Source organism: Nocardia concava NBRC 100430, from assembly GCF_000308815.1.
GTDB lineage: Bacteria > Actinomycetota > Actinomycetes > Mycobacteriales > Mycobacteriaceae > Nocardia > Nocardia concava.
Genome location: NZ_BAFX01000044.1, coordinates 1 through 57,671 on the forward strand (window position 1 = coordinate 1; position 57,671 = coordinate 57,671).

General features: G+C 68.4%; 49 protein-coding genes and 2 pseudogenes (1 of these 51 running past the window's edge). 32 read left to right on the forward strand and 19 right to left on the reverse strand.

Features of this window, described 5'->3' with window-relative positions:
* Positions 1-36: 36 nt before the first annotated feature.
* A pseudogene (locus ON43_RS45500) lies at positions 37-1,212 on the forward strand (hypothetical protein); the annotation flags it as partial.
* Between the two features lie 300 nt (positions 1,213-1,512).
* Positions 1,513-2,412: an HAD-IIA family hydrolase gene (locus tag ON43_RS08155; RefSeq protein WP_040805412.1), complete on the forward strand. Its 900-nt coding sequence runs from the start codon at positions 1,513-1,515 to the stop codon at positions 2,410-2,412.
* A 24-nt stretch (positions 2,413-2,436) separates the two neighbouring features.
* On the opposite strand, the gene ON43_RS08160 is transcribed toward ON43_RS08155, so the two are convergent.
* On the reverse strand, positions 2,437-3,195 hold the full coding sequence (locus ON43_RS08160) for a class I SAM-dependent methyltransferase (protein WP_040805414.1): 759 nt from the start codon (positions 3,193-3,195) through the stop codon (positions 2,437-2,439).
* A 237-nt stretch (positions 3,196-3,432) separates the two neighbouring features.
* Between ON43_RS08160 and ON43_RS45735 the strand changes: the two genes are divergently transcribed.
* The 4 genes from ON43_RS45735 to recN are packed head-to-tail and all read left to right on the forward strand — an operon-like array spanning position 3,433 to position 7,327.
* The gene (locus ON43_RS45735) at positions 3,433-3,714 is read left to right on the forward strand and encodes a hypothetical protein (protein WP_174416456.1); all 282 of its coding nucleotides are present in this window, start codon (positions 3,433-3,435) and stop codon (positions 3,712-3,714) included.
* 1 nt (position 3,715) lies between these two features.
* Positions 3,716-4,606 carry a TlyA family RNA methyltransferase gene (locus tag ON43_RS08170; protein ID WP_040805415.1) on the forward strand — a complete coding sequence of 297 codons (891 nt, stop codon included), beginning with the start codon at positions 3,716-3,718 and terminating at the stop codon, positions 4,604-4,606.
* Positions 4,603-5,568 carry an NAD kinase gene (locus tag ON43_RS08175; protein ID WP_040805549.1) on the forward strand — a complete coding sequence of 322 codons (966 nt, stop codon included), beginning with the start codon at positions 4,603-4,605 and terminating at the stop codon, positions 5,566-5,568. The genes ON43_RS08170 and ON43_RS08175 overlap by 4 nt, the downstream gene beginning before the upstream one ends.
* Positions 5,546-7,327, forward strand: coding sequence for a DNA repair protein RecN (gene recN / locus ON43_RS08180; RefSeq protein ID WP_040805418.1), 1,782 nt, complete (start codon positions 5,546-5,548; stop codon positions 7,325-7,327). Before ON43_RS08175 ends, recN begins: the two co-directional genes overlap by 23 nt.
* 28 nt (positions 7,328-7,355) lie before the next feature.
* On the opposite strand, the gene ON43_RS08185 is transcribed toward recN, so the two are convergent.
* On the reverse strand, positions 7,356-8,012 hold the full coding sequence (locus tag ON43_RS08185) for a TetR/AcrR family transcriptional regulator (protein ID WP_063712510.1): 657 nt from the start codon (positions 8,010-8,012) through the stop codon (positions 7,356-7,358).
* A 58-nt stretch (positions 8,013-8,070) separates the two neighbouring features.
* Here ON43_RS08185 and ON43_RS08190 point away from each other — a divergent pair, with 58 nt between their 5' ends.
* Entirely contained in the window at positions 8,071-8,487 is a 417-nt protein-coding gene (locus ON43_RS08190) for an ester cyclase (protein ID WP_040805422.1), read from the forward strand.
* Between the two features lie 139 nt (positions 8,488-8,626).
* On the opposite strand, the gene ON43_RS08195 is transcribed toward ON43_RS08190, so the two are convergent.
* Positions 8,627-9,046 (reverse strand): SRPBCC family protein, encoded by a 420-nt coding sequence (locus ON43_RS08195; RefSeq protein WP_040805423.1) that lies wholly within the window; start codon positions 9,044-9,046, stop codon positions 8,627-8,629.
* A 161-nt stretch (positions 9,047-9,207) separates the two neighbouring features.
* Between ON43_RS08195 and steA the strand changes: the two genes are divergently transcribed.
* The 8 genes from steA to ON43_RS08235 all read left to right on the forward strand — a co-directional run bounded on the left by steA (position 9,208) and on the right by ON43_RS08235 (position 17,071).
* On the forward strand, positions 9,208-10,419 hold the full coding sequence (gene steA / locus ON43_RS08200) for a putative cytokinetic ring protein SteA (RefSeq protein ID WP_040805425.1): 1,212 nt from the start codon (positions 9,208-9,210) through the stop codon (positions 10,417-10,419).
* Between the two features lie 7 nt (positions 10,420-10,426).
* Positions 10,427-11,347, forward strand: coding sequence for a copper transporter (locus ON43_RS08205; RefSeq protein WP_040805427.1), 921 nt, complete (start codon positions 10,427-10,429; stop codon positions 11,345-11,347).
* A gap of 109 nt (positions 11,348-11,456) precedes the next feature.
* A complete protein-coding gene (pyrG, locus tag ON43_RS08210; protein WP_040805428.1) occupies positions 11,457-13,181 on the forward strand; it encodes a CTP synthase in 1,725 nt (574 codons plus the stop codon).
* Positions 13,182-13,498: 317 nt separating this feature from the next.
* Positions 13,499-14,158 carry an NUDIX domain-containing protein gene (locus ON43_RS08215; RefSeq protein ID WP_040805431.1) on the forward strand — a complete coding sequence of 220 codons (660 nt, stop codon included), beginning with the start codon at positions 13,499-13,501 and terminating at the stop codon, positions 14,156-14,158.
* A gap of 131 nt (positions 14,159-14,289) precedes the next feature.
* Positions 14,290-15,210: a site-specific tyrosine recombinase XerD gene (gene xerD / locus ON43_RS08220; RefSeq protein ID WP_040805433.1), complete on the forward strand. Its 921-nt coding sequence runs from the start codon at positions 14,290-14,292 to the stop codon at positions 15,208-15,210.
* A 98-nt stretch (positions 15,211-15,308) separates the two neighbouring features.
* Entirely contained in the window at positions 15,309-16,193 is an 885-nt protein-coding gene (locus ON43_RS08225; RefSeq protein WP_083913233.1) for an alpha/beta fold hydrolase, read from the forward strand.
* Between the two features lie 62 nt (positions 16,194-16,255).
* Positions 16,256-16,870: an antibiotic biosynthesis monooxygenase family protein gene (locus tag ON43_RS08230; RefSeq protein WP_040805435.1), complete on the forward strand. Its 615-nt coding sequence runs from the start codon at positions 16,256-16,258 to the stop codon at positions 16,868-16,870.
* Positions 16,871-16,915: 45 nt separating this feature from the next.
* Positions 16,916-17,071: a hypothetical protein gene (locus tag ON43_RS08235; protein ID WP_218003221.1), complete on the forward strand. Its 156-nt coding sequence runs from the start codon at positions 16,916-16,918 to the stop codon at positions 17,069-17,071.
* 39 nt (positions 17,072-17,110) lie between these two features.
* Here ON43_RS08235 and der read toward each other — a convergent pair whose 3' ends face one another.
* The 6 genes and pseudogenes from der to ON43_RS08265 form a co-directional block, all read right to left on the reverse strand.
* The gene (gene der, locus ON43_RS08240; protein ID WP_040805437.1) at positions 17,111-18,526 is read right to left on the reverse strand and encodes a ribosome biogenesis GTPase Der; all 1,416 of its coding nucleotides are present in this window, start codon (positions 18,524-18,526) and stop codon (positions 17,111-17,113) included.
* Positions 18,523-19,191: a (d)CMP kinase gene (gene cmk / locus ON43_RS08245; protein WP_040805555.1), complete on the reverse strand. Its 669-nt coding sequence runs from the start codon at positions 19,189-19,191 to the stop codon at positions 18,523-18,525. Before cmk ends, der begins: the two co-directional genes overlap by 4 nt.
* A 65-nt stretch (positions 19,192-19,256) precedes the next feature.
* Positions 19,257-20,126, reverse strand: a pseudogene (locus tag ON43_RS47335) (pseudouridine synthase); the annotation flags it as partial.
* Positions 20,127-20,824: 698 nt separating this feature from the next.
* Positions 20,825-21,586: an SMC-Scp complex subunit ScpB gene (gene scpB, locus ON43_RS08255; RefSeq protein WP_373283416.1), complete on the reverse strand. Its 762-nt coding sequence runs from the start codon at positions 21,584-21,586 to the stop codon at positions 20,825-20,827.
* A 350-nt stretch (positions 21,587-21,936) separates the two neighbouring features.
* Positions 21,937-22,794, reverse strand: a complete 858-nt coding sequence (locus ON43_RS08260) for a segregation and condensation protein A (protein WP_051178165.1) — start codon at positions 22,792-22,794, stop codon at positions 21,937-21,939.
* Positions 22,795-23,144: 350 nt separating this feature from the next.
* A complete protein-coding gene (locus tag ON43_RS08265) occupies positions 23,145-24,041 on the reverse strand; it encodes a ParA family protein (RefSeq protein WP_040805565.1) in 897 nt (298 codons plus the stop codon).
* 581 nt (positions 24,042-24,622) lie between these two features.
* Here ON43_RS08265 and ON43_RS42265 point away from each other — a divergent pair.
* Positions 24,623-27,043: a bifunctional serine/threonine-protein kinase/ABC transporter substrate-binding protein gene (locus ON43_RS42265; RefSeq protein ID WP_051178143.1), complete on the forward strand. Its 2,421-nt coding sequence runs from the start codon at positions 24,623-24,625 to the stop codon at positions 27,041-27,043.
* Here ON43_RS42265 and ON43_RS08280 read toward each other — a convergent pair.
* Together ON43_RS08280 and ON43_RS08285 are read right to left on the reverse strand one after the other, a co-directional pair.
* A complete protein-coding gene (locus ON43_RS08280; protein ID WP_040805439.1) occupies positions 27,040-28,320 on the reverse strand; it encodes a hypothetical protein in 1,281 nt (426 codons plus the stop codon). The genes ON43_RS42265 and ON43_RS08280 overlap by 4 nt on opposite strands.
* A gap of 68 nt (positions 28,321-28,388) precedes the next feature.
* A complete protein-coding gene (locus tag ON43_RS08285) occupies positions 28,389-29,276 on the reverse strand; it encodes a LysR family transcriptional regulator (protein WP_040805440.1) in 888 nt (295 codons plus the stop codon).
* A 123-nt stretch (positions 29,277-29,399) separates the two neighbouring features.
* Between ON43_RS08285 and ON43_RS08290 the strand changes: the two genes are divergently transcribed.
* Positions 29,400-30,659, forward strand: coding sequence for an MFS transporter (locus ON43_RS08290; RefSeq protein WP_051178144.1), 1,260 nt, complete (start codon positions 29,400-29,402; stop codon positions 30,657-30,659).
* A gap of 257 nt (positions 30,660-30,916) precedes the next feature.
* Here the strand turns inward: ON43_RS08290 and ON43_RS08295 are convergent, their stop codons facing one another.
* On the reverse strand, positions 30,917-31,648 hold the full coding sequence (locus ON43_RS08295) for a TetR/AcrR family transcriptional regulator (protein WP_040805441.1): 732 nt from the start codon (positions 31,646-31,648) through the stop codon (positions 30,917-30,919).
* A gap of 117 nt (positions 31,649-31,765) precedes the next feature.
* Between ON43_RS08295 and ON43_RS08300 the strand changes: the two genes are divergently transcribed.
* Together ON43_RS08300 and ON43_RS08305 are read left to right on the forward strand one after the other, a co-directional pair.
* Entirely contained in the window at positions 31,766-32,719 is a 954-nt protein-coding gene (locus ON43_RS08300) for a daunorubicin resistance protein DrrA family ABC transporter ATP-binding protein (RefSeq protein ID WP_040805442.1), read from the forward strand.
* Complete coding sequence (locus ON43_RS08305; RefSeq protein WP_040805444.1) at positions 32,716-33,480, forward strand: ABC transporter permease; 765 nt, start codon at positions 32,716-32,718, stop codon at positions 33,478-33,480. The genes ON43_RS08300 and ON43_RS08305 overlap by 4 nt, the downstream gene beginning before the upstream one ends.
* 74 nt (positions 33,481-33,554) lie before the next feature.
* Here ON43_RS08305 and ON43_RS08310 read toward each other — a convergent pair whose 3' ends face one another.
* Positions 33,555-34,985, reverse strand: coding sequence for a DUF1254 domain-containing protein (locus ON43_RS08310; RefSeq protein WP_040805446.1), 1,431 nt, complete (start codon positions 34,983-34,985; stop codon positions 33,555-33,557).
* A gap of 416 nt (positions 34,986-35,401) precedes the next feature.
* Here ON43_RS08310 and ON43_RS08315 point away from each other — a divergent pair, with 416 nt between their 5' ends.
* The 6 genes from ON43_RS08315 (at position 35,402) to ON43_RS08340 (ending at position 41,704) form a co-directional block, all read left to right on the forward strand.
* Positions 35,402-36,250, forward strand: a complete 849-nt coding sequence (locus ON43_RS08315) for a lysophospholipid acyltransferase family protein (protein WP_051178145.1) — start codon at positions 35,402-35,404, stop codon at positions 36,248-36,250.
* Positions 36,251-36,540: 290 nt separating this feature from the next.
* Positions 36,541-37,623 (forward strand): polyprenyl synthetase family protein, encoded by a 1,083-nt coding sequence (locus ON43_RS08320; protein ID WP_040805447.1) that lies wholly within the window; start codon positions 36,541-36,543, stop codon positions 37,621-37,623.
* A gap of 168 nt (positions 37,624-37,791) precedes the next feature.
* Positions 37,792-38,361, forward strand: a complete 570-nt coding sequence (locus ON43_RS08325; RefSeq protein ID WP_157513951.1) for a hypothetical protein — start codon at positions 37,792-37,794, stop codon at positions 38,359-38,361.
* 70 nt (positions 38,362-38,431) lie between these two features.
* A complete protein-coding gene (locus tag ON43_RS42270) occupies positions 38,432-39,541 on the forward strand; it encodes a PrsW family intramembrane metalloprotease (protein ID WP_051178146.1) in 1,110 nt (369 codons plus the stop codon).
* A 59-nt stretch (positions 39,542-39,600) separates the two neighbouring features.
* Positions 39,601-40,500 (forward strand): GNAT family N-acetyltransferase, encoded by a 900-nt coding sequence (locus tag ON43_RS08335; protein WP_040805450.1) that lies wholly within the window; start codon positions 39,601-39,603, stop codon positions 40,498-40,500.
* Between the two features lie 190 nt (positions 40,501-40,690).
* Positions 40,691-41,704, forward strand: a complete 1,014-nt coding sequence (locus ON43_RS08340; RefSeq protein ID WP_040805452.1) for an alpha/beta hydrolase — start codon at positions 40,691-40,693, stop codon at positions 41,702-41,704.
* 78 nt (positions 41,705-41,782) lie between these two features.
* On the opposite strand, the gene ON43_RS08345 is transcribed toward ON43_RS08340, so the two are convergent.
* A complete protein-coding gene (locus ON43_RS08345; protein WP_040805454.1) occupies positions 41,783-42,808 on the reverse strand; it encodes an alpha/beta hydrolase in 1,026 nt (341 codons plus the stop codon).
* 203 nt (positions 42,809-43,011) lie between these two features.
* On the opposite strand from ON43_RS08345, the gene ON43_RS08350 reads away from it, so the two are divergent.
* The 5 genes from ON43_RS08350 (at position 43,012) to ON43_RS08370 (ending at position 48,016) form a co-directional block, all read left to right on the forward strand.
* Entirely contained in the window at positions 43,012-43,461 is a 450-nt protein-coding gene (locus tag ON43_RS08350; protein WP_040805456.1) for a helix-turn-helix transcriptional regulator, read from the forward strand.
* Positions 43,462-43,466: 5 nt separating this feature from the next.
* Positions 43,467-43,880, forward strand: coding sequence for a VOC family protein (locus ON43_RS08355; RefSeq protein ID WP_040805458.1), 414 nt, complete (start codon positions 43,467-43,469; stop codon positions 43,878-43,880).
* 72 nt (positions 43,881-43,952) lie between these two features.
* Positions 43,953-46,331: an ATP-binding cassette domain-containing protein gene (locus ON43_RS08360; protein WP_040805460.1), complete on the forward strand. Its 2,379-nt coding sequence runs from the start codon at positions 43,953-43,955 to the stop codon at positions 46,329-46,331.
* Between the two features lie 134 nt (positions 46,332-46,465).
* A complete protein-coding gene (locus ON43_RS08365; protein WP_157513952.1) occupies positions 46,466-46,738 on the forward strand; it encodes a hypothetical protein in 273 nt (90 codons plus the stop codon).
* A gap of 57 nt (positions 46,739-46,795) precedes the next feature.
* Positions 46,796-48,016, forward strand: a complete 1,221-nt coding sequence (locus ON43_RS08370) for a serine hydrolase domain-containing protein (protein WP_063712511.1) — start codon at positions 46,796-46,798, stop codon at positions 48,014-48,016.
* Here ON43_RS08370 and ON43_RS08375 read toward each other — a convergent pair.
* From ON43_RS08375 to ON43_RS08395, 5 genes are all read right to left on the reverse strand, one after another.
* Positions 48,007-49,179, reverse strand: a complete 1,173-nt coding sequence (locus ON43_RS08375; protein WP_245568508.1) for a serine hydrolase domain-containing protein — start codon at positions 49,177-49,179, stop codon at positions 48,007-48,009. The two genes, ON43_RS08370 and ON43_RS08375, sit on opposite strands and share 10 nt — an antisense overlap.
* Before the next feature lie 114 nt (positions 49,180-49,293).
* Positions 49,294-49,908 (reverse strand): class I SAM-dependent methyltransferase, encoded by a 615-nt coding sequence (locus tag ON43_RS08380; RefSeq protein WP_040805465.1) that lies wholly within the window; start codon positions 49,906-49,908, stop codon positions 49,294-49,296.
* Positions 49,909-49,960: 52 nt separating this feature from the next.
* Complete coding sequence (trpS, locus tag ON43_RS08385; protein ID WP_040805466.1) at positions 49,961-51,013, reverse strand: tryptophan--tRNA ligase; 1,053 nt, start codon at positions 51,011-51,013, stop codon at positions 49,961-49,963.
* Positions 51,014-51,066: 53 nt separating this feature from the next.
* Positions 51,067-52,371, reverse strand: coding sequence for an MFS transporter (locus tag ON43_RS08390; RefSeq protein WP_157513953.1), 1,305 nt, complete (start codon positions 52,369-52,371; stop codon positions 51,067-51,069).
* Positions 52,372-52,492: 121 nt separating this feature from the next.
* Positions 52,493-53,407, reverse strand: a complete 915-nt coding sequence (locus tag ON43_RS08395; protein ID WP_040805467.1) for an AraC family transcriptional regulator — start codon at positions 53,405-53,407, stop codon at positions 52,493-52,495.
* 84 nt (positions 53,408-53,491) lie between these two features.
* On the opposite strand from ON43_RS08395, the gene ON43_RS08400 reads away from it, so the two are divergent.
* Entirely contained in the window at positions 53,492-54,190 is a 699-nt protein-coding gene (locus ON43_RS08400) for an alpha/beta hydrolase (RefSeq protein ID WP_040805469.1), read from the forward strand.
* 206 nt (positions 54,191-54,396) lie between these two features.
* On the forward strand, positions 54,397-57,671 hold the 5' portion of the coding sequence (car, locus tag ON43_RS08405; protein ID WP_051178149.1) for a carboxylic acid reductase. It continues 244 nt past the right edge of the window; the window shows 3,275 of its 3,519 coding nt (coding positions 1-3,275); the start codon lies at positions 54,397-54,399; its stop codon lies off the right edge, out of view.

The window sequence follows — 57,671 nt, forward strand, 5'->3', positions numbered from 1 at the left end:
TTTCAATCGCGGCGGTGGAGATCGTCGCGAAGGTGGATTCAATCGCGGCGGCGGGACCGTCGTGAAGGCGGCTACAACCGCGGCGGTAGTGATCGTCGCGAGGGCGGGTTCAACCGCGGTGGCGGGGACCGTCGTGAAGGTGGCTTCAACCGTGGTGGCGAGCGTCGTGAGGGCGGCTTCGATCGCGGTGAGCGTCGTGAAGGTGGCTTCAATCGCGGTGGTGGGGATCGTCGCGAGGGTGGATTCAACCGGGGTGACCGTGGGGATCGTCGTGAAGGCGGATTCAACCGCGGTGGCGAGAACCGTGGTGGCGGACGGGGCTTCGATCGGGACCGCAGCGACCGTGGTGATCGCGACGATCGGAAGAGCTTCGCGCGCAAGGATTTCGGTGACGAGCGTCGCGAGAAGCCGCGCGAGGATAAGGATTTCGACCGGAACGGGTCGGGGGAGCGGTCGTTCGATCGCGGGCAGGACCGTCGCCGGGGCGGCGAGGGCGCGCGGGTCGGCGGCGGCCAAGGCGGGGAGCGGCGTTCGGGTCGTCCCGATGAGCCGAACCTGCCGGACGATGTGCAAGCCTCGGATCTCGAGGGCGCGGTGCGCCGCGATCTGCTGAGCCTGGACAAGAGCAATGCCGAGGCGGTGGCACGGCACCTGGTGATGGTGGCGCAGCTGCTGGACGAGGATCCGGAACTGGCGCTGGCGCACGCCCGGGCGGCGCGGCAGCGGGCCGGTCGCATCGCGGTGGTGCGTGAGACCGCCGGTGTCGCGGCCTATCACGCGGGTGAGTGGGCCGAGGCGCTCTCGGAGCTGCGCACCGCGCGCCGGATGTCCGGCGGTTCCGGCCTGCTGGCCGTGATGGCGGACTGCGAGCGCGGTCTGGGCCGTCCCGAGCGGGCCATCGAGCTGGGTCGCAGCGACGAGGCGCGGGCCCTGCAGGGCGACGAGGCCACCGAGCTGCGCATCGTGGTCGCCGGCGCGCGCATGGATTTGGGTCAGTTCGACCAGGCCGTGGTGACCCTGCAGACCGCCGAACTCGATCCGGCCCGTACCGGTTCCGCCGCGGCGCGCCTGTTCTACGCCTACGCCGAGGCGCTGCTGGCAGCCGGTCGTGAGGACGAGGCGCTGACCTGGTTCATGAACGCCGCGTCCGCGGATCTCGACGGCGAGACCGATGCCGAGGAGCGGGCCGCCGAACTCTCCGGTGACGGCGAGGGTGTGGACTGGACCGCCGCGTTCGACGAGGACGAGGACGACACGGAAGATTCCGACGACACGGACGAATCGGATGTGGCTGTCGGGGCCGCGGACGCGAAGGCCGCGGACGAGGATGACGAGGATTCGGAAAAGTCGGAAAAGGCCGAGCCTGCGGTCGAATCCGCCGAGTCGGCCGAATCCGCCAAGTCCGGCGAAACCGAGAACTGAGGACCGGCAAGTGATTCCGACCGTGTGGCCGTGCGAGAGCGCGGCCGCACGGTCGTTCTTGTTTCTGCGCACAGTGAGAGGGACGGCGTAATGCGACTGCGGGACCGCTTCGAGGCCTTGCTATTGGATCTGGATGGGACGCTCTTCCGCGGCCATGAGCGGATTCCCGGTGCGCCGGAGGCGCTTTCGGCGGGTGAGCCGGGGCAGCGGCTGATGTATGTCACCAACAACGCGAGCCGTTCGGCCGACGCGGTTGCGCTGCATCTGCGTGAACTGGGTTTCGACGCCCACGAGGACGAGGTGGTGACCAGCGCCCAGGCGGCCGCCCGGCTGCTGGCCCAGCGGGTCCCGCCCGGTTCCACCGTGCTCGTCGTCGGCACCGACGATCTGATGTCCGAGGTGGAGAACGTCGGCCTGCAGGCGGTCCGCCGCTTCGACGGCGTGCTGCCCAGTGCCGTGGTGCAGGGCCACAATCCGCAGACCGCGTGGCCGGATCTGGCCGAGGCGGCCTACGCGCTGCGCTCCGGGGCGCTGTGGGTGGCCGCCAATACCGATGCCACCCTCCCCACCGAACGCGGCTTGGCCCCGGGCAACGGTTCCATGGTCGCGGCGCTGCGCCACGCCTCCGGTATCGAGCCGATCGTGGCGGGCAAGCCGTTCGCGCCGCTGATGGAGGATGCGCTCGAACGCGCGGGCAGCCGTAAGGCGCTGGTGGTCGGCGACCGCCTCGATACCGATATCGACGGCGCGGCGGCCACGGGCCTGGAGTCGCTCATGGTCCTCACCGGTGTGAGCACCCTCGAGGATCTGCGCACCCAGCCCGCCGACCGCCTGCCCACCTACGTCGCGGAATCCATTGAGGCCCTGAACCATCCGGTCGCCGACCTGGACCCGGTCGTCCCGGGCGACGGCGATATCGCCGACACGATCGCGGCCCGTTTGCGAGAGGCTCCGGGCCGCGCGATCGCCGTCGGCTCGGTCTCGGCGTAGCGACCGGGTGCGAGGTGTGAAGTCTCACACCGGCTTTCGCGCCTCTATCAAGGTGCGCGCGGAGTAGGCGACGAAGGGGCCGTCACCGCGGATCTGCCGATGCAGGTCGTGGAGGCGGTCCCGGTAGTCCTCGACCGTGAAGCCCGGGACCATCCAGATGACCTTGCGCAGGAAGTACACGACCGCCCCGATGTCGTTGAACTCCATGCGAAGCCGCTCCGAGCGGGACTGCACGATCTCCAGTCCTGCCGCCCGCGCCGCCTCGGCCTCGAGCTCCGGATCGCGGGCCAGGCGGGCCTCCGGCTGTGGACCCAGGAAGTATTCGACGAGCTCGAACACGCTGGCCGGGCCCACATGCTGGGCGAAGTAGACGCCGCCGGGTTCGAGCACCCGCGCGATCTCGCTCCACCACACGGTCGCCGGATGCCGGCTGGTCACCAGATCGAAGGCCGCGTCCGCGAACGGCAGCGGCGGTTCGTCCGGATCGGCGACCACGACCACCCCGCGCGGATGCAGCAGCCGGGTGGCCTTGCCCAGATTCGGCGGCCAGGATTCGGTGGCGACCATGGTCGGCGGGAAGACCTCGGCCTCGGCCAGGACCTCGCCGCCACCGGTCTGGATGTCGAGTGCGGCGCGAGCGGTCGCGAGCCGACGGGCCTGCTGTTTCTGATAACCCCAGGACGGCCGCTGTTCGCTGGCGCGCCCGTCGAGCCAGGAGAAGTCCCAGCCGTCGACGGACACGGAATTCGCCTCGGCGATCAGTTCCTCGAAGTCGCTGTCCATTTGCCCAATCCTGTCAGCCGACCGCAAGAGGTTTTTCGCGCCACGCACGAGCGCGTCCCTGTCCGACCCGCGAGGGCCTTTCGGTTCGACGCGGGTGCGGCCGGTCGGCGGTGGGATCGGGATGCGGCGGGGTACGTGTGTTCGAATACGAGTTCGGGTAGCGTTGTCGCCACGATGACTACGCCGACGCCTCATTCACCGATTCCCGCACCGGGACCCCGTCCGGGGATGCCCGGAATGCCGGGCCCGCGCCCCGGGATGGCGCAGCCCGGACCGTCCGGAATGCCGCTGCCCGGGCAGCATCTGGCGGGCACGAATCAGGATTTCGCGGACCCCGAGCGGGTCAAGGCGGATGTCGATGCGCTGCTGGCCGAATTGTCGGCGGGCGCACCGAATCCGGGTTTCCCGGGCGCGCCCAGCGTGCACTCCGAGGGCACCGATATCGTGCGCCGCGCCAAGATTCTCGAGCAGGCGCACGAGGTGCTGGTGCAGGCCCTGGCCACGGTGGACAAGATCTGAGGTGGCCAGGCGCGCGCGGGTGGACGCGGAACTGGTTCGCCGCGGATTGGCGCGGTCGCGGGAACACGCGTCCGAGCTGATCAACGCGGGCCGCGTCCTGATCAATGGGTCGGTCGCCACCAAACCGGCGACCGGAGTCGAGGCGGGCACGCCACTGCTGGTGCGGGAGGAACCCGACGAGGTGCAGTGGGCCTCGCGCGGCGCGCACAAGCTGCTCGGCGCGCTGGAGGCGTTCGAGCCGCAGGGCGTGTCGGTGGCGGGCAAACGGTGCCTCGATGCCGGCGCTTCGACCGGCGGATTCACCGATGTGTTGCTCTCACGCGGAGCCAAGGAGGTCGTGGCCGCCGATGTCGGCTACGGCCAGCTCATCTGGCGGCTGCAGAACGATGATCGCGTCCAGGTGCACGACCGCACCAATGTGCGGGCGCTGACGCCCGAACTCATCGGCGGCACAGTCGATCTGGTCGTCACCGACCTGTCGTTCATCTCCCTGGCCCTGGTGCTGCCCGCCTTGGCCGCCTGCGCCGCGCCCGGCGCGGATCTGCTGCCGATGGTGAAGCCGCAGTTCGAGGTCGGCAAGGAACGCGTGGGAGCCGGTGGCGTGGTGCGTGATCCGGCGCTGCGGGCCGAGGTGGTGGGCGAAGTCGCCGCCGCCGCAGCGAAACTCGGCCTGCGCACGCGCGGGGTGGTGGCGAGCCCGCTGCCCGGGCCGTCGGGCAATGTCGAGTATTTCCTCTGGTTGCGCAAGGAATCCGGGACGCCGGCCGGACCGGAGGAAACCGGCGGCGCGACCGCTGACACCGCACTGGTCGGTGCCGACGCCTACGATACGGACGAGGCGGCGCGTGTTGCGGCGTTGATCGAGCGTGCGGTGCAGGAGGGTCCACAGTGAACGCGGCTAGCCCGGCCAGAGAAGTGCTGCTGGTCGCGCATCCGGGACGGTTGGAGATCACCGATACCGCGCATCGGGTCGCGAAGATCCTGTGCGGGGCGGGGATCGGGCTGCGCGTGCTCGAGGACGAGGCCTACAGCACCCGCTTCGATGTGGACGATCAGGGCGCGGCCGACGGGTATCCGGCGCGCGTCATGGCGCACAATCCCGACGCGGCGGTGGGCACCGAGATGGTGCTCGCGCTCGGCGGGGACGGCACCTTCCTGCGCGCGGCCGAACTGGCCCGCAGCGCCGGAGTGCCGGTGCTCGGAATCAATATGGGCCGGATCGGATTTCTCACCGAGGCCGAGGCCGAGAATCTCGACGAGGCGCTGTCCCAGGTGGTGCGGCGCGATTACACCGTCGAGGAGCGGATGACCATCGATGTCACCGTGCGCGTCGACGATGTGGTGACCGAGCGCGGCTGGGCGCTGAACGAGGCCAGCATCGAGAATGCCGCGCGCATGGGCGTGCTCGAGGTGGTGCTGGAGGTGGACGGCCGCCCGGTGTCGGCGTTCGGCTGCGACGGCGTGCTCGTCGCCACCCCCACCGGGTCCACCGCCTACGCCTTCTCGGCGGGCGGGCCGGTGGTGTGGCCGGAACTCGAAGCGCTGCTGGTGATTCCGTCCAATGCCCACGCCCTGTTCGCGCGACCCCTGGTGACCAGCCCGGATTCGCTGATCGCGGTGGAAACCGTTGCGACGGGCCATGATGCGATAGTTTTCCTCGACGGCCGACGCACCCTCGCACTGCCGCGGGGCGGCCGGGTCGAAACGGTCCGCGGGACCGAACCGGTGCGGTGGGTTCGGCTCGACTCCGCGCCGTTCGCCGATCGGATGGTGCGCAAATTCCAGTTGCCCGTGACAGGCTGGCGAGGCCGACGGCGAACGGAGAGCACGAGTGCTGACAGAGATCAGGATTGACGGGCTTGGCGTCATTTCCACCGCCACCGCGCAATTCCATGAGGGTTTAACAGTTTTGACCGGTGAGACCGGTGCGGGCAAGACCATGGTGGTCACCAGCCTGCATTTGCTCAGTGGTGCGCGTGCCGACGCCGGGCGGGTGCGGCTGGGGGCCTCGCGGGCCGTGGTCGAGGGCCGCTTCACCGTGGACGAGGTGCACGACGGCGCCCTCGGCGAGGTCGAAGAGGTGATGGAATCCTCGGGGGCCGAACGCGATGACGACGGCAGCATCATCGCGGTGCGCACCGTCGGCAGCGATGGGCGCTCCCGGGCGCATCTGGGTGGGCGCAGCGTGCCGGCCTCGGTGCTGTCGGATTTCACGACGCCGCTGCTCACCGTGCACGGACAGAACGACCAGTTGCGTCTGCAGCGGCCGGATCAACAGCTGCACGCGCTGGACCAGTTCGCCGCCGACGCCGTGGCCCCGCTGCTGGCCAAGTACCAGAAGGCGCGAAAGGCCTGGCTGGACAAGCGCAATCAGCTGCTGGAGAGAACCGCGCGCAGCCGGGAATTGGCTCTCGAGGCCGATCATCTGACCCAGTCACTGGCCGAAATCGACGCCGTCGCACCGGAACCCGGTGAGGACGAGCATCTCGTGGCCGAGGTGCGCCGGCTCTCGGATCTGGATTCGCTGCGCGAGGCCGCCTCGACCGCGCACGACGCGCTGGCCGGGCCCGCCGACTCGCCGGGCGAGGACGCCGGGGCGCTGGACCTGCTCGGCACCGCGCGCGCCCGCATCGAAGCCTCCGACGACCCGAAGCTCTCCGAGCTGGGACCCCGCCTGGGCGATGCGATTTCGGTGATCGTGGATCTGACCACCGAGCTCAGCTCCTACCTGTCGGATCTGCCGTCCGATCCGGGTGCGCTGGAGTCCATGCTCACCCGGCAGGCCGAATTGAAGACCCTGACGCGCAAGTACGCGCCCGATATCGACGGCGTCATCAAGTGGGCCGACGAGGCGCGCCTGCGTCTGGAATCGCTGGACGTGTCCGAGGAGGCCCTGGCCGCCCTCGCCGCCGAGGTCGAGACCGCCGCCGAGAAGGTGCGTGAGACGGCCCGCAAGCTGACCGCCGCGCGCAGCAAGGCCGCGGGCAAGCTGGCCTCCGCCGTCAGCGCCGAACTGGCCGGTCTGGCCATGGGCCGGGCACGCCTCGAGGTCGGCGTGGGTCCGGTCCTCGCGGGCGTACAGGATTCGGCCCCGCTGGTCATTGACGGCAAGGAACTGCACGCCGGTTCCACCGGTGTCGACGAGGTGGAATTCCGCCTGGCCGCGCACTCCGGCGCGCATCCGCTGCCGCTGAGCAAGAGCGCCTCCGGCGGTGAGCTCTCGCGCATCATGCTCGCCCTCGAGGTGGTCCTGGCCAGCTCCGAACACGGCACCACCATGGTCTTCGACGAGGTCGACGCCGGTGTCGGCGGGCGCGCCGCGGTCGAAATCGGCCGTCGCCTGGCCCGATTGGCCCGCACCCACCAGGTCATCGTGGTCACCCACCTGCCGCAGGTGGCCGCCTTCGCCGATACCCACCTGGTGGTCGACAAGCTCGATGACGGCAAGGCCGTCAAATCCGGCGTGAAGGCGCTCACCCAGGACGAACGCGTCGTCGAACTCGCCCGCATGCTGGCGGGCATGGGCGACACCGAAACCGGCCGCGCCCACGCCTGGGAACTGCTGACCACCGCCGACGCCGAAAAGGTCGGTGCCGCCGTCTCGGGCGAATAGACCGCGCCCCGCCTTCGGTGGCGAGACCTCAATCCGCCTGCGGCGCTTCGGCTTCGGCCAGTGCCGCGCGGATCAGGGCGCGAGCGGACCAGGACATGAGGTCGGTGGCGGCCTCGGGGGAGAGGCCGAGGATGTCCTGGGTGCTGACCAGCGCCTCGATGCCGTAGACCAGTGAGACCGCGTTGACGAGGCGGTCCAGTTGTTCGGGTGGCAGCCGATCGGCCAAGGGCTCCAGGGCGGTTCGGGCCATCTGCAGCCGGGTGGTGCCGCGATTGGGGACGCGGTCGGCCTCGGGCAGATCCGCCTGTTCGATCCAGCGGTCCTGGATGGAGCGCAGCACCGTGCGCCAGAGCAGCTGATCGGCGAACTGCATGGTCGCGGCGGAGCGGACGACCGTGTCGATGCGCTCTTCTGCATCGCCGGTGAGGCCCTCGAGCACGCCCACGAAATCGCGGCGCAGGGATTCCTCGCGGGAGGAGATCTCGTTCCAGAGCGACTGCGGGTTGGGGAAGTAGCGGTACGCGGTCGCGGGGGAGACGCGTGCCGCCTCGGCGACCTCCGGAATCGAGGGGGAGCGGCCGTCCTTGGCGAGCGCGATCGCGGCTTCGAGCAGCGCCTCACGGGTGCGCATCTTCTGGTTCTGCCTGCCACTCGTGAGAAATTTCTCTTGACGTGAGACGCTCATCTCACGAAGATAGCAGAGCCTCATAAAACTGGGCGTCACTGATCAGGGAGGACACGTGATGACACCGGAGGAAATGAACGCCATCTACACCCGCCACGCGGAGGCAGAGGCGAACAAGGACGTGGCGGGGATTCTGGCGACGCTCAGCGATGACGTCGAACACGAGGTGGTGGGGGATCCGCGCGGGATCCTGCGCGACCACGCGGCCATCGGGGCGCGGTATCAGGAACTGGTCGAATCCATCGACGAGGACAAGTTCGAGACCGTGCACCGGTACTACGGCGAGAACTTCATGGTGGACGAATCCCATTGGTACGGGCGGGTGCCCGGGAACTTCATGGGGATTCCGGGCAACAACCGGCCGGTGAACTTCCGGATCCTGCACGTCTGCGAATTTCGCGACGGGAAGATGACGCGCGAGAACGTGTGGCTCGACGTGGCGGCCGTCATGCAGCAACTGGCGCCCCAGCCCTGAGTCTCGACTACCGGCCAGCACCGAATCGACGACCGGCCGGGGCCCCGCCGACAAACGGCCGGGCCCCACGGGGCTCCGGCCGGAAGTCTTTACCGCCGCGCTGTTTTCGAGGGGTGCGCGGCGGTTCTCTCGAAGGGGCTTACTTGATCGCCTTGCGGACCGCGCCGATCAGCTGGTTGATCAGGGCGCGCAGGCCGGGCTCGAGGATCGAGTCGGGCACGGGGAGGCTGGGCTCGGACTCCATGGTGTACACCACGCGGGTGCCGCCCGGCGCGTCGGAGAAGCTGATGGTCCCGACGTGGCGCTTGACCGGCGCACCGGCGATGACGCGGTAGACCATGCGCTCGTTGGGAACCAGCTCGGTGGTCTCCTCGGTCGGGCCGACCGGGCCGAGGCCGAGGTGGTACTGGGCGCCGACGCCGTTGGGTGCGCCGATACCCGGCTTCTTCAGCGAAACCTTGATGGGCACAAAGGGATTGATGCTGTCACGCTCGGTGAAGAGCTTGTAGACGGTCTCGCGCGGGGCGGGAAGGACGGTGTCGACGGTGGTGCTGGCCATGACGGCATTGTCTCCTTTCGTGCCGGTGTCCGGAGCATATCCTTACCGGCGGGTAAGAAGATAGCTCCCGGCTCGAACGGATGCCGTCACTGTGACCAATGGTGACGTTGACCGGCGCGCCTCCACCATTGGTTGAGACTTTGGGGTAATCATCGTTCGTTATGAAGATGATGGCCCTGCTTTCGCGCAATACCGAAACGTTGCCTGGTCTGACCGGTATGGCCCGGGTGGACCGGAACACGAGGCGGTTGCTGCAGCGAGTCGGGCCCGGGGACGTCGTGGTCCTCGATGAGATGGACCTGGACCGACTCACGGCCGATCGGCTGGTCGAGGCGCAGGTGGCGGTGGTGATCAACGCGTCGCCGTCGATCTCCGGCCGGTACCCCAACCTCGGTCCGGAAGTGCTGGTGGCCAACGGCATTCAGCTGATGGACGCGGTCAGCTCCGACGTCTTCAAGAGGATCAAGGACGGCACCAAGGTTCGCGTCGAGGGCGGTGTCGTCTACGCGGACAAGCTGTCGAAGAAGGAGCCCGAGGCGCTCGTCGAGGGCATCGAGCTCACCGAGGCCACCATCGCCGAGCGCATGATCGAGGCGCGCAACGGGCTGGCCGACCATCTGGAAGCCTTCTCCGGCAATACCATCGAGTTCATCCGCACCGAATCCTCGCTGCTCATCGATGGAATCGGGGTGCCGGAGGTCGAAATCGACATGAAGCGGCGGCATGTCGTCGTCGTGGCCGACGGCCCCGAGCACATCGAGGACCTCAAGCGCATCAAGCCGTTCATCAAGGAGTACGCGCCGATTCTGATCGGCGTCGGCCGCGGCGCGGATACCTTGACCCGCAACGGTTATCGCCCCGACCTCATCGTGGGCGATCCGGAGGAGATCACCGCCACCACGCTCAAGTGCGGCGCGGAGGTCATCCTGCCGGCCGATACCGACGGCCACGCCAAGGGTTTGGAACGCATCCAGGATCTGGGCATCGGCGCGACCACCTTCCCGTCCTCGGGCGCGCCCGCGGATCTGGCGTTGCTGCTGGCCGATCACCACGGCGCGTCGCTGATCGTCACGGTCGGTGCGGCGGCGTCTCTCGACGACTTCTTCGACCGTGGCCGCCGGGATTCGAATCCGGCAACCTTCCTGACACGCCTCAAAATGGGCACCAAGCTCATGGATGCGAAAGCCGTTGCGTCGCTGTACCGTCACCGGGGTTCCGGATGGGCGGTCGCGCTGGTGGTGCTGGCCGCGCTGGTGGCCCTGATCGTCGCGATTCTGGCCACCCACATGGGTGGTGAGGCGCTGACCTGGGCGAGCGACACCTGGCATCGCGGATCCGATTGGGTAGAGCGGCTATTGGACCGTCAGAAATAGGGGAGCGATGATTTCCTTTCGCCACCACGCGATTTCGATCGCCGCGGTTTTCCTGGCCCTGGCGGTCGGCGTGGTGCTGGGCACCCGCACGCAAGGCAACGGGTTGTTTACCGGCTCGGGCGATCGGCAGCAGATCGAGGATCTGCGGGCCGAGAACGGGCGGCTGAACGAACAGGTGAAGGCCGCCGACGCCTTCCTCTCGGGCGCCGCTGGCAAACTTCTGGCAGGCACTCTGGCCAACCGGTCGGTTCTGGTCTTCACCACGCCCGACGCCGACAGCGGCGACGCGGACGCGGTCACCGCCGCGCTCACCACCGCCGGGGCCACGGTCACCGGGCGGGTCGGGCTCACCGGCGCGTTCACCGACTCCTCCGAGGGCGACCGCATGCGCACCGCGCTGGTGAACGTCGTTCCGGCCGGCGCCCAGCTCAAGATCGACGCCGTCGATCAGGGCAGCCTCGCGGGCGATCTGCTCGGTCAGGTGCTGCTCGCCGATCCGGGCAGCGGCCAGCCGCGCGGCACCGCGCAGGAGCGCGGGCTCGCGCTGGAGACACTGCGCGGCGGCGGCTTCCTGACTTTCACCGAGGTCCAGCCCGCGCAGCTGGCCGTGGTGGTCACCGGCGACGGCGCGCGGGCCGGGGAGAACAATCGCGGCACCATCATCGCCCGGTTCGCCGGGGGACTGCGCTCGCACAGCGCGGGTGTGGTGCTGGCGGGTCGCTACGGGGCCGCGGACGGTCCGGGCGCGATCGCGGTCGCGCGGTCGGAGGGCGGGCTGGCCACGGTCACCACCGTGGACAATGTGGACCGCGAGATCGGCCGGATCACCACCGTGCTCGGGCTGACCGAACAGCTGAACGGCGGAACCGGTCGGTACGGCACGGGCGCGAAGGCGACCTCGCTCACAATCGTCGCCCTGCCCCGCTGACCGCGACACGGCAAAACCTGCCCGCGACACGCGGAATCGAGCGATTCGCGGGCAACCGGTGTGCGTGGCATTCGAACAGCCTGCGCAATCCGTGTTACCGTGAAGTCCCGTGGGTAATTCACGGATTCCGGCGCGCGCGGCCACGAAACACATCTTCGTCAGCGGCGGTGTCGCCTCTTCACTCGGCAAGGGCCTGACCGCCTCCAGCCTCGGTCAGCTGCTCACCTCGCGCGGTTTGCGCGTCACGATGCAGAAGCTGGATCCGTACCTGAACGTCGATCCCGGCACCATGAACCCCTTCCAGCACGGTGAGGTGTTCGTGACCGAGGACGGCGCGGAGACGGACCTCGATGTCGGTCACTACGAACGGTTCCTGGATCGCGATCTATCCGGGGACGCCAATGTCACCACCGGCCAGGTGTACTCGAAGGTGATCGCCAAGGAGCGCCGCGGCGAGTACCTCGGCGACACCGTGCAGGTGATCCCGCACATCACCGATGAGATCAAGTACCGCATTCTCGCCATGTCGGGGCCGGACCTGCACGGTCAGACCCCGGATGTGGTGATCACCGAAATCGGTGGCACCGTGGGCGATATCGAGTCGCAGCCGTTCCTCGAGGCGGCGCGGCAGATTCGCCACGAGGTGGGGCGCGACAACTGCTTCTTCCTGCACGTCACGCTGGTGCCCTACCTGGGCCCCTCGGGCGAGCTCAAGACCAAGCCGACCCAGCACTCGGTGGCGGCGCTGCGCAATATCGGTATCCAGCCCGACGCGCTCATCCTGCGCTGCGATCGGGATGTGCCGCAGGCGCTCAAGAACAAGATCGCGCTGATGTGCGACGTGGATGTGGACGCCTGCATCTCGACGCCGGACGCGCCGTCGATCTACGACATTCCGAAGGTGCTGCACCGGGAGGGCTTGGACGCCTACGTCGTTCGCCGCCTGGGCCTGCCCTTCCGCGACGTGGACTGGACGGTCTGGGGCGATCTGCTGGACCGCGTGCACAACCCGCGCGAAGAGGTCACCGTCGCGCTGGTCGGCAAGTACGTGGACCTGCCCGACGCCTACCTGTCGGTCACCGAGGCGCTGCGCGCGGGCGGATTCGCCTCGCGGGCCAAGGTGAATATTCGCTGGGTGCAGTCCGATGAGTGCGAGACCGAGGCGGGTGCGCGGTCGCATCTGGCCGACGTGGACGCCATCCTGATTCCGGGCGGCTTCGGTATTCGCGGCATCGAGGGCAAGGTCGGTGCGATCCGCTACGCCCGCGAGCACAAGATTCCGCTGCTGGGCCTGTGCCTGGGTCTGCAGTGCGTGGTCATCGAGGCGGCGCGCTCGGTGGGTCTGAAGGACGCCAACTCCGCGGAGTTCGAGCCCGACACCAAGTACCCGGTCATCTCGACCATGGCCGACCAGGAGCAGATCGTCGCCGGTGAGGCCGATCTCGGCGGCACCATGCGCCTGGGCGCCTACCCGGCTGTGCTGGAGAAGGATTCGCTGGTGGCTGCCGCCTATGGCGAGACCGAGGTCTCCGAGCGGCACCGCCACCGGTACGAGGTCAACAACACCTTCCGCGACAAGATCGGCAAGAGCGGCCTGAAGTTCTCCGGCACCTCCCCGAACGGCCACCTGGTCGAATTCGTCGAGTACCCGAAGGACAAGCACCCGTTCCTGGTCGCCACCCAGGCGCACCCGGAGCTCAAGTCCCGCCCGACCCGCCCGCACCCGCTGTTCGCGGCGCTCATCTCGGCCGCGCTGGAATACAAGGCCGCCGAACGCCTCCCGGTGGAGATCCCCGACGAGATCCCCGCCGAGGCCGAGAAGGTCTCCAAGTAACACCGCGCTGATCCACCCACACCGCCCGGGCACTCACCGAGTACCCGGGCGGTTTTGCATCCACCCCCAATGCGCCGAGTGGCACACCAGTGAGGGGATTTGCCCGAATTCGCCGCGCTGGTGTGCCACTCGGCGGTTGGCAGCCGGGTCGATCGGCGTGGTGGCCATCGCTGTCGTGCCGCATACCAGGCCGGAGCGCGCTTCGGGTTGGTGCGGCCGCCGGGCCTGCATCCGCGACCTGGACTCGCTCGAGATGCCGGGGCGCAGGGTTGGGGCGGAGAGCAAGTGGTGAGTGCGGGTCGCGATACGGTTCTAGGGTGACGTCTTCCGATTCGGCTCCCGGCAGCCACGATTTCGATGTCCTGTCCAGTCGCACCGTGTATTCCGGTGCGATTCTGGCGCTGCGGCTGGACCAGGTGGTCATGCCCGGTGGGAAGGTCGCCGAGCGGGAAGTGATCGAGCATCATGGTGCGGTGGCCGTCGCGGCGCTGGACGCGGATGAGAATCTGGTGCTGATCAACCAATATCGGCATCCGATCGGGCGGCGGTTGCTGGAACTGCCCGCCGGGCTGCTCGATGAGCAGGGCGAGGATCCGCTGGAGGCCGCCAAGCGGGAATTGGCCGAGGAGACCGGGCTGGCCGCGCGCGAATGGTCGGTACTCGTTGATGTGGCGCTGTCGCCGGGGTTCACCGATGAGGCGCTGCGGGTCTACCTGGCCACCGGGCTCTACGAAACCGACCGCCCCGACCCTGAGCATGAAGAGGCCGACCTCCAGGTCCTGCGCATGCCCCTGGCGGAGGCGGCGCAAGCCGCGCTCGCGGGTGAAATCACCAATGCCACAGCCGTAGCCGGTGTGACGGCCCTGATGACGGCCCGGTCCACCGGTGCGGCACTGCGACCGGCGGATGCTCCCTGGCCGGGCATGCCGACCGCCTTCCTGGACCGCAAGGCGCGGGAGAAGTCGGCGCCGCAGTAGATCCCGTGCCGCGGTAGATCTCGATGCGCCTGCGGATCCCGGTGCTGCGGCAGATCCCGATTGGGATACTTGTGCGATTTGCCGGGTCTGGTCGGGGAAGTTCGTCGGTGGCTGCTGCAATGATGTGAGCCGTGCTGAAGCGGCAGATTGACGCGTACCTCGACCATTTGGCGGTCGAGCGCGGTGCCGCGCGCAATACGCTGAGCGCCTATCGGCGGGATTTGGGGCGGTATCAGTACTTTCTGAGCACGCGTGGGGTGGAAACGCTTGCGCGGGTGGCGGAAACCGATATCGCCGATTACATGGTGTCGCTGCGGTCGGGGGATGACGAGCATCCGGCGCTGGCGGCATCCTCGGCGTCGCGGGCCCTGGTGGCGGTGCGGGGACTGCATCGGTTCGCCACCGCCGAGGGGATCACGGACGCGGATGTCGCGCATCCGGTGAAGCCGCCCACCCCGGCCCGGCGGCTGCCGAAGGCCCTTCCCTACGACCAGATTTCACGGCTGCTCGACGCGGCCGGGGGCGACATCGCCGACGGTCCGCGCGGTCTACGAGATCGGGCGCTGCTGGAACTGCTGTACTCGACCGGCGCCCGCATCTCGGAGATGGTCGGGCTGGACGTGGACGACATCGACACCGCCGAGCGCGCGGTGGTCTTGCGCGGCAAGGGCGGTAAACAGCGCATGGTCCCGATCGGCCGCCCCGCCCTGGCGGCCCTGGACAACTACCTGGTCCGCGGCCGCCCCGCCCTCTCGGCCCGCGGCAAGGGCACCAGCGCCCTCTTCCTCAACCACCGCGGCGGCCGCCTCTCCCGCCAATCCGCCTGGCAGGTCCTGCAATCCGCCGCCGACCGCGCCGGCATCGCCGCCCAGGTCTCCCCCCACACCCTGCGCCACTCCTTCGCCACCCACCTACTGGACGGCGGCGCCGACGTCCGAGTAGTCCAGGAACTCCTCGGCCACGCCTCGGTCACCACCACCCAGATCTACACCCTGGTCACGGTCGGAACCCTGCACGAGGTCTGGGCCACCGCACATCCCCGCGCCCGCTGAGGGATTCACGGGCCGCTTTCGCAACGCCGAGGGTCCTATGTACTCGGTAGTGCAATTTGCTTAGCGTGGCAGGAAACCCTGGAGCGTTCGGAGGGCAGATGGCACTGACATCGCGAGTCGCGGACTGGCAGCGCTCGGGGACGGTCGAGCGCGTCGGCGGACACGACATCTTCGTCCGCGAGCGGCCGGGTGACGCCGGACTGCCGCCGGTGCTCTTGCTGCACGGCTATCCGTCGAGCTCGTACGACTGGCGCGACGCCTTCGACCTCATCGAGGGCCACCGTCTGCTCACCTTCGACTTCCTCGGGTTCGGATTGTCGGACAAGCCCCGGGATGAGCAGTACTCCTTGCGAATTCAGGCCGATCTCGCCGAGGAGGTCGCGCGGCGGTTCGCAGGGGAGCCGATTGTCATGGTGGCCCACGACATGGGCAGTTCGGTCGCGACCGAACTCCTGGCCCGCGACATCGACGGCACCCTGTCCTTCGCCCTGAAGTCCGCCCTGCTGTTCAACGCCAGCATGGTCCGCGAACAGGCCAGTCTCCTACTGGGACAAAAACTTCTACTGAGCCGCATCGGCCCCCTGTTCGCCCGCCTAACCACCGAATCGGCCTTCCGCCACTCCTTCGCCAGCATCTTCTCCCCGTCGCACCCGCTCACCAGGGCAGAAGCCGAAGACCAGTGGTCCCTGCTCAGGTACAACGGCGGCCACCGCATGCTCGACAAACTCATCTACTACAACCAAGAACGCGTCACCCCACCCACCTCCGCCCGCTGGCACAACGCCATACGCACCTGGCCCGGCCCCCTCGCCCTGGCCTGGGCCGAACTAGACCCCATCTGCACCGAATCCGTCCTCCACGCCGTCCTGACCCTCCGCCCCGACACTCCACTCACTCGTCTCCCGGGTTTGGGTCACTATCCGCAGCTCGAGGACCCCAAGCGTGTTTACGAGATCGTCCAGCGTCATGCGTCGCAGGAGTGATCGACTGCGCTCACTGCGAAAATCCTTGACCCGCAGTGCGGTTGAGGTCGCACCATGGTGCGATGACCGATCTCGGAATTACGTTCATCAGAGCATTGGAATTGCCGGAGGACCGGATAGCGAAGTCCATCGAGGACTTCTGGCAGCAGCGCGTATACGACAAATACTTCCCCCCTTTGCTGGAATCACGGCTCCTGCGCAGAATCTCGCCGGATGCCCGGTTCGGACTCGTGGATATCGTGTTGTGGGACGGCGGCGTGAGGAGCGACCCGCTGACGTATCCCTCGTTCAAGCGAATTGACCCGGTCACCACCGCTTACGGCGGGTACTACGAAGTCGCGGCCGAATATCACTCGGCAGCAGGCGATTCCGGCTCTGGCGAGGGCGTCGTCTTCGTCAACGCCTTCGAACTCCCCATCAACCGCATCGACGAATTCCTCCCGCACTGGAACGGCCGCGCCGAACTCCAGAGCCACGCTCCCGGGTTCCGGAACAGCCGCATGCACCGAGCGATCCACTGGGACACTCACTTCCAGCTGATCAACATCTCCCACTGGGACAGCGTCGAAGCCTGGCAATTCGCAACCGCCAATCCCGACCTCCAGCAACGCCGCGCAGCCTCCCCCGACTTCGTCACCCCCAACGGCGCACTCTTCCGCGTCGTCGCCGAATCCTGACTGCGATTCATGCAATGCTGGGCGTGAAAAAGAGGAGGGTCGGCGATGAGCGGGTACTCGCGGTGGCAGGACATCCGCGGTGAGTTCGTCGAGCGGGCGGGCGGTGAGGATGCCGTGGCGGCGGGCCGAGAGGAGTTGCTCGCCGAGGTCAGCGGGTACCGGCTTGGCCTGAGTGCCACAGACGTGGAAACGCCCGGGTGACCGTTGGGGTCACCCGGGCGTCGTGTCCGCGAAGTCGGGTTACTTCTTCTTCTCGCGCTTTTCGCGGACTCGGACGTTCACTCGGACGGGGGAGCCGTCGAAGTTGAACTCCTCGCGGAGCTTTCGTTCGATGAAGCGGCGGTAGCCGGCTTCGAGGAAGCCCGTGGTGAAGAGGACGAACGTCGGGGGGCGGGTGGAGGCCTGGGTGGCGAAGAGGACTCGGGGGAGGCGGCCGCCGCGCATGGGGGGCGGGGTGGCGGCGATGACTTCCTTGAGCCAGTTGTTCAGGCGTCCGGTGGAGATGCGCTTGTCCCAGGAATCCAGGGCGGTTTCCATGGCGGGGACGAGCTTTTGGACGGCGCGGCCGGTGTGGGCGGAGATGTTGACGCGCTGGGCCCAGCGGACCTGGACCATTTCGCGGTCGATCTCGCGTTCCAGCATCTCGCGGCGGTCCTCGTCGACCAGATCCCACTTGTTGTAGGCGATGACGAGGGCGCGCCCGGTCTCCTCGACCATGGAGATGACCCGCAGGTCCTGCTCGGTGATCGGCTCGGAGGCGTCGATGAGCATGACCGCGACCTCGGCGGCCTCGATGGCGCCCTTGGTGCGCAGCGAGGCGTAGAACTCGTGGCCCGAGGCATTGCTCACCTTGCGGCGCAGGCCCGCGGTATCCACGAAACGCCAAGGCTTGCCGCCCAATTCGACCAGCGAGTCGACCGGGTCGACGGTGGTGCCCGCGACATTGTGGACCACCGAGCGCTCCTCGCCCGCCAGCCGGTTGATCAGCGAGGACTTGCCGACGTTCGGCTTGCCGACCAGCGCCACACGACGCGGACCACCGATGAGACCCGTTCCCTCGCGCGGAGTTTCGGGCATCACCTCGAGGATCTTGTCCAGCAGATCACCGGTGCCGCGACCGTGTGCGGCCGAGACCAGGTGCGGCTCACCCAGACCCATCGACCACAGCTCGGCGGCGTCGGCCTCGAGCTTCTGGTTGTCGACCTTGTTGGCGACCAGGATGACCGGGGTCTTGCTGCGGCGCAGCGTCTTCGCGACCGCCTCGTCGGCGGAGGTGGCGCCGGTGGTGACGTCCACGACCACCACGATGGCGTCGGCGGTCTGCATGGCGACCTCGGCCTGGCGGGCCACCGACTGCTGCAGGCCCTTGGCGTCGGGCTCCCAACCACCGGTGTCCTGCACCATGAATCGGCGTCCGGACCAGGTGGCCTCGTAGGAGATGCGGTCGCGGGTGACGCCGGGGATGTCCTCCACCACGGCCTCGCGGCGGCCCAGAATGCGGTTCACCAGCGTGGATTTGCCGACGTTCGGGCGGCCCACGATGGCCACCGTCGGCAGCGGGATGTGTTCGGCGTCCTGCTCGCCCTCGAATTCGGCGATGTCCCAATCGGTTTCGTCCGACCAGATGCCATCACCGGCGAAGGTGTCCTGGGTCACTGCGCGCCTCCCGCCGAAATCCGTTCGGCCACGACGCGATACAGCTCGTCGATGACCTCGTCCTTGTTCAGATCGCTGGTGTCGACCAGCACGGCGTCCTCGGCGGGACGCAGCGGCGACACCTTGCGGGTCGAGTCCAGGTTGTCGCGGCGCTGCACATCCGCGAGCACGGCCTCGTAATCGTCGCCGCGGCCCTCGGCGATGTTCTGCGCGTTACGGCGGAACGCCCGCGCCTCGGCCGAGGCGGTGAGGTAGATCTTCACATCCGCCTCGGGCAGCACGACCGTGCCGATATCGCGGCCCTCGACCACGATCCGGCCCGCCGCCGCGGTGATCTCGCGCTGCAGGGCGACGAGCTGCTCACGCACCTCGGGCACCGCCGACACCGCGGACACGGCCTTGGTCACCTCGTTGCCGCGGATCTCGCTCGACACATCCTCACCGTCGAGCAGGATGACCTCCCGGCTCGGATCGTTGCCGATGGTCAGCGGCAGTTCCTTGACCGCCACCGCGATGGCCGCGGGGTCGTCCAGGTCCACACCGCTGCGCAGCACGCGCAGGGTCGCGACCCGGTACATGGCGCCGGTGTCGAGGTAGCTGGCCTCGAGCCGGGTCGCCAGCTGGCGCGACACGCTCGACTTGCCGGTGCCCGACGGGCCGTCCATGGCCACGACCAGTTGCGCCGATCCGGTCAGCGCGCCGGCCGCGTCGATCAGACTTCCCACACCGTTCACAACGACACCGCCTCGTAGAGCTTCCCGATTTCGTCCCGGCCCAGCACACGCAGCGTGCCCGGCCGCTGATCGCCCAGTGCGACCGGTCCGATGTGGGTGCGCACCAGCGCCGTCACCGGGTGGCCGACCTCGGCCAGCAGGCGGCGCACGATGTGCTTGCGGCCCTCGTGCAGGACCACCTTCACCAGCGACTTGCCCTGGCCGACCTCGAGCACCTGGAAGCGATCCACCTTGGCGGGACCGTCCTCGAGCTCGACGCCGTCCTTGAGCAGCTTGCCGATCTCGCGGTTCTTGACCTCGCCGTTGACCGTGGCCAGGTAGGTCTTCTGCACCTCGAAGGACGGGTGCATGAGCCGGTGCGCCAGATCGCCGTCATTGGTGAGCAGCAGCAGGCCCTCGGTGTCGGCGTCGAGACGGCCGACGTGGAACAGGCGCTGTCCGGCCGCGATTCGCTCGGCGACGATATCGCCGACGCACGGGCGGCCCATCTCGTCGGACATGGTGGACTGCCAGCCCTTGGGCTTGTTCAGGGCCAGATACACCTGCTCGTCGCGGACCACCACGCGCACGCCGTCGACGCGGACGACCGCGGTCTGCGGATCGATGCGCAGGCCCTGCTCGCGGACGATCTTGCCGTCGACCTCGATGCGACCGGCGTCGATCATCTCCTCGGCGGCGCGCCGCGAGGCCACACCCGCCTTGGCGAGGACCTTCTGCAGACGCTCGCCCTCGCCCCAGGGGAGCTTCTTCGGGCCGCGCTCCTCCAGGTCCACGTGCTGGTGCCGGGCGGGCTTGGCATTGCTGATCAGCACCGGTGCGACGACCTGCTTGACCGGCTTGACCGACTTCTTCTTGGCGGGAGTATTGGGCGAGGTATGCGGGGCCAGCGGGCTGCCGCCGCCGATCCGGCCGCGCGAGGCATTGCGATCCTGGCCGAAACCGGAACGGCCCTCGCCGAATCCGGTGCGCGAGGCGCCGCCACGGCTGTCGCCGCCGCGTCCCGCGCCGCGGGAGTCGGAACCCCAGTCGCCGCGAGACTGATTGCCGCGCGCGGAGTTTCCGTACGAGGAGCCGCCGCGCGGGGCCGCGCCGCCGCGCGAACCGCCACCGCCCCACTGGTTTTCGCCACGCGAGCCACCGCGAGAGTCGCTGTAACCGCCACGCGAGCCGCCGCCACGGTTCTCGCCGTAGCCGCCACGCGAAGCACCGCCGCGATTGTCGCCGTAGGAGCCACCGCGCGAGGAACCGCCACGGGAATCGCCGTAGCCCGAACCGCCGCGGGATTCGCCGTACGAGCCGCGGGAGCCGCCGGAGCGGGAGTCATAAGAGCCGGAGCCGCCGCGCGAGTCACGGGAATTGCCGCCCCAGGAGGGCGAGTCGCCGCGGGATCCGCCGCGGGGGTTCGCGGAGCCGCCTCCGCCGTAAGAGCCGCCGCCCCGTGCGGACCGGTTGTCTCCGGTCCGGCCGCGGGCGGCCTGGGAACCGCCCCTGGGCGGTTCGCTGCCACGTTTTCTACGATCCGGTGTGCCATCTCGGCGAGCGGGTGTATTCACGTTGTCCTATTTCAATCATCGGTACCGAGGTCGATATCGGCCTCGGCCGGTTTCTTCAGCCTGGTGTACCGGGGGTCGGTGTCCAGGCTCTCGTTGATCTCGTCGATCAGATCGACGCCCGGGAGCAGGGGAGCCAACGGCGGCAGATCCGCCAGTGACGCAAGTCCGATCCGTTCCAGGAACAGCTCGGTGGTGATGTACAGAGTGCCGTTGGTCTCCGGGTCCGCTCCGGCCTCCGCGATCAGCCCCCGCGCCAGCAGGGTCCTGATCACGCCATCCACGTTCACGCCGCGCACCGCACTCACGCGTGCTCGGGTAACCGGTTGACGGTACGCGATCACCGCCATGGTTTCCAAAGCGGCGCGTGTGAGCTTCGACCGTGCGCCGTCCAACAGCATACGTTCCACGTAGGGCGCGAATTCAGTCCGCGTGTAATACCGCCACCCATCCCCGACGTACCTGAGATCCATCCCACTCCGCCGCGCGGTCAACTCCGCCGACATCTCCCGCAGCGCCGTCTCGACCCGCATCGGGTGATCCCGCATCGCCGACGCCAGCAGCTCGACCGGCGCGGGCGCATCCACCACGAGCAACATCGCCTCGAGCGCCGCCCGAAACTCCTCCTCCGAAAGCTCCTCTTCGTCCTCGAACTCCTCCGAATCGACAGTGCCCTCCGCCGCCGCGCCGGGCGCCTCCGCCGACTCGGCACTCGCATCCACACCGTCAGTGACCTCGGACACCACCTCGGTGGCCTCCGCCCCGGCCTCCGAGATCACGTCGCCTTCGGCGTCGTCCGCCGAGCCTGAGCCGAGCTCGGCCACATCGGAGTCCCGTGCCGCTTCGCCGGATCCGGGCTGGGCCGAGCCGGATTCAGTGCCGGGATCGGTTGCCTCTGCCTCGGGGACCGGGGCGGCGGAGCCCGCGATCTCGGTGACGAGGTCGGTGGTTGCGGGGGTATCCGGGGCGGCGGTGTGAGCCGTCGCCGGGGCGTCTGTTCCGGCTGCTTCGGCTTTGGCCGCGGCGGCGGCTTCGGCGATGATGCGCTGGGCCGGGGTGAGTTGAGGCGCGGCCTGGTTGGCGGCGGCGGGGTCTTCCACGTCGTCTCCCAAGTTCTGCACCTCGGTCACCCGTAGTCCTCTTCGATCGTCACTGGTTGGGCGGGTTGGTCTTCGAGCTCGCCGATCCAGCTGATGGACAGCGGGCCCAGGGGGTCGGGCTGGTCGAACTCGATGGTTTTGCCTCGGTAGAGCTCGAGCAGGGCGAGGAAGCGGGCCACGATCTGGATCGGAAGCTCGCAGTCGGCGCAGAGGTCGTGGAAGGTCGTCCAGCCGCCGGCGCCGGCGCTCTTGAGCCTTTCCAGGACCAGGGCGGCCTGTTCGGCGATCGAGATCGCGTGGGCGTGGATGTGATCCAGGCCGACCCGCGGTTTCGGTCGCGGCCGGAACACGGTGGCGGCGACGTCGGCGAATTCCGCGGCGTCCACCCCCAGCGTAACCTCCGGCAACAGCTCCAGATACCGCTCCTCCAGCGAGACCGCGCGCGGATACCGTTGCAGCGCCGCCGCCTCCAGCTCGCCGAGCAGTTCGGCCACCTGCTTGAACGCGCGATACTGCAGCAGCCGCGCGAACAGCAGGTCGCGCGCCTCCAGCAGTTCCAGGTCCTCCTCGTCGGACACCTCGCCCGACGGCAGCAACCGGGCCGCCTTCAAATCCAGCAGAGTGGCCGCGATGAGCAGGAATTCGGTGGTCTGATCGAGAATCTTGTCGGCCCGCAGTCCCTGCTCGCCCGACAGGCTCGCCGTGAGCGCCTTGGTATAGGCGATGAACTCGTCGGTCACCTTGTGCAACGCGATCTCGGTGACATCCAGCCGCCGCGAACTGATCAGCTGCAACAACAGGTCGAACGGCCCCTGAAAGTTGGCCAGGTTCAGATGGAATTTGCCGTCTTTGCCCGAATCATCCGCTGCCGCAAGCGCAGCCATGGGTGCGTCGGATCCGGCGATGTCCGCCACGATCGCGGAATCGGCCGACGCGCCGGAAGTCTCACCCGCCGCACCGGCGCGGTCCTCACCGCCGAACCCGTCGTGCTCGTCGGCACCGGTCTCCTCGGTGCCGTGGTCCCCACCAGCATCGTTGTCGTGGCCCTCGCTCGCGGCGATGTCGACAGCTCCGCCCGCGCTGGAGTCGTCTCCGCCCGCGGCAATGTCGGCCAGGAGCGAAAAGTCTGAATCGTCCGAAGACACGGGAGAGCCCGGGGACGCCGAATCGTCCCCGGGCAGGTCGAATTCCGCGTCCGCCGGGTCGTGCGCGGACGCCGAGTCGAGAGAATCGCTCAACGGCCCGACCGCTGGATGACTTCCCGGGCCATGGCCCGATAGGCTTCGGCGCCACCGGATTTGGGCGCCCAGGTGGTGATGGGCTCACCGGCGACGCTGGCGTCGGGGAAGCGGACGGTCCGCGAGATCACCGTGTCGTAGACGAGGTCGCCGAACACCTCGACCACGCGCGTCATGACCTGACGCGAATGCAATAGGCGGGCATCGAACATGGTGACCACGATGCCGTACAGCACCAGCTCGGGATTCAGCCGGTCCCGCACCTTCTCCACGGTGTCGTTGAGCAGGGCGAGTCCGCGCAGCGAGAAGTACTCGCACTCCATCGGAATGATGACGCCGTCGGCGCAGGCCAGGGCGTTCACGGTGAGCAGGCCCAGCGACGGCTGGCAGTCGATGAGGATGTAGTCGTAGCGGTTGCGCAGCGGCGCGAGCGCACGGCCCAGCGTCTGCTCGCGCCCGACCTCGTTGACGAGCTGGATCTCCGCCGCCGACAGGTCGATATTGGACGGCAGCAGATCCATCCCGTCGACCTTGGTGTTCATCAGCACGTCGTCGACATTCACCTTGCCGGGCCCGACCAGCAGGTTGTGCACGGTGACGTCCAGATCGTGGTGCGCCACACCGAGTCCCGCCGACAGCGCGCCCTGCGGATCCAGGTCGACCAGCAGCACCTTGCGCCCGTACTCCGCCAGCGCCGCACCGAGATTGATGGTCGAGGTGGTCTTGCCGACCCCGCCCTTCTGATTGCACATGGCCACGATCAGCGCGGGCGCGGTGTGATCGGGCTCGGGCGGCACCGGAATCTCGCGCAGCGGACGCCCGGTCGGCCCGACCTGCTTGGCGTCGTGCACCACATCGGGTGCCTCCCACAGCGTTTGCGCGGCGGTTTCGATCCGCTGGCCCGCACCACCGGTAGTCGTCACGTCCGCTGCTCCTTCGACGTTCCTGCCCTTACCCCGCCCACCGACCTGCCGTGAACGACGCGCCCGGCCGCGTGTGCGTACCGGTCCCTCTTAGACGCTACCGCCTGTTCGCGCAAGACCAACGCTCGGACACGCACTGTAAACCTGCACTTCAGGGACGGTAAGGGCACCCTCGGCCCGGTCTCTTGACTGGTCGGAGGCACTCTCGCGTTGTGGGACAGCAGGTTACGGGGTCACAAGCATGTTCCCAGCAGATCAGGGGAGATACGCCCGAATCCGTCGCAATCGCGCCTCCCGACCGCCACCATTCCGGACATTCGCCCAATTCCGACATCCCCGAGCCACATCGAGTGCCGGCCCGCCGACAGTCGCCCCCGGCCCCGCCCTCGCCGCCGCCCGGTGCAACAAGATCAGGGAGCTCTCACCGCGCGAATTCGGACAAATTTCGACACCGAGAGCTCCCTGATCTTGATTCGACGCCCGTGATGGGGGAGCGGGGCCGGGGCCGGAAACGGTAGGGTTTGGGGGATTTTGGTGGTGCGAGGGGCCGAATGGTGCGTGCGGGCGAGGAATTCGCGGGATATCTGATCGAGCGGCAGCTCGGCGGGGGCGGGATGGGGGAGGTATTTCTCGCCCGGCATCCGCGACTGCCGCGATTGGTGGCGCTCAAGCTGCTGGCCCGGGAGTTGGCCTCGCAGGCGGAGACTCGCGCCCGCTTCGAGCGGGAAGCCGAGCTGATCGCGCGGCTGGATCATCCGAATATCGTGACCGTGCACGACCGCGGCGTCGAGGACGGGCGACTGTGGATCGCCATGCAGTACGTGGACGGCGGGGACGCCTCGACCCTGGATCCGTACACGCTGCCGCCGCGCGAGGCGGTGCACATCATCGCCGAGACCGCGAAGGCCCTCGACTACGCGCACTCGATGGGTGTCGTGCACCGCGACGTGAAGCCCGCCAATATTCTGCTCACCCAGCCGCCGATGTGGCAGGAGCGGCGGATCCTGTTGACGGACTTCGGAATCGGGCGACTCCGCGATGATTCGGCGCAGATCACGCGGACCGGGACGCTGGCCGCGACCATCACCTACGCCTCGCCCGAACAGCTGTCGGGCAGCGCGCTCGATCAGCGCTCGGACCAATATTCGCTGGCGTGCACGCTGTTCCGGCTGCTCACCGGATCGACGCCGTTCCAGGCGGAGACGGTCGCCGCGGTCGTCACCGGCCACCTGCAGCATCCGGTGCCGAGGCTGAGCGATCGCCGCCCCGAACTGCCCGCCGCCCTCGACGCGGTGGTCGCGCGGGCGCTCGCCAAGCGGCCCGACGCCCGCTTCGAATCCTGCCGGGCCTTCGCCGAGGCTGCGGCGCAGGCCTTGTCGGAGGTCGCCGAGTCCACGCTGCCGCCGTCGTCGAGCGCGGGGGCCGCGAATGCGACGCGGCTGCTGCACCCCGCCGAGAACGCTGCCGGCGCCACGGCGGTGGTCACGACCCTGCCCGAGGCCCTCACGGAGGCGGACACGTCACTGCTCGGTTCGAATGCCACGGGTCTCGATGCCGCGGCGGCGGGGCCGAATGGCGCGGGGCAGAGGTCGAACGCCGCGGGGCCGGGATCGAACGCCGCGGGGCCGGGATCGAACGCTGCGGGGCCGGGATCGAATGCTGCGGGGCAGGGGCCGAGTACCGCACGGCACCGGCTCGATACGTCGGCGCGCACCGGTCCCCGCCGCGGCCGCTGGATCGCCGCCGGTGCCGGGACGCTGGCGGTGGTGCTCGCGGTGGCCGCCGGAATCATCTGGACGACACGGCATTCCGGTTCGGATCCCACACCCCCGCCGCCGGTGGCCGAGACCGGCGCGCAGGCCGCGATCCTGTCCGGCTTCGCCCCGTTCCTGCAGATCGACGCACAGGGCAGGCGCGTCGCCGCACCGATCTCGGTGGAGGATCCCGCGAATGACGGCAGGCTGCCGTGCTCCGCGGTGTCCATCGCGGCCGCGGTGCCTCTGTCGGGCGATCGAGACACCGTGGCCCTGGGTAAGAACGTGCTCGCCGCCGTGAATCTGGCTCTGTCCCAGTTCCTCCGGGGCGGGAATCGCGCGTGCCCCGTCAAGGTGCTGCCCTTCGACACCGGTGGCGATCAGGCGACCGCGGCGCAGGCCGCCAAGCAGATCGCCGCGGACAAATCCATCGTGGCGGTGATCGGCCCGGCGCTGTCCCCGGAGGTGATCGGCGCGGGCAACACCCTCGACGAGGCCGGGCTGCCGTTCCTGACCCCGCTGGCCTCCAATCCGGTTCTGACGCAACAGGGCTGGTCCGGCTTCTTCCGCGGCCTGGCCAATGACAAGGTGCAGGGCCCGGCGCTGGGCCGCTATCTGGCGACCACCGCGGGCTTCTCCCGGGTCTGCGTGGTGCGCGACAACGGTGACGGCTACGAAGCCGAGCTGACCCCGGCGATCATCGCGGGGCTGGGCCGGGCGGCGCTGCCGGAATGCCAGGTCAGCTTCGATCGGGGCGGCGATCCCGGTACGGCTGTTCAGACGGTGGCGGCGGCGAACCCGGACGCGGTGTTCTTCGCGGGCTACTCACAGGATGCCGCCAACCTGCTGAAGAAGCTCCGAAGCGCCGGTGTCGCAGCGACTTTCGTACTGGGTGACGGCGCGTACGACCAGGCCTTCCGCACCGCCGCCGGGGCCGCCGCGACGGGCACGATCGTGGATTGTTCGTGCGGTCCGGCGACGGACGCCTTCCTCGCCGATTACAAGTCGGGTTCCGGGCAGGACGCGTCCACGTACGCCGTCGAGGCCTACGACCTGACCGCAATCGTCCTGCGCGGCATCGTCTCCGGACACACCCAGCGCACCGACCTACGCGACTACCTGCACAAATATCACGCCGACGGCATCGCCCACTCCTATGGCTGGACCGCCGCCGGCGAACCCGCCGATCCGCGCCTCTGGCTGTATCGACTCTCCTAGGAAGCCGTCGCCTGTCCTCGTGTAGCCGGATCGGGCCGCAGCCGCCGCAGTCCGAGAATCGCGAGCAGACAGCCGACGGCCAGGGCCAGGCCGGTCCAGCCGGGACGGTTCTCGGTGATGTCCGTAGCACTGCTGTGCGCCGTTGTGGTTGCGCAGGTGTGGTTTTCGAGGGTGAGCACGGCCGACGGCAACAGCAGGATCCCCAGCGGCAGCACGGTGCTCGCGGCGATGCGGGTCCGGACCGCGCCGAAGCTGTACCCGGCCAGCGCGGCGACGGCACAGCTGCCGATGAGCGTCGGCCACGAATCATCCTGCGGCGCAGCGGGACCGAGCACCGCGAACACTCCCGCCGCGAGCACTCCCGCAGCCGCGGCGAGCGGGGCCGGGCGCAGCAGGCCCGCCGCCAGGCCGATGCTCATCGCGAGCAGCATCGGGGCGAGTTTCCAATGCGCCTGGGCGCCAACGGCGATGGCGCTGCCGGTGCCCGCCAGCCCCACCGTCAGCAGGGTGAGGGTGCCGTCGCGCCCCGGCAGCAGTAGCGCCGCGAAGACGGCGACCGCGAGGGTGGCGAGCACGGCGGCCGCGATGGCGAGTGGTCCGGCGCCGGGATGGCCGAGCCGTTCGGGCACCACGGTGATGGTGGTGATCACCAGGGCCGCGGCCAGCACCGGCCCGAACGGGAGATTCAGGGTGGTCGGATAGGCGTCGATCGGCCGCCGCCGACTCAGCCAGCAGATGGCCAGCAATGCCACCGTGGGTATGGTCAGCCAGGTCGGCGGCAGATCGTTGAAGGCTCGTTCGACCAAGGATCTCCCGCCGTGCTCGCCTCCGGAGAACTCGAGATGATCGCCGATCGCCAGCCCGGTCAACGCCCCGAACAGGTATCCGATTGCCGGAGGCCGATATTCGAGCGCCCCGGCCCCGGCCGCCCCGAGCAGCACGCCCGCCGACAGCGAGTCGACGAAGTTGGCGGTGGACAGGCTCGCGGGCGTCGCCGTCAGCAGCAGGTGGTCCACGGCCAGGAGCAGCGCGGTGACGGTGGCGGTGGCCCATGCCACGCGGGTGCCGAACATGCTCACGCAGACCGCGGCGAGCACGGCGACGACCGCGCCCGCGGCGGTCGCGCGCGGCACCGTGATGGTCAGCAGCGTCATCTGCAGCGCCGAGGATTCCGCGGGTCCGCAGCCGGTGTCGACGGGCACGATGAGCGCCAGGCACGCGACCGCTGCGGCGGCGCTCGCGGCGAACGTGTCGATGACCTGACGATATTGCTGCACGGGCTCCCCGGGTCGAAGCTACAAGTCAGTTACCGTTCAGCCACCGTAACAGCGGGCGCGAAACCCTCTCACCAGGCATGACGGCGGGTTGCCCATTCGGTCGCGAAATCCCGGAAGCGCCGCACGGCCTCGGACGGTGTGGCGGCCGCCGACCAGATCAGGCCGACATCGCGGGACGCGCCCGCGTCGGCCAGCGGCACCACCGCGATGCCCGGCGGCATGGATTCCTCCACCGGCACCAGCCCGACCCCGAGCCCGGCCGCCACCAGTCCGCAGACCGTCACCAGGTCACTGGATTCGAACGCGATGCGCGGCCGGATCCCCGCCGCCGCACAGAGTTCGTCGAAGATGCGGCGCATGCCGAAACCCGGGTGCATGGCAATGAATTCGGTCTCGGCGAGCTCGGCCAGGCGGATCTGCCGCTGCCCGGCCAGCCGGTGATCGGCCGGAACCGCCAGCGCCAGACGCTGATTCAACAGCGTGTGCCAGCCGATGCCGGGCTCGCTGGGCCGCGGTGAGACCAGCGCCAGATCGGCCTCGCCGTCGAGCACCTGCCGGGTGATCACCTCGGCCGCGCCCTGGTACAGCGTGAAATCGATACGGCCGGAACCGCGCCGGAATTCGCCGATCAGCTGCGGCGCGAGCCCGCTGCCGAAGGAGTGCAGGAACGACAGCCGCACCACACCCTTGGCCGGATTGACCCGATCGGCGACGGCCTGCTCACCGGCGTGCAGTTCGGCGCGGGCGCGGCGGGCGTGCTCGTAGTAGAGGCGCCCGTAGTCGTTGAGCCGGATGCGCTTGCCGTGCCGATCGAACAGCGGCACCCCGAGCCGGCGCTCCAACCGGGCGAGCATGCGCGAGAGCGTGGGCTGCGCCAGGTGCAGCCGGTCGGCGGCGACGCTGACATTCTCCGTTTCGGCGAGTGTCGTGAACCACTCCAGATCCGCGCCGAGCACACCGCCTCCTCACTTTATGCCCCAAGAGTATGAGCATCCAGATCATCATGCATTTCCGTTCTAAACGCCAGCATCGCACTCTGGAATGCGCACAACAGCATGAGACCGCCTCGGGAGGATCGGATGACCAGCGTTCAGGGGCTCGCCGCGCTCGATCGGCCGCGGGCCGCCCACGAGAAGCGAGTCACCACCGCCCTTTTCGCGGCCGGACTGACCACCTTCGCCGCCATGTACAGCACCCAGTCGCTACTGCCGAGCCTGTCGGCCGCCTTCGATGTGCCGCCCGCGCATGCCGCCCTGGCGGTCTCGCTGACCACGGGTTTCCTTGCGCTGGCGATCATTCCGGCGGGTGTGCTGTCCGCGCGGATCGGGCGGACCAGGGTCATGATCGGATCGGCGGTGCTGGCCTCGGCCCTGGGGTTGCTGCTACCGCTGGTCCCCAGCCTGAACGTGTTGCTGGCGCTGCGGGCGGTGCAGGGGATCGCGCTGGCCGGAGTGCCCGCGGTGGCCATGGCGTACCTGGCCGAGGAGATCGGCGCGGCCGGACTGGGCGCGGCCATGGGCGTGTACATCGCGGGGACGACCATCGGCGGATTGGCGGGTCGGTTGATTCCGTCGATCGCCCTGGGCGTCAGCTCGTGGCGGTGGGCGGAGGTGGCGGTGTCGGTCGCCGCGGCGGCGTGCACGGTGTGGTTCGCCCGGACGCTGCCGCCGTCGCGCGGATTCACCGCGCGTCCAGGAGGATTCGGCACACTGCTCGGTGATCTCGGGCGGCAGTTGCGGCATCGCGGGCTGCTGGCACTGTTCGGCCTGGCATTCCTGCTGATGGGTAGCTTCGTCTCGGTCTACAACTACCTGGGCTACCGGCTCACGCATCGCCCGTTCGAATTGCCCGCGGCCCTGGCCGGTTCGGTGTTCGTGCTCTATCTCGCGGGCACCGTCGCCTCCGCCTACGCGGGCCGGCTCGCCGATCGCCGCGGCCACCATCGCATCCTGGTCGCGTCGCTGTCGCTGATGGTGCTCGGCGCGCTCGTCACCATCCCGGACCACCTGAGCACGGTGCTGATCGGCATCCTGCTGTTCACCACCGGGTTCTTCGGTGCGCACACCGTGGCCAGCGCCTGGGTGGGCACGCTCGCCGAAAACCGCGGGGCCGCATCGTCTCTCTACATGTTCGCGTACTACCTGGGCAGCGCCGTGATCGGCAGCGGCGCGGGGATCGCGTACGCGGCGGGCGGCTGGATCGGGTTGGTGGGCTGCGTCTGCGCGCTGTTCGCAGTGGCCGCGATCCTGGTGAGCGCCTTGGCCGTCGCCGGTCGCTCGGCCCCGACGGTGGCGGGGATCGGCCGGGCCGAGCCGGGATCCGCGGGCACCGCGCCGTAGACGAAGGCCACGGTCGCCGCGCCGAGAATGAGGACCATCGCACCGGCCGCAAGAGTGGAACGCAATATTTCGGCCATGGCAACTCCTCGGTGAAAAACACACCACCGCACGATCTTTCGTACGCCACGAGGTTGCGAGAAGGAGGTCCCCGACCATTGTCGCGTCCGTTCCGGTGGCTGCCCCTCCAGGGTGTCCCGACACGATCTCGCAGGTCAAGGCGACATGCGTCGTTTATCGCAGTGTTAACGCAGGTTTGATCAGCGCCCGCCGAGCGAATCGATGAAAACCTGGTAACCATCCAGCAGCCGCGCCAAGGCGAAGCTGAAATCGGCTTCCTCCCAGTGCATGTCGTCATCGTCGAAGGCGCGATTGGACAGGGCGCTGGTGACCGCGGGGAACTTCTCGGGGTCCAGGATCTCGGCGAGGATGCCGGTGTAGTCGATGTCCTCCTTGGCCTGCTGGATGGTGTCGCGCAGGAACCGGGTGCGGCCCATGACGTAGATCGAAAGATTCAGCAGCAGTTGGAGTCTGAGCGGCTCCGGAATCTCCAGGCTGGACAGAGCATTCATGCCCGCCTCGAGCCAGGCCATATTGTTGGGGCCTAGTGGGGGAGAGGTGGTGGGGATGTCGAGCCACCAGTCGTGGGCGCGGATGGCGCGGAATTCGGCCCAGGCCCAGGCTTCCAGCGCCGCCCGCCAATCGCCCTCGGGTAGCTCCGGGCGCATGTCGAAGATGCGGTCGTACAGCAGCTCGACCAGCGTGTCCTTGCTGTCGACATACCGGTAGAGCGACATGGTGGTGAAGCCGAGCTCCTTGGCGACCCGTGCCATCGAGAGCGCGCCGTAGCCGTCCGCGTCGGCGATCGCAATCGCGGTGTCGAGGATCTGGTCCAGGCTCAACCCGCGTTTGGGTCCGCGACTGCCCGCGTTGTCCAGATCCCACAGCAGCTTCACCGACTTGGGTAGGACACGCACGTCCGGCCGCTTCATCTGACCTCCTGTCGTCGTTCGGTTTCTATCTTGCGCCATCCTCGAAACTGTGTAGCCTATAAACAGAGTGTATGGCATAAACAGTTTAGAACCAGCCAGTTCGATCCAGGGGAATCCATGACCACATCCACACCCGGCCTCGCCATCGAGGTCGGCGGGCTCACCAAATCCTTCGGCGACCAGGCCGTGCTGCGCGGCATCGATGTCGCCGTCCCCGCCGGCACGGTGTTCTCCCTGCTCGGGCCGAACGGCGCGGGCAAGACCACCATGGTCCGCATCCTCACCACCCTGAACCGGCCCGATGGGGGAGCGGTCCGGGTCGGCGGCCGCGATCCGGTGCGGGAGCCGGACGCGGTGCGCGCCCTGATCGGCGTCACCGGCCAGTTCGCCGCGGTCGACGAGGTGCTGACCGGGGCCGAGAACCTCCGGTTGATGGGGCGGCTACTACATCTCGGTGCGCGGGAGACCGGCAGGCGCACAGCGCGATTGCTGGAGCAGTTCGAGCTCACCGACGCCGCGGGCAAGCGGGCGGGCGCCTACTCCGGCGGCATGCGCCGTCGCCTGGACATCGCCATGAGCCTGATGGGGCAACCGCGCATCGTGTTCCTGGACGAGCCCACCACCGGCCTGGATCCGCGCAGCCGTCGCGAGCTCTGGCGGGTGATCCGGGGGCTGGTCGCCGACGGCGTCACCATCTTCCTGACCACCCAGTATCTGGAGGAGGCCGATCAATTGGCCGACCGCATCGCGGTTCTCGACGGCGGCCGCATCGTCGCCGAGGGCAGCGCCGAGGAGCTGAAGCGGCTGGTGCCCGGCGGTCACATCCGGATCGGCTTCGCCGGGGAGGACGGCCTGGCCGCCGCCGCCCGCGCGGTGCCGATGGGCGAGGTGGACCCGGAACAGCTGGCCCTGCGGGTGCCCTCGGACGGCAGCGTCGGAGATCTCCGCAAACTGCTCGACCATTTCGACGACCACGCCGTGGCCATCGACCAACTCTCCATTCACACCCCGGATCTCGACGACGTCTTCTTCGCCCTCACCGGCGCCACCGCGAAAGAGGTTGTGCGATGAGCACTCTCACCCATGCCGCCCAGGACTCGGTCTCCATGGTCGGCCGCAATCTGCGCCACACCCTGCGCAGCCCGGACACCATGATCATGACCTTCGCGATCCCGGTGACCATCCTGCTCATGTTCGTCTACGTCTTCGGCGGCGCGATGAATGTGGGCGGCTCCTACATCGACTACGTGGTGCCCGGAATCCTGTTGCTGTGCGCGGGTTTCGGCTCCGGGAGCACCGCGGTCGCGGTGGCCACCGATATGCACACCGGCATCATCGACCGCTTCCGGGCCATGGCCGTCTCGCGGACCGCGGTGCTCACCGGGCATGTGGTGGAGAGCGTGCTGCGCAATCTGCTCACCACCGGCCTGGTTATCCTGGTCGCGGTCGCCATCGGCTTCCGTCCCACCTCGGATCCGCTGCGCTGGCTCGCGCTGGCGGGCATGATCTCCTGCTTCGTGCTCGCCCTGTCCTGGCTGGCCGCGGCGCTCGGCCTGCTGGTCGGAAATCCCGAGGCGGCCAACGGTTTCATGTTCATCTTCATGTTCCTGCCGTACGTGAGCAGCGCCTTCGTCCCGGTGCACACGCTGCCGAGCTGGCTACGCGGATTCGCCGAGCATCAGCCGGTCACCTCGATCACCGAGACGGTGCGGGGGCTGCTCATGGACATGCCGGTGGGGGATTCCGCGCCGACCGCCCTGGCCTGGTGTGCCGGAATCGCCCTGGCGGGCTACCTGTTCGCCGCCCTGCTGCTCCGCCGCACAAACTCCTGACATACCAATACGCCGATATGCGCATTAAGGCATGAAAGTCCCTGATGTCGGATTCCAGCGCACCGCACGGTCTTTCAACCCGCCGGGACGGCGGTGAGTCCCGGCGGCTGCCACTTGCCGTCGAGGGCCTCCGGGGCGGGGGCGTACAGGCGCAGGGTCAGGGAGAACCTGCCCGCGGCCGGGATCGGCAGCCAATTGCCCTTCGGCACAGCCGGTCCCGGATCGGCGTGCTGGATGGCGAGCTCGACCGAGCCGTCCGGGCCGGGCACCACCGGCACGGCATGGCCGACCGAATAGATGTCGGCGTCGTTCTCGACCAGGTAGCTGTCGGCGGTGTAGGCGGTCAGCGACCAGAACGCCTCGGCGGGCGGCAGCTGACCGGCGGGGAACCTCAGGCGGAAGCGGCGCGGGACGCCGTGGTCGTCGGCGTCCTCGGCAATGGTGGGGTACAGCGCGTCTCGCGCACGGGTCGCGCCCAGCGCGGTGTAGGCGACATTGGCCCGCAGCGGATAGTCGATGCCGTAGGCGCCGAGATTGGTGGCGAACTTCCAGCCGTTGAGGTCCTTGGCCTCGGGATCCTTGTAGGTGACGATCCGATGCTGCGCGTCCTTGACGGCCGCGGTCAGGATGTCGGCGGGCTGGGCATCGACGGTGCCGCCGGGTGTGACGCCGATGGCGGCGATCCGCGCCATCATCGGATCGTCCGCGGGCGCGGCCGGATTCACCGCCAGCACCGCGCACATGCGGTCGAAGAAGGTCTTGGCGTCCATGGCCACCACCTGATCCGGCGGCGCGTCGCCCCGCGGGCGGGGGAGGCTGTCGGTGGGCGCGGGCTTGCCCGCGAGCCAATCACCGAGCGGCATCAGCTTCAGTTGCTGCTGCAGCGTGTGCACCGCGGGCAGATCGTCCTCGCCATTGACCTGGATGCGGCCGATGAGCCACGCGGTCGGGGTCGGCACGGGCAGCGGGGTGAGGCCCTCGGGCAGCGTGCCCGACCAGTTCGGTCCGGTGATGGCATAGGTGAACGGCGGGCCCGAGCGGTGTTCGGCCAGTTGCGGATCGGCGCTGCTGGGATCCTGCACGGTATTCGACCAGGCGTCCATGATCTGCATGAGCCAGTACCGGCCGCCGGGCATGGCGGGCACCTGCAACACCATCGGTTCGGGCCCGAGGTCGAGCCAGGCGCTGGAGTAGAGGGTGTCCAGGTTCATCCGCACCACCGAGCGGGCGCTGCTGGTGGGCAGATCCTGGGCGTGCAGAAAGCGATTCGACCCGCCGGCGGCCACCCGGGTCACGTCCATCAGGACCAGCGGGTAGCCGAAGATGTAGGCGTCGGTGGCAATCGCCTTGGGGTCGTCCGGATTTGCCGTCGTGGTGGCCTGGCCGCCCGAGGCGGTCGATCGCGAGCAGCCGGGCAGGCCCAGCGCCGCCAGCGCCGTCACCCCCAGGCCGAGCAGCGTCCTGCGGTCGAGCACATGGTCGAACCCGTTGTCGCGCACACGCATTCCCTTCGCCGCGGTGACCGTGGAGGAGCGGGAGGATCGTGCTGTTCGAGGTGAGCTGAGCAGTCATTTTATGCGGCAGAGGAAATCGGCCATCCTAGGTCGAAGCCCGCGAGTCGCGCCGGAGAAAGCGGAATGAATGTTGGGTTTCGCACACTCTCTACCAAGCAAACGCTTGGGTTGATAACGTCGGATGCGCAGGAGGACGGTGACGGGCATCTGTCGCAACGCAGCGACGTCCGTACGCTGATCAGGACCGCGTATGCGCGGCCGTCGGAGCTAATCAATGGGGATGTGACCCGGGGGCAATTCAATTCGGCTCGACGTTGATTCGGGAATTCCGGGTATCCGGAACGGGAAGCGTCGGAGTGTCGTTGCGTGCCGCCCGTCCCCGGCAAAGCAATCGACAGGAATGGCTCATGACCGAAACCAAGGTAATCCCCGACCCGAACCACCCGCTGCTGCCGCTGGCCCGGGCCTACACCGACTACTTCACCCCGACCGTCACCGGCGTGGAGAATCTGCCGGTGTCCGGACCGGCGCTGGTCATCGGCAATCACTCGTCCATCTACTGGGCGCCCGAGGTGTGGATCACCTTCATGGCGATGCTCGAGCACCGCCCCGACGAGCCCAGTTACGGCGTCGCGCACGACATCCTTTTGCGCGCACCGATTCTCGGCGACAGCCTGCGCCAGTTCGGCGTGATTCCGGCCTCGCGCGAGTCCGCGGCCAAGGGTCTCAAGGACGGCGGCGCGGTCATGGTGTACCCGGGGGGCGACTGGGAGGCGTGCCGCCCGTGGACCGATCGCGGCAAGATCGACTTCGCCGAGCGCAAGGGCTTCATCCGCCTGGCCCTGGAACTGGGCGTGCCGGTGATCCCGGCGGTCGCCAACGGCGGCCACGACTCCATCTTCGTGCTCAGCCGCGGCGAGCGGACCGCGCGCCTGCTCCAGCTGGACAAGCTGGTGCGCGCCAAGGTGTTTCCCTACACCCTCGGCCTGCCCTTCGGCGTGGCCCCGATCCTGCCGCAGCTCCCGCTGCCGGCCTCGGTGACGGTCAGCTTCCTGCCGGCCCTGGACTGGTCCACCCAGCCGGGCGATCCGGAGGACGCCGGACTCGTCGACGAGTTCTACACCCGCACCGTCGACACCATGCAGGCCGAACTGGACCGGTTGCGCGCCGAGACCCCGAATCCGGTGGCGGCGGGCATCAAGAAGCATGTGGCCGGGCTGCCTGGGCCGCTGAAGGGGCTGGCCGATCTGTTGTAGCCGCCGTTCCGCTCTAGGGGGACAGCGGTTTTCGTCGGAGAAGCCATAGAGGATGCCACGCGCGGAGGGCGCCGCGCGTGGCATCCTTGTCTTTGCTCACCGGCTCGCCCTCGGCGATGCTGGCGGGTAACGCTTTACGGTCAGCCGCCGACCGTTATACACTTTGTTCAGGTCAAGCCCTACTCGTCGCATTCGCTGGAAACTAACGAATTTCGGGATATTCCCTATTCGCGCCGAGCGGATCCCCTTGGCGCGCAAGATCATCGATCGCACGCCTTGCGGAGGTACCGATGAGCACCGCCACGATCACCGTGTCCCCTCTGGATCGCAGCGCCATGCGGGCGCGCGTCGAGGAGGCCCTCTACGAATTCCTCAGGGGCAAAGCGGAATCCGCGGCCGCCGCCGGACTGCCCGCCGATGTGGTGGACGCCGTGCGTTCGTTCCTGTTCGCCGGGGGCAAGCGCATCCGCCCGCTGTTCTGTGTGCTCGGCTGGTACGCGGGCGGTGGTCTCGGGCTACCCGAGGAGGTGGTGCGCGTGGCCGCCGCGGTCGAGTTGTTCCACGCCGCCGTCCTCATTCACGACGACATCATCGACGACAGCGACACCCGTCGCGACCAGCCCACCGTGCACCGCGCCGTCGCCGACCGTCACCGCAGCGCCCGGGACCGGGGTGCGGCCAGCCGCTTCGGCACCCACGCCGCCCTGCTCATCGGTGATTTCGGGCTGGTGTGGTCACAGGAACTGCTACACAGCGCGGGCTTATCGGAGGCCCAGACCGCCGCTGCCGCACCGATTCTCGACGCCATGCGCACCGAGGTCCACTACGGCCAGTACCTGGATCTGCTCACCACCGGGCGCCCCACCCGCGACCTCGACCAGGCGCTCGAGATCATCCGCTACAAGACCGCCGCCTACACCGTGGTGCGCCCGCTGCAGCTGGGCGCCGCACTGGCCGGGGCCGGACCCGAAGTGGCACAGGCACTCTCGGATTTCGGCGGCCCGCTCGGCGAGGCCTTCCAACTCCAGGACGATCTGCTCGGCATCTTCGGCGACCCGGCCCGCACCGGCAAGTCCACCATCGACGACCTGCGCGAGGGCAAACACACCGTCCTGCTCGCCCTCGCCCTGCGCTACGCCGACCCGCAACAGCACGCCCAGCTCGAGAGCCTGATCGGCAACCCGCGCCTGGACGCCCGCGGCGCCGCCATCTGCCGCCAGATCCTCACCGCCACGGCCCGACCCAAGGTCGAACGCATGATCCGCGACCGCTGGCTGCTGTCCCAGCGCACCCTCTCCCGCGCCCCCTTCCCGCCCGCCGCCCTCCCCGGCCTGCGCAGCATCGCCGACGCCGTCATCGCCCGGACCTCGTAACTCCGGTCACGCCCTGATTCCCGCCCGGCGCTGCGGACCGAAACCCGACCGGTCGTGTGGTTAACTCGCGGCAAGCGTTGGGTGGGTGGTTGCGGACCCTGATCCGGACGTCCGGAACGCCCCCGTGTCCCCGGACGTTGCGTCAGGGAGCCGAGAGGGTGGAAAAGCATGGTGCGCCTTGTGTATTCGGTAGGGCCCGCGATCGCGGCGGTGGGGGCGCTGGCGGTCGCGGCGGTGGTGCCGCCGGTGCTGTCGGCGCTGGTGCCGACCCGGGAGACCGAGATGTCGGCGGGGGAGACCATCACGCTGACCGCCAGCGGAATCGGCGCGGTGCACGGCGGGACCGATCCGGCCAATGCCGTCGTGTTCCGGGTGCCCGAGCAGATGCGGCGCATCGCGACCGGCGACGACTCGGTCGCGGTGCTGAAATCCGATATCGGCGAACAGCGGCTGTCGGTGTCGGTGGTGGACGGCATCACCGATTTCCCCACGGCCGCACCGCGATTGCTGCTGCCGCTGCGCGCCGCCGGGGTGACCGTGCGATTCGACGGCGGCGTGGTGGACGCGGGCGACTTCCACGGACTCACCTGCGTCCTGCCCGACACCGCGGGCGGGGTGTGTGCGGTCGCCAACAGCGGCGATGTGGCGGTCACCGTCACGGTCACCGGGCCGACCCGGGAGGCCGGGTACAAGATGATCGCGGACGTGCTCACCTCCAGCAAGGCGGTCGAGGCATGAGCGGTCAAGCCCGGAGGAGGAAGCGGAGCGTAACCACGCAGGGCTCCGCTCATGCCGGAAAGGATGCAGCATGAGTTGGTTCCAGCCGCGGTCGCTGTTGTTCTGGGTCTACTGCCTCGCCGTGATGGCCGGGCCACTGCTGTTCTTGATTCAGGCCGCCGGGCAGGTGTGGTTCGCGGGCGTGCCCGCGCTGGCCGCGCTGCCGATCACCGCGCTGACCCTGCTGATCATCGGGCGAATCCTGTTCGCGCTGGACCCCTTCCGGGCCCGCCGTCACCTGGTCGCACCCATGGCCATGGGCGCGATCTGGGGCGCCACCGTGTGGACCGGTCTGGCCATGTGGGCCAATGACCACGTGAGCCGGGTCATCACCAATGCCTTCGGCGACCGTTTCGCGGTGAGCTGGAGCGCGGCCATCAGCGCGCCCATCGACGAGGAGTACATCAAGGCCATCGGAATCGCCGTGGTGGCGGTCATGTTCCGCTCCCGGCTGACCCGTCCGATGCACGGCCTGCTGCTCGGCGCGTCGGTCGGGTTGGGCGCGCAGATCGCCGAGGACTGCCTCTACTCCACCCAGACCGCGCTGTCCTCGCCGCAGGATCCGGTGGTCGACGTGATCCTGGTGGCGGTGCTGCGGCTGGTCACCGCACTCACCTCGCACTGGGCCATGTCGGGTCTGGCCGGTGTCGGCATCGTGCTGCTGCTCATCCGCACCGACCGCCCCTGGCCCTGGCGGCTGGGCGTGTTCGGGCTCTTCTACGGGCTGGCGTTCACCATGCACTTCCTCTTCGACGCCCCGCGCCCGCCCGGCCCGGCCCTGCTGTCGACCTACCTGCCGATCCTCATCGACCTGCTCATCTTCGCCATCGCCTACTCCTGGGTGCTGCGCACCGAGCGAGCCTGGTTCCGTGAGCTCATCGCCCGCCCGGCCGCCCGCGCCATCGGCACCGAGGCCGGGCTGGCGCCGCTGCTCACCTATCACCGCCGCCGCAAAGCCCGTGCCGCCCTGCGCCATTCGACCGGTTGGACGCGCAAACAGGCCGCCCTCTACGAGCGCGGACTGCTGGACCGGGTCACCGATCTGGATCTGGTTCCGATCCAGCAAACATCGGTTCCGGGCGAATTCGGTCCCGGGCCGGGCGGTGTTCCCCACGGCGCGGGTGCCCGCTACGGCTGGTAATGCGATTCTTGCGTGCCGATGACCAGTGCCGAGTGAACTGGACGCTAGCGTAAGTCCTCATGAGTGAGGGTCAGACGCCGTCCGCCGAGGCTGATTCCACGCCGGGTCCCGCGGTGGCCGAGCGTGCCGGTGAGCTGCTGCAGCGTCGTCAGCAAGCCCTGTGCAACTATCTCGACGCGAGCGCCGATATCGCCGGCGCCCGCATTCGCACGAACCTGACCGGCTGGCAACGCTGGGCCCGGCACCTGCCCGGCTCACCGCTGGCCCGCGCGACCGCCCGCCGCGACGCGCTCGTGCGGGACCTGGCCGTGCACGGCGTCGGTGCCGACGACCACCGCTGGGGTGCGCTCTCGGGCGGATTCGTGCGCAGCCTCGGGACCGCGCTGTGCCTCGAGGACACGCTCTCGGATCTGACCCTGCGCTACTCGGCCGCCGCGTCGTCGTGGACCCGCCGCCTGCGGGCCCTGTCCCGAAGCGTCGAGGCGGCCCGCCCGCTGGCCGCGGTGGGCGATCGCGCCGTGGTCGCGGACCTCACCGAGGAACTGCTCGAGCTCACCCGCGCCGCCCCCGACGAGGCCGCGCGCCGGCAGCTCTCCGATCATCTGCCCGGCGTGCTGCGCCCGGTCCCCTTCGACATCGAATCCCTGCGCCGCTCCGATTCGCTGGTCGAGGTGGTCTTCGACATCTACGCCGACACCGTCAAGCTCGACAACATCACGGTGAATCCGGAACTGCGCGGCACCGGCCTGGGCACGGCCGTCCTGCAGCATCTGTGCCGCGCCGCCGACGCCCATCACCTCTATATAGTGGGCCAGCTCGTCCCGACCTTCCGTGACGACGACTCCGCGGTTCCGATCCTGGCCCGCTGGTGCCGTTCCCACGGATTTGCCGTGAACGAACGCCTCGGTGGCCGCATCGCGCGTACCCCGGCCAGCATCCCGGACACCGCGACCCGCTGAAAATTCGAAATATCTGGCGTGTCGCATCCAACTCCGCTGTGCGGCAAGGGATCAGCGGATTCCTTGCTAGTCTCGCAGCGATGGTGTCTGGTAACAGACCGTATGCCCGTTACGACGTGCTCACTGCGTAGAGAACGTCCCGACTATTTTTTGGCTGGCAGTTTGCCAGTGGAACTGGATCAACTTTCATATGAAGCTCTCTGTACTGCACGGCCGCCGCAATGGATTCGCGCTGCGCGCCGCCGCGACCGCGCTCACCGCGCTGGTGTCGGTGGCGACGTTCGCCGGTACCGCCGCCGCCGAGCCCGAGAAGTCCCCGTCGGTCACCTCGCTCGAGAAGGATGGGCGTACCTGGCATCTGAAGGTGTACTCGGCGGCCATGGGCGGCGATATCACCGTCGATGTGCAGCGTCCGGTCGACGAGTCGAAGCCGGCTCCGAACCTGTGGCTGCTCAACGGCCTCGACGGCGGCTACGGCACCGCGAGCTGGAAGGCCCGGACCAACGTCCTGGACTGGCTGTCCGACAAGCAGGTCAATGTCATCCAGCCGATCGGCGGCTTCGCCACCTACTACGCCGACTGGATCAAGGACGACCCGAAGCTCGGGCGCAACAAGTGGAAGACCTTCTTCACCGAGGAACTGCCCCCGGTGCTCGACGCGACGCTGGGCTCGACCGGTCTCAACTCGCTCGCGGGCCTGTCCACCTCCGGCACGTCGGTGCTGCAGCTGGCCGAGGCGAAGCCGGGCCTGTGGAAGTCGGTGGCCGCCTACAGCGGGTGCGCGCAGATCGCCGATCCGGCGGGTCAGACCTTCGTGAAGCTGTCGGTCAACCGCGGTGGCGGCAATACCGAGAACATGTACGGCCCGGACAACGGCCCCGACTGGGCGGCCAATGATCCGGTCATCAACGCCGAGAAGCTGCGGGGCACCAACCTCTACATCTCGAGCGGCAGCGGCATCCCGGTGATGGAGGACGTCAGCTGGTACCTGAACAACGGCGGACCGGAGACCCTCGCCCTCGGCATGATCATCGAGGGGGCCACCAACGCGTGCTCGCACAACCTGAAGACCAAGCTGGACTCGCTGAACATCCCAGCGACCTACCAGTTCACGCCGGTCGGCACGCACTACTGGCCGTACTGGGAGCAGGCGCTGCACGACTCCTGGCCGCTGCTCGCGCAGGGTATGGGCATGCAGCCCTGATGATCTGACGATCGGACCACCGAAAACAACAGCGCCGCAATGCCGGGAAGGCATTGCGGCGCTTGTTTGTCTATCCGATCAGGCCGGGAGACCCATGCCCGCGGCCAGCATCGGCCACGAATTGTGCAGGGCGTTCTCCCAGTACGGCCAGTAGTGGGTGCCCACCGGATCGAACTGGTAGGTGGCCGGGATATTGATCGAATCCAGCTTGTTCTTCAGATTGTGGGTGCAGGCGTCGACGCCGCCCTCGATCAGCATGCCCAGGGCCAGGTTGATGTCACCCTGCGGGCCGGGCGCGGCCTTGGTGTAGTACTCGACATCCTTCAGCAGCGGGATACCACTGCCGCTGGAGATGTAGAGATTGGTGCCGCGCAGCTTCTCGGCATTGATGACCGGATCGTTCGCGGCCCACAGCGGGCTGTCATCGGGGCCGTACATGTTCTGGGTGTTGCCACCCGCCCAGGTCTCCACCGCGAACTTCAGGAACTGCTTGCCCATCGGATCGGCGATCTGCGCGCAGCCACTGTAAGCGGCCACCGACTTGAACAGACCCGGCTTGGCCTCGGCCAGCTGCAGCACCGAGGTACCGGAGGTGGACAGGCCGGTCAGCGCGTTCAGACCGGTCGAGCCCAGCGCGGTGTCGAGCAGCGGCGGCAGTTCCTCGGTGAAGAACGTCGTCCACTTGTTGCGCCCGAGCTGCGGGTCGTCCTTGATCCAGTCGGCGTAGTAGCTGCCGCGGCCGCCGATCGGCTGGATGACATTGACCTGCTTTTCGGCGAGGAAGCCGAGGGCGTTGGTCTGGGCGCTCCAGCTCGCGGTGCCGATGCCGCCGTCGAGGCCGTTGAGCATCCAGATGTTCGGGGCGGGCTGGGACTCGTCGACGGGACGTTGCACATCCACCGAGATGTCCTGGCCCATGGCCGCGGAGTACACCTTCAGATGCCAGGTGCGCCCGTCCTTCTGGATGGAGCTGATGGCCGAGGGCTTGGTGGCGTCCGGGTCGGCCGCGCCGGTGCCCGCGGCGACCGCGACGGACAGCGCGGCGGAGAGGGCGAGGGCGGCGGTCCGCAGGGCGGTCCTATTACGTAGTGCGGAGAGCTTCATCGAAACAGTGGTTCCAGTCCTCGGGCCACACGCGGCCACAATGTCTAGTGGTTGGTGGTCGGATACCGGACGAACCGGCCTCCCCGACACCGTATGTCTGGTGTCAGAACAAAACTGTTACCCGACTGAAGGTTTGAACGGTAGCCCGAATCTGGCGGGCACGCCGTCGCGAAGGTGTCGGCCCAGCGTGCGACCATCGAGGGGTGTCCAACAAATCCGCCGAGGAGCAGCGCCTGAGCGATCTGGCGCGGCTGCGGCGCGTGCGCGACCGGATCGACCGGGAGTACGCGCAGCCGCTGGACGTGGAACGGCTCGCGCGCGACGCGCACATGTCGGCCGGGCATTTGAGCAGGCAGTTCAAGGCGGCCTACGGGGAATCGGTGTACGCGTATCTGATGACCCGGCGCATCGAGCGGGCCATGGCGCTGTTCCGCATCGGGGAGCTGAGTGTCACCGAGGTGTGTTTCGCGGTGGGCTGTTCGTCGCTGGGGACCTTCAGCACCCGATTCACCGAACTGGTCGGCATGTCGCCGAGCGCTTACCGGCAGGAGGTGGCCGAGGTGTCCGAGGGCATGCCGTCGTTCATCGAGAAACAGGTGACCAGACCGATCAGGAATCGAGAAGCCCCGGCAAGCGCCTCGCAACTAGCCTGATCAGCATGGACATCACCATCAACGCCAGCTTCCTGCCGCACACCGATGCCGATGCCGCCCTGGCCTTCTACCGTGACGCGCTCGGGTTCGAGCTGCGCAAGGACGTCGGCTACAACGGGTTGCGCTGGCTGACCCTCGGCCCGGCCGATCAGCCGGGGACGTCGATCGTGCTGACCCCGCCCGCCGCGGATCCGGGCATCACCGAGGAGGAGCGCAAGCTCATCCTCGAGATGATGGCCAAGGGCACCTACGGCGCGATGCTGCTGGCCAGCAAGGACGTCGACGCCACCTTCGAGCAGCTGCAGGCCTTCGACATCGTCGAGATCGTGCAGGAACCGACCGACCAGCCCTATGGGGTGCGCGACTTCGCCGTCCGTGACCCCGCGGGCAACCTGCTCCGCATCCAGCAGGTCGCCTGAGCCGTATCAACCGAGCCTGATCCCCTTCGACCGAGCCGCCCGACCGGACCGCCCGCACACCTGGAGACCCGCATGGCCAAGACCGAATCTGCCCCGACCGTCCCGCCCGCCGACTCCCACGATCTGATCCGCGTGGTCGGCGCGCGGGTAAACAACCTCAAGGACGTCTCGGTCGAGCTGCCCAAGCGGCGGCTCACGGTGTTCACGGGCGTGTCCGGGTCGGGCAAGAGCTCGCTGGTGTTCGACACCATCGCCGCGGAATCGCAGCGGTTGATCAACGAGACCTACAGCGCGTTCGTGCAGGGCTTCATGCCGAATCTGGCGCGGCCCGAGGTGGATGTGCTCGAGGGTCTGACCACCGCGATCAGCGTGGATCAGCAACGCATGGGCGGGGATCCGCGCTCGACGGTCGGCACCGCCACCGACGCCAATGCCATGCTGCGCATCCTGTTCAGCCGGCTGGGCAAGCCGCATATCGGTTCGCCGCAGGCGTTCTCGTTCAATGTCGCCTCGATCAGCGGTGCGGGCGCGGTCACCGTGGAGAAGGGCGGGCAGCAGGTCAAGGAGCGGCGCAGCTTCAGCGTCACCGGCGGCATGTGCCTGCGGTGCGAGGGGCGCGGGGCGGTCAACGATATCGATCTGACCCAGCTCTACGACGACAGCAAATCGCTGCGCGAGGGCCCGTTCACCATTCCCGGCTACAGCATGGACGGCTGGTACGGGCGGATCTTCATCGGCTCCGGCTTCTTCGATCCGGACAAGCCGATCAAGAAGTACAACAAGCGTGAGCTGGCGGATCTGCTCTACAAGGAGCCGACCAAGATCAAGGTCGAGGGCATCAACCTGACCTATGAGGGGCTGATCCCCAAGATCCGGAAGTCCATGCTGTCCAAGGACGTCGACTCGCTGCAGCCGCATGTGCGCGCGTTCGTGGAGCGGGCGGTCACCTTCCAGGTGTGCCCGGAATGCCACGGCACCCGGCTCAGCGAGCTGACCCGGTCCTCGAAGATCAAGAAGATCAATATCGCCGACGCCTGCGCCATGCAGATCAGCGATCTGGCCGAGTGGGTGCGCGGGTTGAAGGAGCCGTCGGTCGCGCCGCTGCTGGAATCGCTACAGGCCGTGCTGGATTCGTTCGTGGAGATCGGGCTCGGCTACCTGAGCCTGGATCGCGCGTCGGGCACGCTGTCGGGCGGAGAGGCCCAGCGCGTCAAGATGATCCGGCATCTGGGCTCCGCGCTCACCGATGTCACCTACGTCTTCGACGAGCCGACCGTGGGCCTGCACCCGCACGACATCCAGCGCATGAACGATCTGCTGCTGCAGTTGCGGGACAAGGGCAACACGGTGCTGGTGGTCGAGCACAAGCCCGAGACCATCGCCATCGCCGACCACATCGTCGACATCGGGCCCGGGGCGGGCGCGGGCGGCGGCACCGTGTGCTTCGAGGGCACGGTGGACGGACTGCGCAGCAGCGGGACCATCACCGGACGCCATTTCGACGACCGGGCGAAGCTGAAGGATTCGGTGCGCAAGCCCAAGGGCGCGTTGGAGATTCGCGGCGCGGACGCCAACAATCTGCAGAAGGTGGACGTCGACATCCCGCTCGGGGTGCTGACGGTCATCACCGGCGTCGCGGGATCGGGCAAGAGTTCCCTTGTGCACGGGTCGATTCCGGCGTCGGAGGGCGTGATCTCCGTCGATCAGGGCTCGATTCGCGGTTCGCGGCGCAGCAATCCGGCCACTTACACCGGGCTGCTCGACCCCATTCGCAAGGCCTTCGCCAAGGCCAATGGCGTGAAACCCGCACTGTTCAGCGCGAATTCGGAGGGTGCGTGCCCGACCTGCAATGGCGCGGGCGTGATCTACACCGATCTGGCCATGATGGCCGGGGTCGCCACCGTGTGTGAGGAGTGCGAGGGCAAGCGGTTCCAGGCGGCGGTGCTGGAATACAAGCTCGGCGGGCGCGATATCAGCGAGGTGCTGGCCATGCCGGTCAGCGAGGCGCTGGGGTACTTCGAGACGGGGGAGTCGAAAATCCCTGCCGCGCACAAGATCGTGCAGCATCTCTCCGAGGTGGGGCTGGGCTACCTGAGCCTGGGGCAGCCGCTGACCACGCTGTCCGGCGGTGAGCGTCAGCGGCTGAAGCTGGCCACGCACATGGGGGAGAAGGGCGGGATCTACGTCCTCGACGAGCCCACCACGGGTCTGCACCTCGCGGATGTCGAGAATCTGCTCGGATTGCTGGACCGCCTGGTTGATTCCGGCAAATCTGTCATCGTCATCGAGCATCACCAGGCCGTGATGGCGCATGCCGACTGGATCATCGACCTCGGTCCGGGTGCGGGTCACGACGGTGGCCGCATCGTCTTCGAGGGCACCCCCGCCGACCTGGTGGCCGCGCGCTCGACCCTGACCGGTGAGCATCTTGCCGCGTATGTCGGTTCCTGAGAACGGAATACATCGGACAAACCGGTAAAAATCACCAATAATCTGCTCAAATAGCCTATAGCTATTAATTCGTGCGGGGCGTACTCTGGCTCGCTGTGTGTCCGTGACAGCGAGCTCAGAGAAGGGATCTGCCCGTGCCTGCCCTCTTCGGATCCGGTTGTGGTGGTGCGTTTCTCGGACAGCTATCGGGTCCGCCGCTCGGCACCGTCGTCATGGGCGACGACGGCACGATCCTGGTCACCGTGCGCCGCCAGAACTGGGCGGTGGCCTGGATCAGCGCCGCCCTGATCCTCGTGATCGCCGTCGGATTGGCGGTACTGCTCACGCACGCGAAATTCCATGAGCAGCAACCGATTGCGCCGACTCCGGTATCGAGTTGCCAGCCCTTCTGCTCCGCGGTGCAGTAGCCTGCGGGAATATCGTCGGCCTCCCGCTGTTGACGGTGCACAGCGAAGGGAGCGATTGTGGCGAACGGGTTTTCGGCCGACGGGCTGGCAAAAGTAAGTGAAGTCCTCGACGGATACGTCGAGCGCGGTGAGGTGGCCGGTGCGGTGGCCCTGATCTACCGGCACGGAGAACTGGCACAGGTCGACACCGTCGGCTGGCGCGACCGGGCCGCGCGGCTCCCGATGCGGCGCGACACCCTCTTCCGCATCGCCTCGATGACCAAGCCGATCACCGCGGTGGCCGTGCTGACGCTGGTCCAGGAGGGCCGCATCGGTCTCCAGGACCCGATCGACACCTGGCTCCCGGAACTGGCCGACCGCAAGGTCATGCGCGACATCGACGGTTCCCCCGACGACGTCGTCCCCGCCGAGCGCCCCATCACCCTCGATGACCTGCTCACCTACCGCTTCGGCCTGGGTTGGGGCCGCTCCAGCCTCGCACCCCAATTGTTCGCTCTCACAGCCGATCCCATCGCCAGCGCCATCGGCGTGGCCGATGCCGAAACCCTCGACCCGGACGCCTGGCTGCGCAAGCTCGCCGAACTCCCGCTCATCGCCCAGCCCGGCACCCTGTGGCGCTACCACACCGCCTCCGACGTCCTCGGCATCCTGCTCACCCGCATCACCGGCCAGCCCCTGGAAACCGTTCTGCGCGAACGTGTCCTGGACCCGCTGGGCATGTCCGACACCGGATTCGTCGTCCCCGAATCCAAGCGCGACCGCCTGAGCGTCCTCTACGGCCCCGACGACACCGAATTGGACCGCCCCGCCACCACCGCCTGGGGCGAGCAACCCCTGTTCCCCTCCGCCGGTGCGGGCCTGGTCTCCACCGCCGACGACTATGCCCGTTTCGCCCATATGCTCCTCAACGGCGGCGAACTCGACGGCGTCCGAGTCCTCTCCACCGACCTGGTAGCCGCCCTGAGCACCGACTATCTAACCCCCGAACAACACGCCACTCCACCCTTCAACCCGCCCCTGGGCCAAACCATCTGGGCCGACCAGGGTTTCGGCTACGGCGTCAAGATCCAGACCGAACCCAACGGCGGCGTCCCCAGCGTAGGCACCCTCTCCTGGCCCGGTGGCCTCGGCACCGACTGGCACGCCGACCCCGAGAAGGACCTGGTCACCCTCCTCCTGGTCCAATCCGCCAACATCATCATCGCCGCCGAATGGCGCAGCCCCCTCGGCGACGACTTCCTCTCCACCGTCTACGCGGCCCTCGAGGATCAGCCGTAGAAGGTAGGGAGCATGCCCTTGACCAGGACCAGGGCCGATCCTTCGCCGGAGGGGACGGTGGCCAGGTTGGTGGCCACCACGATGGTGAGGCCGGAGTCAGGGTCGGAGGCCATGAAGGTCATGAAGCCTGGGAGTTGGCCGTCGTGGCCGAGCAGGTGGGCGCCGAAACGGACGATGCCCAGGCCGTAGCCCGCCGTTTCGGGGTGGGCCGGGTCGATCGGCTGGATGCTGTCGATTCGAGTCCGCTGCATCTGTTTGTCGAGCAGATCGCCGTCGGCCAGGGCTTTCGCGTAGGTGGTCATGTCGTCGACGACGGAGATCGCGGCGCCCGCGGTCCAGGCCCAGGACGGGCTGGCGGTGGTCTGGTCGGTCGGCTTCAGGGTTCCGGCCAGGGCCGCGGCTTGTTGATCCGGTGGCAGGGCGGCGGTTTCGAGGGTGGAGACATTGGTGCCGAACGCGTAGCCCCGGGGGTGCGGGTCGGGGAGGGCGGAGTCCGTGGCGGCGGGGAACGAGGTGTGTTTCAGGCCCAGCGGGGTGAAGATGCGCTGCTGGAAGCTGTCGGCCACCGGCCGGCCGGTGACTTTTTCGATGACCAGGCCGAGCAGGATGGTGTTGGTGTTGCAGTATTCGAACCTCTCGCCGGGCGCGAAATTGACCGGATGGGCGAAGGCGATAGCGAGCAGTTCGGTTGGGGTCCAGACCTTCTGCGGTTGGTTGTCGAGGTCGGCGTTGAACTGTTCGTCGAAGGTGTAGCTGTAGAGGCCGCTGCGCATTTCGGCCAGCTGGGCCAGGGTGATGCGGTCGCCGTTGGGGACGCCGGGCCAATATTTCGCGATCGGATCGGAGAGGGCGAGTTTGCCTTCCTGCGCCAGTTGCAGCAGCACCGTGACGGTCATGGTCTTGGTGTTGCTGCCGATTCGGAAGTGGTCGTCCACCGTCATCGGGTCGTTCTCGCCGAGGGTTCCGGTCCCGAATGTGGCCGTCCAATCCCCGTCCTTCGGTGATCTGACGACGACCACTGCACCCGGAATGACGTTGTCCTTCATCAATTTGTCGATGATGGGCCGCAGTGTCGCGGCATACGCGGGTTCCTTCGATCCGCCCGAATCGGGGGACGACCCGCACCCCACCGCGACCGTCAACCCCACGGCCGCGACAACCACACCTAAACCCCGTCGGTATCCCATGGCTTCGACTCCGGGTCCGCTGGATCGTGGTTAACGAATGGATTGCCCAGCCTAGACCCGTACCGCATGGTCTGTACGGAGAACGGCCGCTCAGCTGGAGCGCGAGAAGACCGCCACCAGGAAGTCGGAGTCGGGGGTGAAGGGGCGGAGGTCCCAGGTCGCGAGCCGCAAATCGGTTGTGAGGCCGGAGGTTTCGGCGTCGGACAGGAATTCGCCGAACTCGTAGCCGCGGTCCGCGCCGAATCCGGTGATCAGGCGACCGGTCGGGGCGAGGTGCCGGGCGAAGGCGGTCAGGACGGCGATCCGGGTGGAGGGGGCCAGGAAGGTCATCACATTGCCCGCGCAGACGATGGCGTCGAAGTCGGCGGGGATGCCGCGGCCCGGGAGGTCCAGTTCGGCGAGGTCGCCGACCAGCCAGGTGGGGCCGGGGTAGTCCTGCTCGGCGGCGGCGATCAGGACCGGATCGACATCGACGCCGACCACGGCGTGACCGACATCGTGCAGGTAGCCGCCGACCCGTCCCGGACCACACCCCGCGTCCAGCACCCGGCTGCCGCGTGCGAGCATCGCGTCGACCAGGCGCGCCTCCCCGGCAATGTCCTTGCCCTGGGCCGCCATTGCCCGGAAACGCTCGACGTACCACGTGGAATGCTCGGGATTCGCCGCGGCGAGTTCCTCCCACTGGCTGGGGGTGCGTCCGGTCATGGCTTGTTTCCTCCTGGGTGAGTCGAGCGGCCTGGGGCGGTCGGGCAATGGGTCAGTAAACGGTCCCCATTGCCGCGCGGACCTCGTCGAGGGTGCGTTCGGCGATCTCGTTGGCGCGTCGATTGCCTTCGCGGACAAGGCTGCTCGCGAAGTCGGGGTCGGCGGCGAGTTCGGCGCGGCGGGCGCGGTGGCCGGCGAAGAATTCGTTGACCGCGTCGGTGGCGAGCTTCTTCAGGGCGGCCCCGCCGCCGTCGCCGAGCTTGTCGGCGAGGGTGTGCTCATCGCTGCCCAGGCACAGGGCGGCGGTGGTGAGCAGGGCCGAAACACCCGGGCGCGCATCGGGATCGAAGGTGATGCGGCGATCGGAGTCGGTGGGGGTGCGCTTGATCAAGGCCGCGGTCTCGTCGGCGGTCATGGACAGCGAGATGGCATTGCCGTAGCTCTTGGACATCTTGCGGCCGTCCAGGCCCGGAATCTCGGGGGTGGAGGTGAGCAGCGCCTGCGGTTCGGGGAAGACCTTGCCCCAGCGCTCGTTGAACCGGCGCGCGATGACCCGGGTGACCTCGAGGTGCGGCAGCTGATCCTTGCCCACCGGCACCAGGTTGCCCTTGCAGAACAGGATGTCGGCGGCCTGATGCACCGGATAGGTGAGCATGAGCCCGCTCAGCGCCCGCTCCGAGGCGGCCAGCTCGGCCTTGACCGTCGGATTGCGGTGCAGCTCGGCCTCGGTGACCAGGCTCAGGAACGGCAGCATGAGCTGGTTGAGGGCGGGCACCGCGGAGTGGGTGAAGACGGTCGCCTTGCTCATGTCGATGCCGGCGGCGGCGTAGTCGAGCACGGCGCTGTAGACGTTGTCGCGCACCTGACCGAGGGTGTCGCGGTCGGTGATGACCTGATAGTCGGCCAGGATCACGAACAGGTCCACGCCGAGGCCCTGCAGCCGTACGCGCTCCCGGATGGTGCCGAAGTAGTGGCCCAGATGCAGTCTGCCCGTGGGCCGTTCGCCGGTGAGGACACGGAAGCGGTCGGGGTGGGCGGTCACCTCGGCGGCGAGTTCGTCACTGCGCTCGCGGGTGGCGGCAAAGGAATCCGAGGGGGAAGACACCGTTCAACTTAACAAAACGGGTCCGCCCCTCGGCATGGGCATATGTCACACGCTCACGGATGCGCCGACACCACACGCGGCATGGGTGCGACCGAGCCCGGGCACGGCGCGGGGCACAGGTGCCCGGCCAGCGCGGTGTGCGGGCTGCGGTGGCGCAGCGAGCCGAGCATGGCGGCGGCCTCGAGGGCGATCACGATGAATCCGTAGCCGTAGGTGGTGGCGGCGAGCCCGAAGCGCAGCACGCACAGGCCCGCGATCACCGCCGGGACGCTGAGCGACAGGTAGGACACCACGTAGATGGCGGTCACCACCTCGGCGCGGTTCTCGGCGGGCGCGAGTCCGGTCAGCATGCGCAGTGCCCCGGAGAACGACGGCCCGAATCCGATCCCGGCCACGATGCTGGCCGCGAAGAACAGCCATACGCTGTGCGTCGCCGCCCCGAGCAGCGCCACCGATACGCCGGTGATGAGCAGCACCGGACCGCGCAGCAGCGCCTGATCGATGGTCCAGTCCCGGGCCAGCAGCGCGGTCACCGCCGAGGTGCCCTGCAACGCGACCACCACCAGACCTCCGGCCAGCGGCGTCGAGACGTGGAACTGCACCTTCATCAGCGCACCGCCGAGGGCCAGGTAGAGCCCGCCCAGCGCCCAGGTCGCCGCGATCGACGGCACCAGGGTCAGGAATGCGACCCGAACCGGTTGCGGCACCGAGACTTTGGGACGCAGCGAGGCCAGGCCCTGCCCGTCGGGCCGCACGGTTTCCGGAATCAGCAGCACGCCGAGCACGATGATGGTGAACGCCGCCGCCAGCAGCCAGTACACCAGCCGGGTCGGCGCGGGCGCGTAGGCGACCAGCAGCCCGGAACTGATGGCCCCCACCGCGAGTCCGCCACCGGCGGCCACATTGGTCATGAGCGCCCCGAGCCGGGATTCGGCGGGTTGCAGATCGATCAGGGCCGCGGTGATCGCGCCGGTGGCCAGACCGGTGGCGATGCCCTGCACGATCCGCGCGGTGAAAAGCCAAGCCACCGACTGCGCTTCGGCGAAGGCCAGCGTGCCGAGCAACTCCACCAGCACCGCCGCGACCAGCACCGGCCGCCGCCCGATGTGATCGGACAGCGACCCCGCGAACAACAAGGTCACCAGGAGCGCAATGGCATTGGCCGCGTACACCCCGGTCGACACCAGCGACGAGTAATGCCACATCTGCTGATACACCGGATACATCGGCGACGGCGCGGCCGACGCGAACAACAACAGCCCCAGCGCCACGGCCAGCAGCCAGAACGCCGCGGTATTCGACATCCGGTAGCGCACAGGAGATTCGACGCCTAGCGCCCCATCTGGAAGGTTCTGCATAATTCCTCGGACAAATCGTCGGACGAGTGCGCTACGAGTCTGACCCATCCGGCCGCCGCCCGCTCGCCACTTCGCTGCGAGCGGACTCCGACCGTCCGCCAATCGGATTCGCGAGGCCGGGTTAATTCAGGCGGCCGTCGCCCTTGCGGTAGCGCAGCGGCGGGACGTCGTATCTGCGGCGGAAGGCGCGGCTGAAGGCGGCCTCGGAGTCGTATCCGACCTGGTGGGCCAGTGCCGCGATGGGAATCGGGGTGGTGCGCAACAGGGTTGCGGCGCGGGCCAGGCGGCGGTCGGCGAGGTAGGCGGCGGGCGGCTGGCCCAAGCGGCGGGTGAAACGATCGGTGAAGGTGGTACGCGACATGGATGCCAGGGCGGCCAGGTCCGAAACCGACCAGGGGGCGGCGGGGGAGCGGTGGATGGCGGTCAGGACCGGGGCCAGCGCCGGGTCCAGAGCGGCGGTGAGCCAGCCGGGGGCGGCGGTATCGGTGGACCAGGCGCGTAGCGCGTGAATGAACAGCAGATCCAGTATGCGCGAGATCATCGCCGCCGCACCGGGCCGCGGCTGGATCACTTCCACCAGCAACAGATCCAGGCTCAGCGGCAACCACTCCCGGCCGGGGCCCTCGCCGGAAATGACGATGGCGGGGGCGAGCACGGAAAGCAAAGGGGCGGCTTGCGGTTCGTCGACTTGAAAAGAGCCGCTCACCCACTGTGCCGGTCCGTCGAGGGCCTCCACCGTATGGGCGTCACCACGGGCCAGAACCACCATGTCTCCGGAACCCACCGTGATGTCTCCGCAGGACCCGGATTCGCTCGCGACCCGAACCCGGACCGACCCCTGCTCGACGATGTGGAGCACGCGTTTGCCGCGCGGAACTTCCACCGGCGCACCGGGTTCGGCGGTGTGGCGAGTGATCGCCCGCCCGCGTAGCCGCACGGTCTCGAGAATCTCCGAGAGCGCGTCCAGTTCGGGGTCGTCCACGAAGGCATCCGGCAAATCCGGTGAATCGGCAAAATTTTGCGGCGAATCCGTCATGGTCTTTGCTCCATCATCCGAATAGCGTAAATCTCGCCACCCGGGAGGCGCACAAGGATCGGCACGATGAGAAGGAGACACGCAATGGCGGACAAGCCCGCGATCGTTCTGGTGCACGGATTTTGGGGTGGTGCGGCCCACTGGGCGAAACTGATCGTGGAATTGCGGCGGCGCGGATATGAGTCGCTGCACGCGGTGGAGAATCCGCTCACCTCGCTGGCCGAGGATGCCGAGCGGACCCGGAAGATGGTGCGGCAGATCGCCGGACCGGTGCTGCTGGTCGGGCATTCCTACGGCGGAGCGGTCATCACCGAGGCCGGTGACCTGCCGAATGTCGAGGGCCTGGTCTACATCGCCGCCTTCGCGCCGGACGCGGGGGAGAGCCTGGCGCAGATCACCGAGCAGCTGCCGCCGGCGGACGCGGATGTCATCGCCCCCGATTCGGACGGCTATCTGTGGATCGACCAGGCCAAGTTCCACGGCAGCTTCTGCCAGGACCTGACCGAGGACGAGGCCCTGGTCATGGCCGTCACCCAGAAGGCCCCGCTCGGCTCGACCTTCGGTGACACGGTCACCAAACCGGCCTGGCGGTCCAAGCCGTCCTGGTGCCAGGTCTCGACCGAGGACCGAATGATCAACCCCGACAATGAACGCCGCATGGCCGAGCGCATCGGCGCGCGCCGCACGGTCGAGCTGCCCGCGAGCCACGCCTCCCTGGCGTCACAGCCGGTCGCGATCGCCGATGTGATCGATGCCGCTGTCGCGGACCTCGGATACAACTAGCACCCGCCGAACCCGCGGCGCATCCTGGAATCGATGCGCCGCGGGATCCTTGACTTTCCTTCCGGACCCGCGCATCGTGGAATAGTTAGCAAAGCTAATCGATGGGGACGAGTCCTGCCGCCCGAACGCTATTCGACGCAGCGATACCGGGTCAGCGGTACAGGGGTGCGGCGACTCGTGCGGGCGAGGATCCAGGGAGGCTCTTGATGGTCGAGGACGTGCGGGGCGAACTCCAGCGCATTGCCGATCGGCTGGCGCAATCGGAGGTCATGAAGCGTTTCGAGGCGCTGCTCGCCGACGAGCAGATCCGCGCCGCCATGCCCGTCCCCGAGGTCGCCGAGGCGGCCCGGCGGCCCGGACTCGGGCTCGCGGGAATAGCGGCCGTGCTCATGGAGGGCTACGCGGACCGTCCGGCCATCGGTGAACGCGCCGCGGAGATCGTGGTCGACGCCGACGGCCGGCGCACGCGCCGCCTGCTGCCCGCCTACGTGACCACCACCTACCGCGACCTGTGGACCCGTGCCGGGCACATCGCCGCGAGCTGGCAGCACGACGGGCGGAACCCGTTGCGCGCAGGCGATTTCCTCTGCATTCTCGGATTCGCCAGCGGCGATTTCGCGGCGCTGGAACTCGCAGCCATCCGGCAGGGTCTGGTGACCGTCCCGTTGCAGTCCAGTGCCGCTGCCGCGCAATGGCATTCGATCATCACCGAAACCGAATCACGCACCCTCGCGGTCAGCCTGGAACTGCTCGCACCCGCGCTCGAGTGCGTGCTGGACGGCACGGCGGTCACCTCGATCGTGGTCTTCGACTTCGAACCCGAGGACGACCGACAGGCCGAGGCCTTCGCCGCCGCGCAGCGCCGCCTCGAGGGCACGGGCATCACGCTGGAATCGCTTGCCACCGTGGTCGATCGGGGCGCGAGGCTCCCGGAGGCCCCGCTGCACGTCCCCGCCGATGAGAACGAGCTCGCCGTACTCATCTACACCTCGGGCAGCACCGGCACCCCCAAGGGTGCGATGTACCCGCATCGCCTGGCGGCCGGAATGTGGCTGGGCCCCACCGTGATTCCGGCCCCGGTCATGAACTTCTGCTACATGCCGCTGAGCCATGTGGCCGGTCGCATGGTGCTCAACGGCACCTTTTCGCGCGGCGGCACCGCGTACTTCGCGGCGTCCAGCGATATGTCCACCCTGTTCGAGGACATCGCCCTGGTGCGCCCCACCGAGGTGTTCTTCGTGCCCCGTGTGTGCGACATGGTGTACCAGCGCTACCAGAGCGAAACCCAGCGCCGCATCGCCGCCGGGGAGTCCGCGGAGGACGCCGACCGCATCGTGAAAACCGCACTGCGGGAAGAGTTCCTGGGCGGTCGGATGGCCCGCGTGATGGTGGGCAGCGCACCCATCTCCGCGGAGATGAAGGAGTTCATGCGCTCGGTGCTGGGCCAGCCGATCATCGACGGCTACGGCTCCACCGAGGCGGGCGGCGGCCTGCTCATCGACAACGAGATCCGCCGTCCCCCGGTCATCGACTACAAGCTCGCCGACGTCCCCGAACTCGGCTACTTCTCCACCGACAAGCCGTATCCGCGGGGCGAGTTGGTGGTGAAGTCGATGCAGCAGATCCCCGGCTACTTCAAGCGTCCCGAGGTGACCGCCGAGATCTTCGACGAGGACGGCTACTACCGCACCGGCGATATCGTCGCCGAGATCCGGCCCGACTACCTGGTCTACGTGGACCGCCGCAACAACGTCCTGAAGCTGTCGCAGGGCGAATTCGTGACCGTGGCCAAGCTGGAGGCCGTCTACGCCACCAGCCCGCTCATCGCCCAGATCTTCGTGCACGGCTCCAGCGAGCGTTCGCATCTGGTGGCCGTGATCGTGCCCACCGATGCCGCCCGCGCGCTCGAGCCCGCCGAGCGGATCGCGGCCATCACCGAGTCGATGCAGCGGATCGCCAAGGAGAACGGGCTGGAATCCTACGAGATCCCGCGCGCGTTCCTGCTCGAGGACGAGCCGTTCACCCAGGACAACGGCCTGCTGTCGGGTATCGGAAAACTGTTGCGGCCCAAGTTCAAAGAGCGCTTCGGTGAGCGGCTGGAGCAGCTCTACACCGAGCAGGCGCAGCGTCAGCGCGACGAGCTGGCCGTGCTGCGCCGCGAGGCCGCCGACCGCCCCGTCATCGAGACGGTGTGCCGGGCCGCCCGCGCGGTGCTCGGCGGCGGCGAGCCGCAGCCCGACGCGCATTTCACCGACCTGGGCGGCGATTCGCTGTCGGCGCTGTCGTTCTCGACCCTGCTGGCCGAGATCTTCGGCGTCGAGGTGCCCGTCGGCGTCATCGTCAGCCCGGCCAACAACCTGGACCGGCTGGCCGCGCACATCGAGGCCGAACGGGATTCGGGCGGCACCCGGCCGACGGTGGCAACCATCCACGGCGGCAAAGAGATTCGCGCCACCGACCTCACTCTCGACAAGTTCCTCGACGCCGCGACACTGGCGGCCGCCCCGGCCCTCCCGCGCGCATCGCAGCCGCCGCGCACCGTCCTGCTGACCGGAGCGAACGGCTATCTCGGCCGCTTCCTGTGCCTGGAATGGCTGCAGCGCCTGGACGGTACGGACGGCACGCTGATCTGCGTCATTCGCGGCCGCGATGCCGAGACCGCGCGCCGCCGCCTGGACGAGGTCTTCGACAGCGGTGACCCGGAGCTGCTGCGCCGCTACCGGGAACTGGCCCAGCGTCGCCTACGCGTACTTCCCGGCGACATCGGCGAGCCGAACTTCGGTCTGAGCCAGCAGGATTGGCAGGAACTCGCCGACACCGTCGACCTCATCGTGCACCCGGCCGCCTTGGTCAACCACGTGCTGCCCTACGGCCAGCTGTTCGGTCCCAATGTCGTCGGCACCGCCGAGGTGATCCGCCTCGCGCTGACCTCCACCCTCAAGCCCGTCACCTACCTGTCCACGGTCGCCGTTGCCGCGCAGATCGATCCGGCCGTCTTCACCGAAGACGGCGACATCCGCGAGATCAGCGCCGTGCGCTCGGTCGACGACGGGTACGCCAACGGCTACGGCAACAGCAAGTGGGCCGGTGAGGTCCTGCTGCGCGAGGCGCACGACCTGTGCGGGCTGCCCGTCGCGGTGTTCCGTTCGGACATGATCCTGGCGCACAGCGATTTCGCCGGTCAGCTCAACCTGCCCGATATGTTCACCCGCCTGCTGCTCAGCGTGCTCGCCACCGGTCTGGCCCCGAAGTCCTTCTACGCCTTGGATTCCCACGGCAACCGCCGTCGCGCCCACTACGACGGCCTGCCCGCCGACTTCACCGCCGCCGCCATCACCGCCCTGGGCGCCCGCGTGACCGAGGGCTTCGAAACCTACGACGTGCTCAACCCGCACGACGACGGCATCTCCCTGGACGAATTCGTGGACTGGCTCATCGAATCCGGCCACGCCATCGACCGCATCGACGACTACCGGGACTG

What these genes read in the sequence shown, in the direction of transcription:
- ON43_RS08155 (WP_040805412.1), top strand. Translation starts at nt 1,513, where the DNA reads ATGCGACTGCGGGACCGCTTCGAGGCCTTGCTATTGGATCTGGATGGG.
- ON43_RS08160 (WP_040805414.1), bottom strand. Translation starts at nt 3,195, where the DNA reads ATGGACAGCGACTTCGAGGAACTGATCGCCGAGGCGAATTCCGTGTCC.
- ON43_RS45735 (WP_174416456.1), top strand. Translation starts at nt 3,433, where the DNA reads ATGCCGGGCCCGCGCCCCGGGATGGCGCAGCCCGGACCGTCCGGAATG.
- ON43_RS08185 (WP_063712510.1), bottom strand. Translation starts at nt 8,012, where the DNA reads ATGAGCGTCTCACGTCAAGAGAAATTTCTCACGAGTGGCAGGCAGAAC.
- ON43_RS08190 (WP_040805422.1), top strand. Translation starts at nt 8,071, where the DNA reads ATGACACCGGAGGAAATGAACGCCATCTACACCCGCCACGCGGAGGCA.
- ON43_RS08195 (WP_040805423.1), bottom strand. Translation starts at nt 9,046, where the DNA reads ATGGCCAGCACCACCGTCGACACCGTCCTTCCCGCCCCGCGCGAGACC.
- steA (WP_040805425.1), top strand. Translation starts at nt 9,208, where the DNA reads ATGAAGATGATGGCCCTGCTTTCGCGCAATACCGAAACGTTGCCTGGT.
- ON43_RS08205 (WP_040805427.1), top strand. Translation starts at nt 10,427, where the DNA reads ATGATTTCCTTTCGCCACCACGCGATTTCGATCGCCGCGGTTTTCCTG.
- ON43_RS08225 (WP_083913233.1), top strand. Translation starts at nt 15,309, where the DNA reads ATGGCACTGACATCGCGAGTCGCGGACTGGCAGCGCTCGGGGACGGTC.
- ON43_RS08230 (WP_040805435.1), top strand. Translation starts at nt 16,256, where the DNA reads ATGACCGATCTCGGAATTACGTTCATCAGAGCATTGGAATTGCCGGAG.
- ON43_RS08235 (WP_218003221.1), top strand. Translation starts at nt 16,916, where the DNA reads ATGAGCGGGTACTCGCGGTGGCAGGACATCCGCGGTGAGTTCGTCGAG.
- cmk (WP_040805555.1), bottom strand. Translation starts at nt 19,191, where the DNA reads ATGGACGGCCCGTCGGGCACCGGCAAGTCGAGCGTGTCGCGCCAGCTG.
- ON43_RS08260 (WP_051178165.1), bottom strand. Translation starts at nt 22,794, where the DNA reads ATGGCTGCGCTTGCGGCAGCGGATGATTCGGGCAAAGACGGCAAATTC.
- ON43_RS42265 (WP_051178143.1), top strand. Translation starts at nt 24,623, where the DNA reads ATGGTGCGTGCGGGCGAGGAATTCGCGGGATATCTGATCGAGCGGCAG.
- ON43_RS08290 (WP_051178144.1), top strand. Translation starts at nt 29,400, where the DNA reads ATGACCAGCGTTCAGGGGCTCGCCGCGCTCGATCGGCCGCGGGCCGCC.
- ON43_RS08295 (WP_040805441.1), bottom strand. Translation starts at nt 31,648, where the DNA reads ATGAAGCGGCCGGACGTGCGTGTCCTACCCAAGTCGGTGAAGCTGCTG.
- ON43_RS08300 (WP_040805442.1), top strand. Translation starts at nt 31,766, where the DNA reads ATGACCACATCCACACCCGGCCTCGCCATCGAGGTCGGCGGGCTCACC.
- ON43_RS08305 (WP_040805444.1), top strand. Translation starts at nt 32,716, where the DNA reads ATGAGCACTCTCACCCATGCCGCCCAGGACTCGGTCTCCATGGTCGGC.
- ON43_RS08310 (WP_040805446.1), bottom strand. Translation starts at nt 34,985, where the DNA reads ATGCGTGTGCGCGACAACGGGTTCGACCATGTGCTCGACCGCAGGACG.
- ON43_RS08315 (WP_051178145.1), top strand. Translation starts at nt 35,402, where the DNA reads ATGACCGAAACCAAGGTAATCCCCGACCCGAACCACCCGCTGCTGCCG.
- ON43_RS08320 (WP_040805447.1), top strand. Translation starts at nt 36,541, where the DNA reads ATGAGCACCGCCACGATCACCGTGTCCCCTCTGGATCGCAGCGCCATG.
- ON43_RS08325 (WP_157513951.1), top strand. Translation starts at nt 37,792, where the DNA reads ATGGTGCGCCTTGTGTATTCGGTAGGGCCCGCGATCGCGGCGGTGGGG.
- ON43_RS42270 (WP_051178146.1), top strand. Translation starts at nt 38,432, where the DNA reads ATGAGTTGGTTCCAGCCGCGGTCGCTGTTGTTCTGGGTCTACTGCCTC.
- ON43_RS08335 (WP_040805450.1), top strand. Translation starts at nt 39,601, where the DNA reads ATGAGTGAGGGTCAGACGCCGTCCGCCGAGGCTGATTCCACGCCGGGT.
- ON43_RS08340 (WP_040805452.1), top strand. Translation starts at nt 40,691, where the DNA reads ATGAAGCTCTCTGTACTGCACGGCCGCCGCAATGGATTCGCGCTGCGC.
- ON43_RS08345 (WP_040805454.1), bottom strand. Translation starts at nt 42,808, where the DNA reads ATGAAGCTCTCCGCACTACGTAATAGGACCGCCCTGCGGACCGCCGCC.
- ON43_RS08355 (WP_040805458.1), top strand. Translation starts at nt 43,467, where the DNA reads ATGGACATCACCATCAACGCCAGCTTCCTGCCGCACACCGATGCCGAT.
- ON43_RS08360 (WP_040805460.1), top strand. Translation starts at nt 43,953, where the DNA reads ATGGCCAAGACCGAATCTGCCCCGACCGTCCCGCCCGCCGACTCCCAC.
- ON43_RS08380 (WP_040805465.1), bottom strand. Translation starts at nt 49,908, where the DNA reads ATGACCGGACGCACCCCCAGCCAGTGGGAGGAACTCGCCGCGGCGAAT.
- ON43_RS08390 (WP_157513953.1), bottom strand. Translation starts at nt 52,371, where the DNA reads ATGCAGAACCTTCCAGATGGGGCGCTAGGCGTCGAATCTCCTGTGCGC.
- ON43_RS08395 (WP_040805467.1), bottom strand. Translation starts at nt 53,407, where the DNA reads ATGACGGATTCGCCGCAAAATTTTGCCGATTCACCGGATTTGCCGGAT.
- ON43_RS08400 (WP_040805469.1), top strand. Translation starts at nt 53,492, where the DNA reads ATGGCGGACAAGCCCGCGATCGTTCTGGTGCACGGATTTTGGGGTGGT.